The organism is Microbacterium sp., from assembly GCF_036566905.1.
Lineage (GTDB): Bacteria > Actinomycetota > Actinomycetes > Actinomycetales > Microbacteriaceae > Microbacterium.
This window is the reverse complement of sequence record NZ_DATCVK010000129.1, coordinates 1-57,202: the sequence shown is the minus strand read 5'-3', so window position 1 is coordinate 57,202 and position 57,202 is coordinate 1. Positions and strand designations below refer to the sequence as shown.

The 57,202-nt window shown below is 69.7% G+C and carries 53 protein-coding genes and 4 tRNA genes (1 of these 57 cut by a window edge); 38 read left to right on the top strand and 19 right to left on the bottom strand.

Annotation, left to right across the window (positions count from 1 at the left end; genetic code table 11):
• Nucleotides 1-298: the 3' portion of a coenzyme F420-0:L-glutamate ligase gene (locus tag VIP82_RS10145; protein ID WP_331908166.1), read on the top strand. It extends 398 nt beyond the left edge of the window; only the last 298 of its 696 coding nucleotides appear in the window; the start codon falls outside the window, past its left edge; it ends in the stop codon at nt 296-298.
• Between the two features lie 61 nt (nt 299-359).
• Here VIP82_RS10145 and VIP82_RS10140 read toward each other — a convergent pair whose 3' ends face one another.
• A complete protein-coding gene (locus VIP82_RS10140) occupies nt 360-1,382 on the bottom strand; it encodes a sugar-transfer associated ATP-grasp domain-containing protein (protein ID WP_331908164.1) in 1,023 nt (340 codons plus the stop codon).
• A gap of 45 nt (nt 1,383-1,427) precedes the next feature.
• On the opposite strand from VIP82_RS10140, the gene VIP82_RS10135 reads away from it, so the two are divergent.
• Complete coding sequence (locus tag VIP82_RS10135) at nt 1,428-2,150, top strand: alanine racemase C-terminal domain-containing protein (RefSeq protein ID WP_331908162.1); 723 nt, start codon at nt 1,428-1,430, stop codon at nt 2,148-2,150.
• Nucleotides 2,147-3,190 carry an alanine racemase gene (locus tag VIP82_RS10130; protein ID WP_331908160.1) on the top strand — a complete coding sequence of 348 codons (1,044 nt, stop codon included), beginning with the start codon at nt 2,147-2,149 and terminating at the stop codon, nt 3,188-3,190. Before VIP82_RS10135 ends, VIP82_RS10130 begins: the two co-directional genes overlap by 4 nt.
• A 74-nt stretch (nt 3,191-3,264) precedes the next feature.
• Here VIP82_RS10130 and VIP82_RS10125 read toward each other — a convergent pair whose 3' ends face one another.
• On the bottom strand, nt 3,265-3,483 hold the full coding sequence (locus VIP82_RS10125; RefSeq protein WP_194415370.1) for a DUF7455 domain-containing protein: 219 nt from the start codon (nt 3,481-3,483) through the stop codon (nt 3,265-3,267).
• A 168-nt stretch (nt 3,484-3,651) separates the two neighbouring features.
• Here VIP82_RS10125 and VIP82_RS10120 point away from each other — a divergent pair, with 168 nt between their 5' ends.
• On the top strand, nt 3,652-5,733 hold the full coding sequence (locus VIP82_RS10120) for a DNA gyrase/topoisomerase IV subunit B (RefSeq protein ID WP_331908158.1): 2,082 nt from the start codon (nt 3,652-3,654) through the stop codon (nt 5,731-5,733).
• A gap of 39 nt (nt 5,734-5,772) precedes the next feature.
• Here VIP82_RS10120 and VIP82_RS10115 read toward each other — a convergent pair whose 3' ends face one another.
• Nucleotides 5,773-8,232: a DNA gyrase/topoisomerase IV subunit A gene (locus VIP82_RS10115; protein WP_331908156.1), complete on the bottom strand. Its 2,460-nt coding sequence runs from the start codon at nt 8,230-8,232 to the stop codon at nt 5,773-5,775.
• A gap of 68 nt (nt 8,233-8,300) precedes the next feature.
• Here VIP82_RS10115 and VIP82_RS10110 point away from each other — a divergent pair, with 68 nt between their 5' ends.
• Nucleotides 8,301-9,416 (top strand): alkaline phosphatase family protein, encoded by a 1,116-nt coding sequence (locus VIP82_RS10110; protein ID WP_331908154.1) that lies wholly within the window; start codon nt 8,301-8,303, stop codon nt 9,414-9,416.
• A gap of 58 nt (nt 9,417-9,474) precedes the next feature.
• Here the strand turns inward: VIP82_RS10110 and sepH are convergent, their stop codons facing one another.
• Nucleotides 9,475-10,521, bottom strand: a complete 1,047-nt coding sequence (gene sepH / locus VIP82_RS10105; protein ID WP_331908152.1) for a septation protein SepH — start codon at nt 10,519-10,521, stop codon at nt 9,475-9,477.
• 262 nt (nt 10,522-10,783) lie between these two features.
• Here sepH and VIP82_RS10100 point away from each other — a divergent pair, with 262 nt between their 5' ends.
• Entirely contained in the window at nt 10,784-11,077 is a 294-nt protein-coding gene (locus VIP82_RS10100) for a DUF4193 domain-containing protein (RefSeq protein ID WP_308867225.1), read from the top strand.
• On the opposite strand, the gene VIP82_RS10095 is transcribed toward VIP82_RS10100, so the two are convergent.
• Nucleotides 11,052-11,555, bottom strand: a complete 504-nt coding sequence (locus VIP82_RS10095) for a DUF3093 domain-containing protein (RefSeq protein ID WP_331908150.1) — start codon at nt 11,553-11,555, stop codon at nt 11,052-11,054. The genes VIP82_RS10100 and VIP82_RS10095 overlap by 26 nt on opposite strands.
• Nucleotides 11,556-11,567: 12 nt before the next feature.
• Here VIP82_RS10095 and dut point away from each other — a divergent pair, with 12 nt between their 5' ends.
• The 5 genes from dut to dxs all read left to right on the top strand — a co-directional run bounded on the left by dut (nt 11,568) and on the right by dxs (nt 18,447).
• Entirely contained in the window at nt 11,568-12,020 is a 453-nt protein-coding gene (gene dut / locus VIP82_RS10090; RefSeq protein WP_331908148.1) for a dUTP diphosphatase, read from the top strand.
• Nucleotides 12,017-12,616, top strand: coding sequence for a DUF3710 domain-containing protein (locus VIP82_RS10085; protein ID WP_331908146.1), 600 nt, complete (start codon nt 12,017-12,019; stop codon nt 12,614-12,616). Before dut ends, VIP82_RS10085 begins: the two co-directional genes overlap by 4 nt.
• Complete coding sequence (locus tag VIP82_RS10080; protein WP_331908144.1) at nt 12,613-13,410, top strand: DUF3159 domain-containing protein; 798 nt, start codon at nt 12,613-12,615, stop codon at nt 13,408-13,410. Before VIP82_RS10085 ends, VIP82_RS10080 begins: the two co-directional genes overlap by 4 nt.
• Nucleotides 13,411-13,543: 133 nt before the next feature.
• Entirely contained in the window at nt 13,544-16,372 is a 2,829-nt protein-coding gene (gene acnA, locus VIP82_RS10075; RefSeq protein WP_331908142.1) for an aconitate hydratase AcnA, read from the top strand.
• 98 nt (nt 16,373-16,470) lie between these two features.
• Nucleotides 16,471-18,447, top strand: coding sequence for a 1-deoxy-D-xylulose-5-phosphate synthase (gene dxs, locus VIP82_RS10070; protein WP_331908140.1), 1,977 nt, complete (start codon nt 16,471-16,473; stop codon nt 18,445-18,447).
• Here the strand turns inward: dxs and VIP82_RS10065 are convergent.
• From VIP82_RS10065 to VIP82_RS10045, 5 genes are all read right to left on the bottom strand, one after another.
• A complete protein-coding gene (locus tag VIP82_RS10065; RefSeq protein WP_331908138.1) occupies nt 18,444-19,154 on the bottom strand; it encodes an SPFH domain-containing protein in 711 nt (236 codons plus the stop codon). The genes dxs and VIP82_RS10065 overlap by 4 nt on opposite strands.
• A gap of 241 nt (nt 19,155-19,395) precedes the next feature.
• Nucleotides 19,396-21,540, bottom strand: coding sequence for a 3-hydroxyacyl-CoA dehydrogenase NAD-binding domain-containing protein (locus VIP82_RS10060; protein ID WP_331908136.1), 2,145 nt, complete (start codon nt 21,538-21,540; stop codon nt 19,396-19,398).
• A 7-nt stretch (nt 21,541-21,547) separates the two neighbouring features.
• A complete protein-coding gene (locus tag VIP82_RS10055; protein WP_331908134.1) occupies nt 21,548-22,753 on the bottom strand; it encodes a thiolase family protein in 1,206 nt (401 codons plus the stop codon).
• Between the two features lie 72 nt (nt 22,754-22,825).
• Entirely contained in the window at nt 22,826-24,025 is a 1,200-nt protein-coding gene (locus VIP82_RS10050; RefSeq protein WP_331908132.1) for a ribonuclease D, read from the bottom strand.
• Nucleotides 24,018-24,608, bottom strand: coding sequence for a DUF3000 domain-containing protein (locus VIP82_RS10045; protein ID WP_331908130.1), 591 nt, complete (start codon nt 24,606-24,608; stop codon nt 24,018-24,020). The genes VIP82_RS10050 and VIP82_RS10045 overlap by 8 nt, the downstream gene beginning before the upstream one ends.
• A gap of 25 nt (nt 24,609-24,633) precedes the next feature.
• Here VIP82_RS10045 and VIP82_RS10040 point away from each other — a divergent pair, with 25 nt between their 5' ends.
• A complete protein-coding gene (locus VIP82_RS10040) occupies nt 24,634-25,836 on the top strand; it encodes an alpha/beta hydrolase family protein (protein ID WP_331908128.1) in 1,203 nt (400 codons plus the stop codon).
• Nucleotides 25,837-25,849: 13 nt separating this feature from the next.
• Here the strand turns inward: VIP82_RS10040 and VIP82_RS10035 are convergent, their stop codons facing one another.
• Together VIP82_RS10035 and VIP82_RS10030 are read right to left on the bottom strand one after the other, a co-directional pair.
• Complete coding sequence (locus VIP82_RS10035) at nt 25,850-26,290, bottom strand: SufE family protein (protein ID WP_331908126.1); 441 nt, start codon at nt 26,288-26,290, stop codon at nt 25,850-25,852.
• Nucleotides 26,291-26,385: 95 nt separating this feature from the next.
• Complete coding sequence (locus VIP82_RS10030; protein ID WP_331908124.1) at nt 26,386-27,291, bottom strand: sulfurtransferase; 906 nt, start codon at nt 27,289-27,291, stop codon at nt 26,386-26,388.
• A gap of 161 nt (nt 27,292-27,452) precedes the next feature.
• On the opposite strand from VIP82_RS10030, the gene zapE reads away from it, so the two are divergent.
• The 5 genes from zapE to VIP82_RS10005 all read left to right on the top strand — a co-directional run bounded on the left by zapE (nt 27,453) and on the right by VIP82_RS10005 (nt 31,110).
• Nucleotides 27,453-28,481: a cell division protein ZapE gene (zapE, locus tag VIP82_RS10025; protein ID WP_331908122.1), complete on the top strand. Its 1,029-nt coding sequence runs from the start codon at nt 27,453-27,455 to the stop codon at nt 28,479-28,481.
• A gap of 199 nt (nt 28,482-28,680) precedes the next feature.
• Nucleotides 28,681-29,949 (top strand): ammonium transporter, encoded by a 1,269-nt coding sequence (locus VIP82_RS10020; protein ID WP_331908120.1) that lies wholly within the window; start codon nt 28,681-28,683, stop codon nt 29,947-29,949.
• Between the two features lie 91 nt (nt 29,950-30,040).
• Nucleotides 30,041-30,595, top strand: coding sequence for a type II toxin-antitoxin system PemK/MazF family toxin (locus VIP82_RS10015; protein WP_414684650.1), 555 nt, complete (start codon nt 30,041-30,043; stop codon nt 30,593-30,595).
• 62 nt (nt 30,596-30,657) lie between these two features.
• Nucleotides 30,658-30,858, top strand: coding sequence for a hypothetical protein (locus VIP82_RS10010; RefSeq protein ID WP_331908116.1), 201 nt, complete (start codon nt 30,658-30,660; stop codon nt 30,856-30,858).
• A gap of 90 nt (nt 30,859-30,948) precedes the next feature.
• Nucleotides 30,949-31,110 (top strand): hypothetical protein, encoded by a 162-nt coding sequence (locus VIP82_RS10005; RefSeq protein WP_331908114.1) that lies wholly within the window; start codon nt 30,949-30,951, stop codon nt 31,108-31,110.
• 77 nt (nt 31,111-31,187) lie between these two features.
• On the opposite strand, the gene VIP82_RS10000 is transcribed toward VIP82_RS10005, so the two are convergent.
• Nucleotides 31,188-31,263: transfer RNA gene (locus VIP82_RS10000), tRNA-Val, on the bottom strand.
• A 155-nt stretch (nt 31,264-31,418) separates the two neighbouring features.
• On the opposite strand from VIP82_RS10000, the gene VIP82_RS09995 reads away from it, so the two are divergent.
• The 3 genes from VIP82_RS09995 (at nt 31,419) to VIP82_RS09985 (ending at nt 31,720) form a co-directional block, all read left to right on the top strand.
• Nucleotides 31,419-31,491: transfer RNA gene (locus VIP82_RS09995), tRNA-Gly, on the top strand.
• A gap of 53 nt (nt 31,492-31,544) precedes the next feature.
• Nucleotides 31,545-31,618 (top strand) — tRNA-Cys (locus VIP82_RS09990).
• 27 nt (nt 31,619-31,645) lie between these two features.
• A tRNA-Val gene (locus tag VIP82_RS09985) sits at nt 31,646-31,720 on the top strand.
• A gap of 44 nt (nt 31,721-31,764) precedes the next feature.
• Here the strand turns inward: VIP82_RS09985 and VIP82_RS09980 are convergent.
• Nucleotides 31,765-31,977, bottom strand: coding sequence for a KTSC domain-containing protein (locus VIP82_RS09980; protein ID WP_331908112.1), 213 nt, complete (start codon nt 31,975-31,977; stop codon nt 31,765-31,767).
• A 238-nt stretch (nt 31,978-32,215) separates the two neighbouring features.
• On the opposite strand from VIP82_RS09980, the gene thrS reads away from it, so the two are divergent.
• The gene (thrS, locus tag VIP82_RS09975) at nt 32,216-34,210 is read left to right on the top strand and encodes a threonine--tRNA ligase (protein ID WP_331908111.1); all 1,995 of its coding nucleotides are present in this window, start codon (nt 32,216-32,218) and stop codon (nt 34,208-34,210) included.
• Nucleotides 34,207-34,791, top strand: a complete 585-nt coding sequence (locus VIP82_RS09970; RefSeq protein WP_331908110.1) for an HIT family protein — start codon at nt 34,207-34,209, stop codon at nt 34,789-34,791. Before thrS ends, VIP82_RS09970 begins: the two co-directional genes overlap by 4 nt.
• A gap of 63 nt (nt 34,792-34,854) precedes the next feature.
• On the opposite strand, the gene pdxY is transcribed toward VIP82_RS09970, so the two are convergent.
• Nucleotides 34,855-35,706, bottom strand: coding sequence for a pyridoxal kinase PdxY (gene pdxY, locus VIP82_RS09965; protein WP_331908108.1), 852 nt, complete (start codon nt 35,704-35,706; stop codon nt 34,855-34,857).
• Nucleotides 35,707-35,713: 7 nt separating this feature from the next.
• On the bottom strand, nt 35,714-37,057 hold the full coding sequence (locus VIP82_RS09960; protein ID WP_331908106.1) for an aminotransferase class I/II-fold pyridoxal phosphate-dependent enzyme: 1,344 nt from the start codon (nt 37,055-37,057) through the stop codon (nt 35,714-35,716).
• Between the two features lie 131 nt (nt 37,058-37,188).
• Between VIP82_RS09960 and pdxS the strand changes: the two genes are divergently transcribed.
• The 11 genes from pdxS (at nt 37,189) to VIP82_RS09905 (ending at nt 48,131) form a co-directional block, all read left to right on the top strand.
• Complete coding sequence (gene pdxS / locus VIP82_RS09955; protein WP_331908104.1) at nt 37,189-38,076, top strand: pyridoxal 5'-phosphate synthase lyase subunit PdxS; 888 nt, start codon at nt 37,189-37,191, stop codon at nt 38,074-38,076.
• The gene (pdxT, locus tag VIP82_RS09950) at nt 38,070-38,675 is read left to right on the top strand and encodes a pyridoxal 5'-phosphate synthase glutaminase subunit PdxT (protein ID WP_331908178.1); all 606 of its coding nucleotides are present in this window, start codon (nt 38,070-38,072) and stop codon (nt 38,673-38,675) included. Before pdxS ends, pdxT begins: the two co-directional genes overlap by 7 nt.
• A gap of 37 nt (nt 38,676-38,712) precedes the next feature.
• Nucleotides 38,713-39,234, top strand: a complete 522-nt coding sequence (locus tag VIP82_RS09945; RefSeq protein WP_331908102.1) for a hypothetical protein — start codon at nt 38,713-38,715, stop codon at nt 39,232-39,234.
• Nucleotides 39,235-39,392: 158 nt separating this feature from the next.
• Entirely contained in the window at nt 39,393-40,154 is a 762-nt protein-coding gene (locus VIP82_RS09940; protein WP_331908100.1) for a YebC/PmpR family DNA-binding transcriptional regulator, read from the top strand.
• A 69-nt stretch (nt 40,155-40,223) separates the two neighbouring features.
• Nucleotides 40,224-40,799: a crossover junction endodeoxyribonuclease RuvC gene (gene ruvC / locus VIP82_RS09935; RefSeq protein ID WP_331908098.1), complete on the top strand. Its 576-nt coding sequence runs from the start codon at nt 40,224-40,226 to the stop codon at nt 40,797-40,799.
• 80 nt (nt 40,800-40,879) lie between these two features.
• On the top strand, nt 40,880-41,506 hold the full coding sequence (gene ruvA, locus VIP82_RS09930) for a Holliday junction branch migration protein RuvA (protein ID WP_331908096.1): 627 nt from the start codon (nt 40,880-40,882) through the stop codon (nt 41,504-41,506).
• The gene (gene ruvB / locus VIP82_RS09925) at nt 41,499-42,524 is read left to right on the top strand and encodes a Holliday junction branch migration DNA helicase RuvB (protein ID WP_331908094.1); all 1,026 of its coding nucleotides are present in this window, start codon (nt 41,499-41,501) and stop codon (nt 42,522-42,524) included. Before ruvA ends, ruvB begins: the two co-directional genes overlap by 8 nt.
• An 84-nt stretch (nt 42,525-42,608) precedes the next feature.
• Nucleotides 42,609-43,067, top strand: a complete 459-nt coding sequence (locus VIP82_RS09920) for a preprotein translocase subunit YajC (RefSeq protein ID WP_308867256.1) — start codon at nt 42,609-42,611, stop codon at nt 43,065-43,067.
• Nucleotides 43,068-43,110: 43 nt separating this feature from the next.
• On the top strand, nt 43,111-44,835 hold the full coding sequence (gene secD / locus VIP82_RS09915) for a protein translocase subunit SecD (RefSeq protein ID WP_331908092.1): 1,725 nt from the start codon (nt 43,111-43,113) through the stop codon (nt 44,833-44,835).
• Nucleotides 44,835-45,827 carry a protein translocase subunit SecF gene (gene secF, locus VIP82_RS09910; protein WP_331908090.1) on the top strand — a complete coding sequence of 331 codons (993 nt, stop codon included), beginning with the start codon at nt 44,835-44,837 and terminating at the stop codon, nt 45,825-45,827. The genes secD and secF overlap by 1 nt, the downstream gene beginning before the upstream one ends.
• Nucleotides 45,828-45,881: 54 nt before the next feature.
• A complete protein-coding gene (locus VIP82_RS09905) occupies nt 45,882-48,131 on the top strand; it encodes a RelA/SpoT family protein (protein ID WP_331908087.1) in 2,250 nt (749 codons plus the stop codon).
• On the opposite strand, the gene VIP82_RS09900 is transcribed toward VIP82_RS09905, so the two are convergent.
• From VIP82_RS09900 to VIP82_RS09890, 3 genes are all read right to left on the bottom strand, one after another.
• Nucleotides 48,101-48,667 (bottom strand): type IV toxin-antitoxin system AbiEi family antitoxin, encoded by a 567-nt coding sequence (locus VIP82_RS09900; RefSeq protein WP_331908085.1) that lies wholly within the window; start codon nt 48,665-48,667, stop codon nt 48,101-48,103. The two genes, VIP82_RS09905 and VIP82_RS09900, sit on opposite strands and share 31 nt — an antisense overlap.
• 92 nt (nt 48,668-48,759) lie before the next feature.
• Entirely contained in the window at nt 48,760-50,538 is a 1,779-nt protein-coding gene (locus VIP82_RS09895) for a DUF349 domain-containing protein (protein WP_331908083.1), read from the bottom strand.
• A gap of 109 nt (nt 50,539-50,647) precedes the next feature.
• Nucleotides 50,648-50,956: a dioxygenase gene (locus VIP82_RS09890; protein ID WP_331908081.1), complete on the bottom strand. Its 309-nt coding sequence runs from the start codon at nt 50,954-50,956 to the stop codon at nt 50,648-50,650.
• Between the two features lie 250 nt (nt 50,957-51,206).
• Here VIP82_RS09890 and VIP82_RS09885 point away from each other — a divergent pair, with 250 nt between their 5' ends.
• From VIP82_RS09885 to ruvX, 5 genes are all read left to right on the top strand, one after another.
• Complete coding sequence (locus VIP82_RS09885) at nt 51,207-52,529, top strand: replication-associated recombination protein A (protein WP_414684651.1); 1,323 nt, start codon at nt 51,207-51,209, stop codon at nt 52,527-52,529.
• A 253-nt stretch (nt 52,530-52,782) separates the two neighbouring features.
• Nucleotides 52,783-53,412 carry a 30S ribosomal protein S4 gene (rpsD, locus tag VIP82_RS09880; RefSeq protein WP_018170803.1) on the top strand — a complete coding sequence of 210 codons (630 nt, stop codon included), beginning with the start codon at nt 52,783-52,785 and terminating at the stop codon, nt 53,410-53,412.
• Between the two features lie 168 nt (nt 53,413-53,580).
• Nucleotides 53,581-53,877 carry an ATPase gene (locus VIP82_RS09875; RefSeq protein WP_331908077.1) on the top strand — a complete coding sequence of 99 codons (297 nt, stop codon included), beginning with the start codon at nt 53,581-53,583 and terminating at the stop codon, nt 53,875-53,877.
• 101 nt (nt 53,878-53,978) lie between these two features.
• Entirely contained in the window at nt 53,979-56,636 is a 2,658-nt protein-coding gene (gene alaS / locus VIP82_RS09870; protein WP_331908075.1) for an alanine--tRNA ligase, read from the top strand.
• Between the two features lie 13 nt (nt 56,637-56,649).
• Nucleotides 56,650-57,117: a Holliday junction resolvase RuvX gene (gene ruvX / locus VIP82_RS09865; protein WP_331908073.1), complete on the top strand. Its 468-nt coding sequence runs from the start codon at nt 56,650-56,652 to the stop codon at nt 57,115-57,117.
• Nucleotides 57,118-57,202 lie beyond the last annotated feature (85 nt).

Genomic DNA, 57,202 nt, shown 5'->3' with positions numbered 1-57,202 from the left:
CCGCATCGCGGGCGACAAGGCGCGGGCGATCGACGGCCCCACGTCGGGGACGATCCCGCCCTACAACAAGGCGGTCGTGCTCGGCCCCGAGCGTCCGCGCGAGGTCGCCCAGCACGTCAAGGCCCTGCTCGGCGGTGTGGCCGAGGTGGCCGTGGTCGACATCAACGACCTCGGCGGCAACATCCTCGGCTCGACCCTCGACAAGGCGGGGGAGAAGCGTCTCGTCGCGATCCTCAAGGACAACCCGCTCGGTCAGGGGCACCAGTCCACGCCGCTCGGCATCGTGCGCGCGGTCTGATCGCCGTCATGTGAAAGGCGCGGCATCCCTTCGGATGCCGCGCCTTTCCTTATGCGCCGCGTCAGAAGCCGATGGCCTCGCGGTAGCGCGGCTTGTGACCCGTGCGGATGCCGGTGACACTGGGCTTGTTCTCATAGACGCCGGCGCCCCAGTTGCCCTCGACGAGCACCGGACCCTCGGGGGTGACGACGATGTCCCAGCCGACGTACTGGATCTGCGGCACGACCCGCGCGACCCGGTCGACGAACTCCTTGACCTGGTCGATCATCGGCAGCTGGAAGTCGGCGATCGTGAAGCCGCTGTCGGGGTGCGTGACGTGCACGTGCCCGTGCGAGTCGTACCCGGGGCCGACGGCGTGGCCGTTCTCGTCGAGCATCGTGTAGAAGCCGCCGAACGTCATCTGGTCGCTCACCGCGCCGCGGCCGAACTTCTGCGCCATCGCCAGGATGTGCGTGGTCTCGCCGTCGAAGAACGCCGTGACGCGCGTGGTGTTCACCGTGCCGGGGCAGACCGCGGCGAGGTCCGCGTGCTGGCTGATGACCTCCTCGATCAGCAGCTCGCCGCGCGAGAGCAGGCCGCGGTGGAACTCGTCCCAGTCGGTGATCTCGGCGGCGTGGTAGCGGTGAACGCCGGTGCCGGCCTGCCCGACGGGCTCCTTGGTGACGATGGTGCCCTGCTTCTCGGTGAAGGCGCGCACCGCGTCGGCGTTGCCGTCCTCGACGACCATCCAGTCGCGGAGGAGGAAGTCGCTGAAGGTGCGGTCGAACGCCACCTTGTCGTGGAAGAGGTGGCGGTAGTCCGGGTGGTCGTACTTCTGCGACAGCTCGTTCGACACCGGGTGGGTCATGTAGGTCTCGCGCTCCGCGCGCGTGAGGATGGCGAAGTCGTAGTCGACGTAGTCCTGGAATCCCACCTGCCGGAAGCCGGCCGACCACAGCATGTCTGCGAGCACGGCGGGCGTCCACTTGCCGTGGTCGCGCGAGGTCTCCTTGGCGCGTTCGATCACCGATCCGACGTCGATGCGACGCGCGCGGGCGGCGAGATAGCGAAGGCGGTTCGAGAGGGCGAGGCCCTGAGAAGGCATGCGTGCTCCGGGGTCGGGTGCGGGGGACCCCGATAGTCTAGAGGCGTGAGTTCCTCGATCCCTGGGCACGCCGTGCCCGCGCCGGGATCGGCTCCCCGCAGCAGCCCGGTCGCCCGGATCTCGCGGGGCGCGCTCACCGCGAACGCCCGAGCCGCGTGGGAGCGCGGCATCCGCTCGTTCGATCCGTCGGTCCTCGAGGCGGATGCCTGGGGTCACGGCGATTCGCTCGTGCGGGAGGTTCTCGAGGCTCAGCGCTTCGTCGCCGCGGAAACGCCCGTCGTCACGGCCGCCCACGGACCGGCCATCGGGCGACCACCGACCATGCTCACGCCGTCGACGCTGCTCGGACTCCCCGGCGCCGGCCCGTCCGCGACACCTGCGATGCGCCTCACCGGCACGGTGCTGTCCGTCAAGGACCTCTGCGTGGGCGAGGGCGTGTCGTACGGCTACGCCTACCGTGCCGCCGCCGACACCCGCATCGCGCTCGTGACGGGGGGCTACGCGCAGGGCATCGTGCGCGGGCTCGGCGGGGCCGTCGATGTCGCCCTCGAAGGCCGACGGCATCCCATCGTCGGTCGTGTCGCGATGGATGTCTGCGTCGTGGAGGTCTCGGATGCCGCGGTGCGGCGAGGCGACGAGGTGCTGTTCCTCGGCGACCCCGCGCACGGCGAGCCGTCGCTCGAGAGCTGGGTGCGGACGACCGGCCTCAGCGAGGGCGAGCTCGTCACGATGGTGGGGCTTCGCGCCATACGCGAGGAGGCCGCGTGACGGCCCGGCTCCACGTCGATCTGGCGGCGCTCACGGCCAACATCACGCGGGTACGCGAGACCGTCGCGCCGGCGGAGCTCATGCTCGTCGTCAAGGACGACGCCTACGGCCACGGGCTGGGAGCCGTCGTGCACACGGCCACGCGTGCCGGGGTGACCTGGTTCGGGGCGTTCGACGTGCGGACCGGAACCGCCGTGCGCGCCGCTGCCGGCGATGCTGCCCGCATCTTCGCCTGGATCGCCGCGTCGCGCGACGATCTCGGTGCCGCCATCGCGGCGCAGCTCGACCTCGGCATCGGTGACGCGGAGCTCCTGGAGGAGCTCGCGGATGCCGCCTCCGACGCCGACGCCGCACCTCGTGTGCATCTCAAGATCGACACCGGACTGCACCGCAACGGCGTCCGCCCGGAGTACTGGAGCGCCTTCGTCGCCCGGGCCGCCGCGCTGCAAGCCGCGGGACGGATCGACGTCGTCGGTGTCTGGAGCCACATCGCCGAAGCGTCGGATGCCGAGGACGACGACGCGCGCGCCGTGTTCGAGCGAGCGCTGCAGCAGGCGGAGGCCGCCGGCATCCATCCAGAGGTTCGGCATCTGGCTGCCAGCGCCGCGTCGTTCGCACGGCCCGAGTTCCGCTACGACATGGTGCGGGTAGGCGCGTTCTGCTACGGCATCCGATCCGCGGGCGGACCGTCGGCCGACAAGCTCGGACTGCGCACGATCGCCCGGCTCGAGGCAGACGTGGTCGCGGTGCACGAGGAAACCGTGCGGATCGACATCGGTGCGTTCGACGGTCTGCCCTCCACGTTGCACGGTCGCGCCATGGTCGGCACGCCGGCCGGTGCGCGAAGGCTCGGCCCGGTGGGCGGTACCCACTCACTCGTGGACGCGTGGACCGGCGCGGGGGTCGGAGACGTCGTCACGATCTACGGTCCGGGCGGATCCGGCGAGGGGACGGCGACGGACCTCGCCGAGCTCGTCGGCACGATCGGCGAAGAGATCGCTGTGAGGGTCTCTCCTCTGATCCCGCGGGTCTACACGTGAAAGCCCCGTGAGACGCGAGGCGTCTCACGGGGCGGTCGTCAGGGAGCTGCGGAGCAGCGGACCTCGTGAGGGGCTTATTCCGCCAGCCGGGCCGTCTCGTCGTGCCACGAGGTCGCGATGCTGCGGAGCTTCTCTTCGTACTTGCGGCCGTGGTGGGCGCAGAAGAGCAGTTCGCTGCCGTTGACCTCGGCGGCGATGTAGGCCTGGGCGCCGCATGAATCGCAGCGGTCCACCGCGGTCAGGCGGTACTCGAGGACGGCGCCGGGCTCTGTGGGTGTCGATAGCGTGGTCATTTCGGTGCCTCCTCGTATATGTAGAACTCTTGGCCGGTGATGAGATACAACCACGGGGATGTTTCGAGAATGCCGCGAACAGGCCACATTTCGCTGAGCGCGTAGCGCTGCTCCACCTGAAGCGTGTCTGCGCGGCCCTCTCAGGCGGGCGGATTACGATGGGAGACTGTGACCGCCGAGTATTCTGCCCATCATCTCCAGGTGCTCGAAGGGCTCGAGGCGGTCCGCAAGCGCCCGGGCATGTACATCGGCTCCACCGACTCCCGGGGCCTGATGCACTGCCTGTGGGAGATCATCGACAACTCGGTCGACGAGGCCCTGGCCGGGCATGGCACCCGCATCGACATCGTGCTGCACGCCGACGGCAGCGTCGAGGTGCGCGACCGCGCACGCGGCATCCCCGTCGACATCGAGCCGCGCACCGGACTGTCGGGCGTCGAGGTCGTCTTCACGAAGCTTCACGCCGGCGGCAAGTTCGGCGGCGGATCGTACGCGGCATCGGGCGGCCTGCACGGCGTCGGCGCATCCGTTGTGAACGCCCTGTCGGAACGCCTCGACGTCGAGGTCGACCGCGGCGGCAAGACGTGGGCGATGTCGTTCCACCGCGGCGAGCCGGGCATCTTCTCCAACGGCAGCCCCGACTCCACGTTCACTCCGTTCGAGCAGCGCAGCGAGCTGCGGGTGGCCGGCCGCGCGGCGAAGGGCGTCACCGGAACCCGGATCCGCTATTGGGCCGACCCGCAGATCTTCACCAAGGACGCCGCGTTCAATCTGCAGGAGCTCGAGCAGCGCGCACGGCAGACAGCGTTCCTCGTCCCGGGCCTCGAGATCGTCATCCGCGACGAGCGCCCCGGCACCGAGTCCGGCGAGCCGGTCGAGACGAGTTACCGTTTCGACGGCGGCATCTCCGAGTTCGCCGACTTCCTCGCACCGGACGCGGGCATCACCGACACCTGGCGCCTGACCGGCAGCGGCAGCTTCACCGAGACCGTGCCGGTGCTGCAGCCGTCCGGTGCGATGGTGCCCACCGAGGTCGAACGCGAATGCCACGTCGATGTCGCCGTCAGGTGGGGCACGGGCTACGAGACGGTGTCGCGCTCGTTCGTCAACATCATCGCCACGCCCAAGGGCGGCACACACCAGCAGGGATTCGAGCAGGCCCTCATGAAGGTGCTCCGCGATCAGGTCACGCAGAACGCGCGGCGCCTCAAGGTCGGCAACGACAAGATCGAGAAGGACGACATCCTCGCCGGCCTCACCGCGGTGCTCACCGTGCGAGTGCCCGAGCCGCAGTTCGAGGGTCAGACGAAGGAGGTGCTCGGCACTCCGGCGGTGCGCCAGATCGTGTCGAACGTCGTCATCCGCGAGCTCTCCGCACGCTTCACCTCGTCCAAGCGCGACGACAAGGCGCAGACCAGCCTCCTGCTCGACAAGGTCGTGTCCGAGATGAAGGCGCGCATCTCCGCGCGCACGCATAAGGAGACGCAGCGTCGCAAGAACGCCCTGGAGTCGTCGTCGCTCCCGGCGAAGCTCGCCGACTGCCGGTCGAACGACGTCGCAGAGTCGGAGCTCTTCATCGTCGAGGGCGATTCGGCCCTCGGCACGGCCAAGCTCGCGCGCAACAGCGAGTTCCAGGCGCTGCTGCCGATCCGCGGCAAGATCCTCAACGTGCAGAAGGCATCGATCAGCGACATGCTGTCGAACGCCGAGTGCGCGGCGATCATCCAGGTGATCGGCGCCGGGTCGGGTCGCTCGTTCGACCTCGAGGCGGCGCGTTACGGCAAGATCATCCTGATGAGCGACGCCGACGTCGACGGGGCGCACATCCGGACCCTCCTGCTGACCCTGTTCTTCCGCTACATGCGGCCACTCATCGACGAGGGGCGCGTGTACGCCGCCGTGCCGCCGCTGCACCGCGTCGTCGTGATGAACCCCGGCACCAAGCCGAACGAAACGATCTACACCTACTCCGAGGCGGAGCTGCACGGGCTCCTGACCAAGCTCGGAAAGGCGGGCAAGCGCTGGCAGGAGCCGGTGCAGCGCTACAAGGGCCTCGGCGAGATGGATGCCGACCAGCTGGCGACGACGACCATGGACCGTGCCGGCCGCACCCTGCGGCGCGTTCGGATGCAGGATGCCGAGGCTGCGGCATCCGTCTTCGAACTGCTCATGGGCAACGACGTCGCGCCGCGCAAGGAGTTCATCATCGACTCCAGCGACCGGCTCGTGCGCGAGCGCATCGACGCCTGATCCTTCGGCTCGCCCCGCGGCTGAGCCGAGTGCGCGGGCTCAGCGGATGCCGGTGCCGACCGCGCCGATGACCCCGTCGAGGGCCGTCCCCGACGCATCGCGCTTCGCGCCCGCTGCGGGCAGCGCGCGCACCGCCCCGTCCGCGCCGATGGCACGCGGATCGGTGCCCACCCAGGCGATCGTGAGCGCGTCCTCGCCGCGGAGGAGGCGATGGGCGCGAACGCCCCCGGTCGCCCGCCCCTTGGCAGGGAACTCGCTGAAGAGCGACACCTTGGCGCTGCCCGCATCGGTGCCCGGGAGTGCGCTGGTCGAGCCGGCGATCGTCACCACGACCGCGTCGAACTCGGACGGCCCGACGACGTCGAAGGCGATGACCTGCGCCCCGTCGGTGAGCCGGATCCCGGCCATGCCGCCCGCGGAGCGGCCCTGCGGACGCACCGACGACGCGTCGAAGCGCAGGAGCTGGGAATCGCTCGCGACGAACACCAGCTCGGCGCCGTCGGAGGCCGGTGCGGCGCCGACGACGCGGTCGCCGTCCTTGAGCGCGATGATCTCGATGTCGTGCTTGCTGCCGAGCTCACTCGCGGCGACCCGCTTCACCACGCCCTGGGCGGTGCCGACGGCGATCGGCGGGGTGTCGACGAGCGGGACGAGCGCGACGACGTGCTCGCCGCCGCTCAGGCCGAGGTACTGATCGGCGCGCGTGCCGGCGCCTAGCTGCACCGAGTTGCCCGGGACAGACGGCAGGTCGACGGGGGAGAGGCGGACCAGGCGGCCGAGGCTCGTCACCGCGCCGATGTCGCCGCGGGTCGTCGCGTCCACCGAGGAACGGATCGCGTCGTGCTTCGAGCGGCGTGCCGGCGCCACGACGCCGCCACCGGGCGCGTCGGCGACCAGCTCGGCGCGGACCATGCGTCCGGTGGCCGAGAGGAAGACGCGACACGGGGCGTCCGCGATCTGCAGGTCGGCGGCCGCTGCGGCGGCGCGTGAGCGCGGCTGCACCGGGCCGCCGTTGAGGAGCAGGGTGCGCCGCGGCGTGCCGAACGCCTCGGCGGCGGCATCCAGTTCATGCGCCACCTGCGCGCGCAGCAGCACGTCGCTGCCGAGCAGCTCCTCGAGCTGGGCGATCTCCTTCTTGAGGTTGTCGCGCTCCGTCTCGAGCTCGATGCGGGAGAATTTCGTCAGTCGGCGCAGTCGCAGCTCGAGGATGTACTCGGACTGCGCCTCCGACAGGTCGAAGACACTCATCAGGCGCTGGCGCGCCTGCTCGCCGTCGTCGGAGGTGCGGATGACCTGGATGACCTCGTCGATGTCGAGGATCGCGATGAGGAGCCCCTCGACCAGGTGCAGTCGTTCCTTGCGCCGGGCGAGCCGGTAGCTGCTGCGGCGGGTGACGACGCTGATGCGGTGGTCGAGGTAGACGCGCAGGAGCTCCCGGAGCCCGAGGGTCTGCGGCTGGCCTTCGACGAGGGCGACGTTGTTGATGCTGAACGAGTCCTCGAGCGGCGTCAGCCGGTACAGGTGGTCGAGCACCGCCTGCGGGTCGAAGCCGGTCTTGATGCCGATGACCAGACGCAGACCGTGGTGGCGGTCGGTCAGGTCGTTGACGTCCGAGATGCCCTGCAGCTTCTTGGCGTTGACCGCGTCCTTGATCTTCTCGATGACGCGCTCGGGGCCGACGAGGTAGGGCAGCTCGGTGACGATGAGGCCGGTCCGGCGCGGGCCCAGCGACTCGATCGACACCTTGGCCCGGGTGCGGAAGCTTCCGCGCCCGTTCGTGTACGCGTCCTTGATGCCGTCGAGTCCGACGATGATGCCGCCCCCGGGGAGGTCCGGACCGGGCACGAACTCCATGAGCTCGTCGACGGTGGCATCGGTGTTGTCGAGCAGGTGCGTGGCCGCGCCGACGACCTCGATGAGGTTGTGCGGCGCCATGTTCGTCGCCATGCCGACGGCGATGCCGGTCGTGCCGTTGACGAGCAGGTTGGGGAACGCGGCCGGCAGCACTTCGGGCTGCTGGAACTGGCCGTCGTAGTTGGGGATGAAGTCGACGACGTCCTCGTCGAGATTCTCGGTGAGCGCCAGCGCCGGAGGGGCGAGACGCGCCTCGGTGTAGCGAGGGGCGGCGGGCCCATCGTCGAGCGAGCCGAAGTTGCCGTGTCCGTCGACGAGGGGCACCCGCAGGGAGAACGGCTGCGCGAGCCGCACGAGCGCGTCGTAGATGGGCGCGTCGCCGTGCGGGTGCAGCTTTCCCATCACCTCGCCCACGACGCGGGCGCTCTTGACGTGGCCGCGGTCGGGGCGCAGCCCCATGTCGGCCATCTGGAAGAGGATGCGCCGCTGCACCGGCTTCAGCCCGTCGCGCGCGTCGGGGAGCGCGCGCGAGTAGATCACCGAGTACGCGTACTCGAGGAACGACGTCTGCATCTCGGACGAGACGTCGACGTCCTCGATGCGTCCGTGGTCGGCGGGTGAGGAATCGGTGCGGGAAGCGGGCATGTGTCGATGAAGCCTCGGGTGACGGCGGGAGCGGTAGGGCGCGGCCGCGGTGTGCGAGACTGGCCCCGATGTCCCTCAGCCTACCCGCGGACCCGCCGCGCGCCCGGAGCCTCACCCGTGTCGTGCCCGAGATGTCGGCGGCGCTGAGCGGCACATCCGAGTGGTTCGCGCCGGCGCGTAGCGCGATCGTGTGGGTGATCGACGGGCTGGGCGTGGCGAACCTCGCCGCCCGCGCGGGGCACGCGCGATTCCTCAACGAGGCGCGGACGAAACGGGATACCGCACGCACCGTCTTCCCCTCGACCACGGCAGCCGCACTGACCAGTCTGCTCACGGGCGCCTTGCCGGGGGAGCACGGCATCGTCGGCTATCGCGCCCGGGTTCCCGGCACCGACGACGTCGTCAACATGCTGCGCGGGTGGGACACCGAGGGCCTGCCGCTGTCTTTCCAGCGCGCCGCGCCGCTGTCGGCCACGCTCGGCCGACCGTTCTTCGCCGTCTCACGCAACGAGTACGCGCGCACCGGATTCACAGCCGCGACCCTGCGCGACGCCGAGTTCCACGGAGCGGACGACCTCGACGAACGCGTGCGCGTCGCCGCTGACCTGGCGGCACGGCATCCGGGCTCGCTCGTCTATCTGTATGCGGCCGATCTCGACGCCGTGGGCCACAAGCGCGGGTGGGAATCAGACGAGTGGGTGGCCGCTCTGGAACGGATCGACGCCGCGGCCCGCACGCTCGCGGCGTCGGTCGACCGGAGCACCGGCGTCGTCGTCACGTCGGATCATGGCATGGTCGACGTCCCCCGGCACCGCCACATCCTGCTCGACGAAGGCGGCGAGCTGCTCGACGGCGTCCGCCTCATCGGCGGCGAGCCCCGCATGCTGCAGCTGTATACCGAGGCCGGACCGGCCGATGCCGTGCTCGCGCGGTGGCGCGAGGCCGAGGCGTCGCGCTCGTGGGTCTTCTCCCGTGCGGAGCTCGAGGCGTCGGGACTCATGGGAGCGGTCGACCCCGAAGTCAGGGCTCGGATCGGCGACGTGATCGTCGCCCCGCGCGCCGGGATCGCGTACTACGACGATCGCCTCGCCGACAAGGCACCGCAGAAGATGGTGGGCCAGCACGGCTCGCTCACGGATGAGGAGCGGGTCGTGCCGCTCATCCGGCTCGGCGCGTTCGCCTGATCTCGAAACACGTCGGCGCATGTCGTGCGGCGACGCACTCGATCCGGCGGAGCCGGCGTCAGTCCTCGGACCGGGCCCCGAAGACGATCTCGTCCCACGAGGGCATCGAGGTGCGCCCCTTGCGGCGACCCGCCTCCGCCACCGCGGCGGGAGTGGGCGCCTGATACTCGGATGCCGACGGCTCGTCGTCGGCGGGCGCCTCGTCGTAACCCGGTTCGAGCGCGTCGAACAGTGCGACCGGCGCCGAGGAGCGCTGCTGCGGTGCAGCAACTTCGTCGGCGCCAGGCAGTGGCTCGCGCTGACCGCGGCGACGGCGCAGCGCTTCGAGAAGATCGGCGGTCTCGGCCGACGTGACGACGGTGGGCTCACTGGCGCGCTTGATCGCCGCCTCCTGGACGGCGGGAGCGGCCGGCGAGGGGATCTCGGGCGACTCGATGTCGGCGTCGGGGAGGCGCCGCGGACCGAAGGCGCCGCTGTCGAAGCGCGAGTCGTCCTTGGCCGGTGCGCTGTCCAGTGCCCGCAGGCGCGGGATCAGCCCTTCGGGCAGCGACCCCTGGCGGGAGAGCTGGATCGCGTCGGAGTTCAGCGGGGACAGCGTGCTGCGGCGGGGGTCGAAGCCCCAGCGGGCGTCGTGGCCGATCTCGTTGGCAGTGAACTCCAGCTTGACGGTCCAGCCTGTGGGCGCCTTCCAGCTGGTCCACCGTTCGCCGATGGCACCGGCCTCGGCGAGCTTGGCTCGCACCGCGGAGCCGAACGTGGTCTGTCCGTCACCCTCGAAGTCGCCGCCGAGGAGCACGGGTACCGCCAGCGCCTGTCCGACGACGTGCTCGCGCTCGGCCAGCACGGGGCCTTCGAAGCGCACCACGTCCTCGACGCGCGCGCCGAGGAGCTCGGCGACTTCGCGGGCGGACAGTCCGGAGCGGATGTGCGCCTGGATCTCTCGCGGACTCGCGCGCGGCGCTTGGACGTCGCCGTCGCGGTCGCGCCGCGCCTTGCGCAGCTCGACCCGCAGCACATCGTCGACATCGAGCGAGAATCTCTCGCCGGACTCGGTCGCCAGGATGAGCTTGTCGTCCTCGGTTCCGATGACCTTGAGCTGTTCCATGCGGACGCCCCTTACTTTTCCCTTGGGCTCACGGCTGTACTTCCCCGTCGGGCTGATGGCAGCCGATGCTGCCTGATCCGCCCCATCGTGTCACAGCGAAGTGCGCTGGCCGGGAATATACGACGCGTGCCGCGAGTTTCACGCGAACGCACGTGGTGGACACCGCCGGACGCATTTGCGAAAAGAGGAACCGTCGTGCAAACTATCGCCGCCCGCAAGGGCGAGCGCAACCCGCGATACCCGGAAGTTGAGACGTTCACGCATGGCCACCGATTACGACGCCCCCCGCAAGACCGAGGACGACAGCGAGTCGATCGAAGCGCTCAAGGAGCGCGTTCCCGACAAGCTCTCGGGCTCGGTCGATGCGGAGGATGCCGACAACCCGTCGGGCTTCGAGCTGCCCGGTGCCGACCTCTCGGACCTCGAGCTCGACGTCGTCGTTCTCCCACCCCAGGAGGATGAGTTCACCTGCTCGAACTGCTTCCTCGTGAAGCACCGCTCGCAGCTCGATCACGAGACGGCCGACGGCCCTATCTGCGCGGAGTGCTCCGCGTGATCTGAGCCCGCCGCACAGCGGCGGACAGTCGATCCGGCGTCCGCGAGGAGATCACCCACGCGGTCGTCGGGTCGTCGACATCGGTCACCGGGATCACGACGAGTCCGTCGATCCCGCCACGGATCAGATGCCACGACCGCGGGTCGAGACCCGCACCGCGCGCGTGGCGAGCGTCGTCGCCGACGTGGACCTCGGGCGCACCGAGGAATTCGACGCCGATATGAGCGCGTCCCGCCCGCAGCTCGCCGTCCCGTACCTCGACCACGGGGGCCGCCGCGAGGAGCAGCGCGATCAGCAGCACCCCGACGCAAATGCCCACCACGAGAGCGATCGTCGTGTCGATCGGGGTGAGGACGAGGGCCGCCATCGGAGCCGCGACCGCCGCCGCGACGAGGATCCACAGGGAGGGGCCGAGCCGCTCCCGATAGCCGTCGGTGCGGCCGCTTCGGGCATCGGCGTGACGCATGGAGTTCTGCATTACCCTCGTTGGGTGACTGAAACGGTGGACGTCCCCATTATCGCCCCCGACGTCCCGGTGTACGCACACCCCGGAGACGCCGGAGCCGACCTCGTCGCAGCCGAGGCCGTGCGCCTCGAGCCCGGCGATCGCGCGCTCGTCGGCACCGGCGTGCGCATCGCCCTGCCCGAGGGATACGTCGCCTTCGTGGTGCCCCGCAGCGGCCTCGCGGCCAAGCACGGCATCACGATCGTCAACGCCCCCGGCACCATCGATGCCGGGTACCGCGGCGAGATCAAGGTCATCCTCCTCAACACCGACCGCGAGAACGCGCACGACATCTCGGTGGGCGACCGCATCGCCCAGCTGATCGTCATGCCGGTGCCTCGCGCCGTATTCATCCCCGTGGAGACCCTGCCCGACAGCGTGCGCGGCGAGGGCGGCTTCGGCTCCACGGGCTACCAGAAGGACGGAGTCCTCGCATGACCGACCCCTCATCCGCCGACGGACCGCGCAAGGTCGCGCCCGAGGACCGCGCCACCACCGGCCCGTTCGACGAGTCCGAAGCCAACCCGGTCCGGCCGTACATCGACCTCGGCGGCATCAAGATCCTGCCGCGCGAAGGACTCAACCTGCGACTCGAGGTCGAGGAGCAGACGAAGCGCATCGTCGCCGTCGGGCTGGACTACTCCGGTTCGACGCTGCAGGTGCAGCCCTTCGCCGCCCCCCGCTCGGCAGGGCTCTGGGCGGAGACGCGCGAGCAGATCCGCCAGCAGATCCGTCAGCAGGGCGGCCGCGTCGAGGAGCGCGAGGGCCCGCTCGGCCCCGAGCTGCTCGCCGAGGTGCCCGTCATCGCCGGTCCCGACGGCACGGCGGGCAAGCGCCTCGCGCGCTTCGTCGGCGTCGACGGACCCCGCTGGTTCCTCCGCGGCGTCATCGGCGGCGCGGCGACCGCCGACGTCGAGGCGGCCGCGGCCGTCGAGGACCTGTTCCGGTCGATCGTCGTCGTCCGCGGCGGATCGCCCATGCCGCCGCGCGATCTCATCCCGCTGCGCATGCCGGCCACGCCGGGCTCGGCGTGAGCGACAGCGCACGCCCCGACGACGCTGATTCGGACCGGACAGCGGACGCCCCCGCCGACGGGGCGAACTCCCCGATCGACGAGACCGAGGCGCCCGCGTCTGCATCCGAGGTGCTCGGTGCGGCTCTCGGCGGCGCCGCACGGCGCGCCGGCCTCGACCCCGCGGAGAGCCGCAGCACCGGCCACGTCGTGTGGACGGCGATGGGCGGCTGGCGCGGCATCCTGGAATCCGTCCTCCCCGGCGTCGTGTTCCTGGTGGCATGGACTCTCACCTACGACCCCGAGACCCGGACGGGCAACCTGCCGCTGAGCCTCGGCCTGTCCGTCGGTCTGGCCGCTGTGTTCACGATCGTGAGGCTCATCCAGCGGCAGTCCGCGAGCGCCGCCATCGGCGGTCTGATCGCGGCCGCCGCAGCGGCCGGCCTGTCGCTCTGGACGGGCAGGGGAGAGGACAGCTTCATCCCGGGCTTCCTCACGAACACGATCTACGGGACGGCGTTCCTCGTGTCGGCCCTCATCGGGTGGCCGCTGATCGGTCTCGCGGTCGGATTCCTGATGGGCGAGGGCACCGCGTGGCGCGCCGATCGGCGCAAGCGACGGGTCTTCTTCTGGCTGTCGCTCGCGTGGGCCGCTCTCTTCGCGCTGCGCCTCATCGTGCAGGTGCCGCTGTACTTCGCGGGCGACGTGACCGCGCTCGGCACGCTCAAGCTGGTGATGGGGCTGCCACTGTTCGCGCCGCTGGTCGCGGTCACGTGGCTCGCCGTGCGCGCGCTCTACCCCCGCGCGCCGAAGTGATACATTTATCTTGACATCAAGATAGTTTTCCCTCGATCCGTTAGGTCGACCTCACTAGCCGCGGGCTTCGGGGCGGGGGAAGATGGGGATGCCGGACTCCGGCACGATCCCGCCGCCGACGAAGGAGACAGACGTGTCCACGGTTGACAGCTTCGGTGCGAAGAGCACCCTGACGGTCGGCAGCACCGACTACGAGATCTTCCGCATCGACACGGTCGCGGGTTACGAGAAGCTCCCGTTCAGCCTCAAGGTGCTGCTCGAGAACCTGCTGCGGACCGAGGACGGCGCGAACGTCACCAAGGAGCAGATCGAAGCTCTCGGGTCGTGGGATGCCGCAGCCGAGCCGAACACCGAGATCCAGTTCACGCCCGCTCGCGTCGTGATGCAGGACTTCACCGGCGTTCCGTGCATCGTCGACCTGGCCACCATGCGCGAGGCGGTCACCGCGCTCGGCGGCGACCCGACGAAGATCAACCCGCTGTCACCGGCGGAGATGGTCATCGACCACTCGGTCATCGCCGACCTCTTCGGCACGGAGAACGCGCTCGAGCGCAACGTCGAGATCGAGTACGAGCGCAACGGCGAGCGGTACCAGTTCCTGCGCTGGGGCCAGACCGCGTTCGACGACTTCAAGGTCGTCCCTCCGGGCACCGGCATCGTCCACCAGGTGAACATCGAGCACCTGGCGAAGGTGATCTACGACCGCACCGTCGGCGGCGTCCTGCGCGCCTACCCCGACACCTGCGTCGGCACCGACTCGCACACGACCATGGTCAACGGGCTCGGCGTCCTCGGCTGGGGCGTCGGCGGGATCGAGGCGGAGGCGGCGATGCTCGGCCAGCCGGTGTCGATGCTCATCCCCAAGGTCGTGGGTTTCAAGCTCTCGGGCGCGATCCCGACCGGGGTCACGGCCACCGATGTCGTGCTGACCATCACCGACATGCTGCGCAAGCACGGCGTGGTCGGCAAGTTCGTCGAGTTCTACGGCGAGGGCGTGGCCTCGGTGCCGCTCGCCAACCGCGCCACCATCGGCAACATGAGCCCGGAGTTCGGTTCGACCGCCGCGATGTTCCCGATCGACAGCGTGACCGTCGATTACCTGCGCCTCACGGGCCGTGACGAGCAGCAGCTCGCCCTGGTCGAGGCGTACGCGAAGGAGCAGTCGCTCTGGCACGACCCCTCGCGCGAGCCCGTCTTCAGCGAGTACATGGAACTGGACCTGTCGACGGTCGTCCCGTCGATCGCCGGCCCCAAGCGCCCGCAGGACCGCATCGTCCTCTCGCAGGCGAAGCAGCAGTTCGAGAGCGACCTCACCAACTACGCCGAGGTCGACCACGATCTGGTCGATCTCGAGGGCTCGGAGTCGTTCCCGGCGTCCGACCCGCCCGGAAACTCGCCCGAGGACGAGTACAGCCGCCACGAACACCACCATCACAGCCACGCGCCGGCGACGGCGTCGAAGCCGACTCCGGTGACGCTCGAGGACGGCGAGAAGTTCGTCCTCGACCACGGCGCCGTGACGATCGCCGCGATCACGTCGTGCACGAACACGTCGAACCCGTCGGTCATGCTGGCGGCGGGTCTGCTCGCGCGCAACGCCGTGAAGAAGGGCCTCAAGGCGAAGCCGTGGGTCAAGACCACCCTCGCGCCCGGATCGAAGGTCGTCACCGACTACTACGAGAAGGCCGGCCTCACCAAGGACCTCGAAGCGCTCGGCTTCTTCACAGTGGGCTACGGCTGCACCACGTGCATCGGCAACTCGGGCCCCCTCATCGAGGAGGTCTCGGCGGCGATCAACGAGAACGACCTCGCCGTGACGGCCGTCCTCTCGGGCAACCGCAACTTCGAGGGCCGCATCAACCCCGACGTGAAGATGAACTACCTTGCGAGCCCGCCGCTCGTGATCGCGTACTCTCTCGCTGGTTCGATGAACTTCGACTTCGAGGTCGACGCGCTCGGCACCGACCAGGACGGCAACGACGTGTTCCTGCGAGACATCTGGCCCGACTCGGCCGAGGTGCAGGCCACGATCGACTCGTCGATCAACAAGGACATGTTCACCCACCAGTACGCGAGCGTCTTCGAGGGCGACGAGCGGTGGCGGACCCTCCCGACCCCCACGGGCGACGTGTTCGAGTGGGATGACGCGTCCACGTACGTGCGCAAGCCCCCGTACTTCGACGGCATGACGATGGAGCTGACTCCGGTCACCGACATCTCGGGTGCGCGGGTGATGGCCACGCTGCTGGACTCGGTCACCACCGACCACATCAGCCCGGCCGGAAACATCAAGGCCGACAGCCCGGCGGGCAAGTACCTCGCCGAGCACGGCGTCGACCGCAAGGACTTCAACTCCTACGGCTCGCGCCGTGGCAACCACGAGGTGATGATCCGCGGGACGTTCGCGAACATCCGCCTGAAGAACCAGCTGGTGCGCGCGGTCAACGACGGCGCCGAGGTCGAAGGCGGCTTCACCCGCGACTTCACGCAGGAGGGCGGCCCGCAGTCGTTCATCTACGACGCCAGCCAGAACTACCAGGCCGCGGGCACGCCGCTCGTCATCTTCGGCGGCAAGGAGTACGGCTCCGGCTCGTCGCGCGACTGGGCGGCCAAGGGCACGAGCCTCCTGGGCGTCAAGGCGGTCATCACCGAGAGCTTCGAGCGCATCCACCGCTCGAACCTCATCGGCATGGGCGTCGTCCCGCTGCAGTTCCCGGCGGGCGAGAGCTGGGCGTCGCTCGGACTCGACGGCACCGAGATCGTCTCGATCTCGGGACTCGAGCAGCTCAACGAGGGCATCACGCCGAAGACCGTCCGCGTCACGGCAGAGCCGAGCGAGTTCTCCGCGCCCGGCAAGGCCACTGTCGAGTTCGACGCGGTCGTCCGCATCGACACGCCCGGTGAGGCGGACTACTACCGCAACGGCGGCATCCTGCAGTACGTGCTGCGTTCGCTGGTCTGACAGGTGATTCACGGGGGACCGGATGCCGCGGCATCCGGTCCCCGCTTCATGCCCCGGGTAGACTTGCAGAGCCCTTCCCGGGCCCGAAAGGAGCGGGGATGTCGCTGCTGTCGTCCATCACCGGACCCCGCGACCTCGACGGACTGACCACCGATCAGCTCGAGCAGCTCGCGAGCGAGATCCGCGGCTTCCTCGTCGAGAACGTCGCACGCACGGGCGGCCACCTCGGCCCCAACCTCGGCGTCGTCGAGCTGACGATCGCACTGCATCGGGTGTTCGACTCGCCGAACGATCCGATGATCTTCGACACCGGGCACCAGTCCTACGTGCACAAGCTCCTGACGGGACGCCAGGACTTCACGAATCTGCGCGCGCGCGACGGCCTCGCCGGGTACCCGCAGCGCTCCGAGAGCGCGCACGACGTCGTCGAGTCGTCGCACGCCTCCAGCTCGCTGAGCTGGGCGGACGGCGTCTCCAGAGCGCTGACCCGCACCGGACGCAAGGACCGGCACGTCGTGGCCGTCGTGGGCGACGGCGCCCTGACGGGCGGCATGACGTGGGAGGCGCTCAACAACATCTCCGACGACAACGACCGCAACCTCGTGATCGTCGTCAACGACAACGGCCGCTCGTACGCCCCGACGATCGGCGGCATGGCCCGCTACCTCAACCGCGTCCGCACGGCGGAGTCGTACCGCACGCTTCACCGCGGCTCCGACGACCTGTTCCGCAAGCTGGGTCCCGCCGCGCGCGCCGTCTACCGCGGCGTTCGCGGGGGCACCCATGGCTTCCTCTCGCGGTTCACGAACAACGCGGCCCTCTACTCGAACCTCGACATCAAGTACCTCGGCCCCGTCGACGGTCACGACCTGCCGACGCTGATCGAGACCCTCGAGCTCGCGAAGTCGTACGGCGCTCCCGTCATCGTCCATGCCATCACCGAGAAGGGCCGTGGCTATGCCCCGGCTCTGGAGGACGAGGCCGACCAGTTCCATGCGGTCGGAAAGATCGACCCGATCACGGGCGAATCGCTCGGCGCGACCGGCGGTCTCGCCTGGACCGACGTCTTCGCCGACGAGCTCGTCGCCGTGGGCGATGCGCGCGACGACGTGATCGCCATGACGGCGGCGATGCTGCGACCGACCGGCCTCCTGCCGTTCGCCCAGCGATTCCCCGACCGCGTGTACGACGTCGGGATCGCCGAGCAGCACGCCGTCGCCTCTGCGGCCGGTCTCGCCTTCGGCGGCCTGCACCCGGTCGTCGCCATCTACGCGACGTTCATGAACCGCGCGTTCGACCAGGTGCTGATGGATGTCGCCCTCCACCGCGCCGGCGTCACCTTCGTGCTCGACCGCGCCGGCGTGACCGGCCCCGACGGACCGAGCCACCACGGCATCTGGGATCTGGCGATGCTGCAGATCGTGCCGAACATCCGCATCGCCGTGCCCCGCGACGGCGCACGCCTGCGCGAGGAGCTGCAGGAGGCGGTCGCCATCGACGACGGCCCTACGGTGATCCGCTTCCCGAAGGGCGTCGTCAGCCCCGAGATCGAGGCGCTCGAGCGCCTCGATGACGGCGTCGACGTGCTGGTGCGCTCCGACGCGCACGACGTGCTGCTCGTCGGCATCGGCCCCATGGCGCACATCGCCGTCGACGTGGCCGGTCGCCTGCGCGCGCAGGGCATCGGCGCCACCGTCGTCGACCCCCGGTGGGTCGTGCCGGTGCAGCCGTCGATCGTCGAGCTCGCGGCATCCCACCGCCTGGTCATCACGATCGAGGACGGCATCCGCGTCGGCGGCATCGGAACACGCGTCCGCCAGGTGCTGCGCGAGGCGGGCGTCGACACCGCGGTGGACGAGCTGGGTGTGCCCGACGAGTTCATCGACCACGCGAGCCGTGAGCAGATCCTCGACGATGCCGGGCTCACAGCGGCCAAGATCGCGCAGGATGTCGTGGCGCAGGTGCTCGGCACCCGCATCCCGGTCGCGCGCGGTGCCCAGCACGGCGACGCCACACCGACCGGCGCGATCCCGACGCTGTCGGATCTCGCGCGCAGCCGCGACGACCGGCGCTAGACGGACGAGAGCCGGGTCGCGAGGACGGATGCCGCGGCATCCCACTCCGCGCTCTGCGGGTCGGCAGGACGCGGCGTGATCGCCTGCGACAGCAGGTAGCCGTCGGTGAGGGCGTCGCCCGTGACGATCACGCGCAGCAGCTCGATGCCGCAGTCTGTGCGCACGAGGTCGGAGCAGGCGCTGACGACGCGCGGAGACAGGAGGTCGTTCGGCGGGAGCACGGCGCCTTCCAGCTCGTGCACGAGATCACGCAGAGCCGCACCCACGATGTTGCCCGCGCGCTCTCGCACATTGACGACGTCGAGCTCGAGCACGCGGAGATCGTGCCCCGACACGATCGGGCGCCAGTCGAACGAGGCATGCACCAGATGCTGATGCCCGCTGGCAGCGGTGAGACTCCGGGCAGGCAGATCAGTGGAGCGCGCGCGCACATCGACCAGCCGGTACCAGTAGAGGATCGGGAACGCGCCGTGGGTGCCGGGCCGCAGCACCACCACCTCGCCGCGTCCGTCCTCGGCGCCCCGGACGCGACGGATGATCGGCTTGCCGTTGCGGGTCCGGATCGCCGTAGACCCCTCGTCGACCGTCACCAGGAACAGCTTCATGAGGGCGGGGACGACCACGAGCAGCGTCAACGCCGCGCCACTGGTCTTGACCAGCACGCCCAGCGCACTGCCGCTGAACAGCCCCGAGATCACATCCAGCATCCGGACACCTCCCGTTCGCACCATCCGACAGGGACAGGATGCCCTGCGCAGAAGCGCCGGTGCGCCGCGCAGGCCCCTGCGCGCCGAGTGTTCATGCGCCGGACGCGTCGCGTTCCGTGGGACGAGCATCGCCGTTCGGGGCGCGGCCGCGACGAACGGCATGCGGCGACCCCTCCCGCATGTCAGGAAGGGCGCATCCTCCGCAGAGAGGATGCGCCCTTCCGTGAGCGGTTCGGCGGTGTCAGCCGGCGATGCCCTTGATCACCGGGTGGTGGAAGGTGTCGCCGAAGACGCGCTCCGACGCCCCCTCACGATCGAGGTAGGGCGACGCGCCGCCGTCGATGAACGGCCAGCCCGCGCCGAGGATGAGGCAGAGGTCGATGTCTTCCACCTCGGCGACCACACCCTCGTCGAGCATGATCCTGATCTCCTGCGCAAGGCCGTCCTGCACCCGGGCGAGGATCGTCTCGGCCGACGCCGGCGACGAGCCCACGGCGGGCTTGAGCAGCTTCTCAGCCGCCCTGGTCCAGCCGGTGACGCGGCCGCCGCGATCCTTCTCGACGACTTCCGGCAGCTCCGCGAGCGCGTGGAAGTTCTCGTTCGCGTAGAAGCGGTCGGGGAACGCGTGCACCATCGTGTCCTGGACGTGCGCGGCCACCTTCCAGCCGACGAGGTCGATGAGCTGGAACGGTCCCATCGGCAGCCCGAGGGGCGCGAACGCCTTCTCGACGTCCGCCACCGGCGTGCCCTCGTAGACGGCGCGCGCCGCCTCGCCCATGACCTTCGCCAGCAGGCGGTTCACCACGAACCCCGGCGCGTCCGCGGTGAGCACCGCGTTCTTGCCGAGATTGCGTGCGACCACGAACGCGGTCGACAGGGCGGCATCCGACGTCTGCGGCGTCTTCACGATCTCGATCAGTGGCATCACCGCGACCGGGTTGAAGAAGTGGAAGCCGACGAGGCGCTCCGGGTGTGCGAGCTTCGCGCCGATCTCTTCGACAGACAGCGACGAGGTGTTGGTCGCGAGGATCGCGTCCTCGGCGACGATCTGCTCGATCTCGCCGAACACCTGCTGCTTGACGCCGACCTCTTCGAAGACGGCCTCGATGACGAAGTCGCAGTCCGCGTACAGGCTCTTGTCCGTCGTTCCCGTCACGAGCGCGCGCAGCCGGTTGGCGGTGTCTCCGTCGAGGCGACCCTTCGCCTCGAGCTTGCCGATCTCTTCATGAATGTACGCCATGCCCTTGTCGACGCGCGCCTGGTCCAGATCCGTGATGAGCACCGGCACCTGGAGCTTGCGCACGAACAGCAGGGCGAACTGGCTCGCCATCAGGCCGGCGCCGATGATGCCGACCTTCCCGACCTTCTTCGCCAGCTGCTTGTCAGGAGCGCCGACCGGGCGCTTGGCGCGCTTCTGCACCAGATCGAAGGCGTACATCGATGCTGCGAACTGGTCGCCGGTGACGAGTTCCGCCAGCGCCTCGTCCTCACGCGCGAAACCCTCGGCCTTCGTGCCGCTCTTCGCCTTGTCGAGGAGCTCCAGCGCCGCGTACGGCGACTTCGGCACCGTGCCGATCTTGGACTCGAGCATGCCCCGGGCCATCTTGACGGCGATCGGCCACTTGGTGAGGCGCTCGATCTTGCCCGGCTCGTTCTTGCGCTCCACCTTCGTCTTGCCGGTCAGGACGCCGTCCGCCCAGGCCAGCGAGTCCTCGAGGTAGTTCGCCGCCGGGAAGATCGCGTCGACGATGCCGTACTCGAACGCCTGCTGAGGCTTCAGCATCCGGTTCTGCTTGAGCGGATTGGAGATCACGACCTCCAGAGCATTCTCGATGCCGATGAGGTTCGGGAGCAGGTACGCACCGCCCCAACCCGGGATGATGCCGAGGAAGACCTCGGGCAGCGCGATCGCGGCGGCAGAGGCATCCACTGTTCGGTATGTCGAATTCAGCGCGATCTCGAGTCCGCCGCCCAGCGCGAGGCCGTTCACGAAGGCGAACGTCGGGACGCCGAGCTCGGACAGCTTGCCGAACACCTGGTGACCCAGCTGGGCCACCAGGCGCGCGTTGTCCTTCGAGCCGACCTTTCCGATGTCGGACAGGTCGGCGCCTGCGGCGAGGATGTACTGCTTGCCGGTGATGCCGACCGCCTGGATCTCGCCGGCGGACGCACGCGCCTTGAGGGCGTCGAGCGTCTCGCCGAGCTGGAACATCGTGGCGGGGCCCAGCGTGTTCGGCCGGGTGTGGTCCCGCCCGTTGTCGAGCGTCACGAGCGCCAGGACCTTGCCCGAGGCGAGACGGATGTCGCGCACCCGAGAGTGCGTGATCACCTCGCCCTCGGTGACGGCCAGGATGGGAGAGAAGTCGATGTCGTCGTAGTTCGTCATGCCGAGCTTACTTCCGCTTCTTTCCGTCGTAGAAGGGGTTCTCCCAGATGACCGAGCCGCCCTGGCCGAGACCGACGCACATCGCCGTCAGGCCGTAGCGCACGTCGGGTCGCTCGGCGAACTGCGCCGCGAGCTGGATCATCAGGCGGACACCCGACGCCGCGAGCGGGTGGCCGAGCGCGATCGCGCCGCCCCACTGGTTGACGCGGGGGTCGTCGTCGGCGATGCCGAAATGGTCGAGCAGCGAGATCACCTGGATCGCGAATGCCTCGTTCAGCTCGAACAGGCCGATGTCATCGATCTTCAGGCCGGCCTTCTTGAGCGCCTTCTCGGTCGAAGGGATCGGCCCGATGCCCATGATCTCGGGCTGCACGCCGGCGAAGGCGAACGAGACGAGCTTCATCTTCGGACGCAGGCCGAGCTCCTTGACCGCGCCGCCACCGGCGAGGAGCGACATCGTCGCACCGTCGGTCAGCGGCGACGATGTGCCCGCGGTCACACGGCCGTGCGGCCGGAACGGGGTCTTGAGGCCTGCGAGGTCCTCCATCGTCGTCTGCGGACGGCGGCCCTCGTCCTCGGTGGCGAGGCCCCACGAGCCCTCGGCGTCCTTGATCGCGACCGACACGAGGTCGGGCTGGAACTTGCCGGCATCGTACGCGGCCTGCGCCTTGTGCTGGCTCAACATCCCGAAGCGGTCCGAGCGCTCCTTGGTGAGGTGCGGGAAGCGGTCGAAGATCCGCTCGGCCGTCACACCCATGTTCAGAGCGCCCGGGTCGACCATCTTCTCCGCGACGAACCGCGGGTTGGGGTCGGCATTGCCGCCGATCGGGTGGTGGCCCATGTGCTCCACGCCGCCGGCGAGTGCCACGTCGTACATGCCGACGCCGATCGAGCCGGCCATCGTGGTGACGCTCGTCATGGCGCCCGCGCACATGCGATCGATCGCGAAGCCCGGGACTGTCTGGGGGAGTCCGGCGAGGATCGCGACGCTGCGGCCGAGGGTGAGTCCCTGGTCGCCTGTCTGCGACGTCGCAGCGATGGCGACGTCATCGATGCGGTCCTTCGGAACGCCTGGGTTGCGCTCCATGAGTCCGATCGTCGCCTTGACGGCGAGGTCGTCCGCTCGGGTGTTCCAGTACATGCCTTTCTCGCCGGCGCGCCCGAAGGGGGTGCGCATTCCATCGACGAAGAAGACGTCCGAAATCTCGGCCACTCTGCCTCCAAAAGTAGGGATGCCGCCAGCCTAGGAGGGGCCACGGAGCGGCCGGAATCGGGTGGCGGAAACCTACGAAGCCGGTTCCGACACCTCCGACGGGGCTTGCACGGAACCCACAAAGGCATCGGCGATCACCTGTGCAGTCTGCGCAATCTGCCAGGGACGTGCACCCAACACAGCGAGGGCGTCTCCGACGGTCTCGGCCGTCAGCGGCTGCGGGGGAGACCACGCGACCCGCCGCAGAAGCTCGGGCGTCAGCAGGTTCTCGGTCGGCATGTGAAGCTCTTCGGCGCGCTTCTCGACGACCGGACGGGCAGCCTTGAGGCGGGCGTCGGCCTCGGGGTTCCGGTCGACCCACGCGCGGGGCGGCGGAAGCGTGTCTCCGCCGGTGGCGCGCTCGAGAGGCAGCTGGGTCACGGCGCGCCCCGCCTCGATCGCCGCCCACCACCGGTCGAGCTGGGAGCGACTCGCCCGCCCGGTGAACTCCTTCAGTGCCGCGAGGGCGCTCTTGGACGGAGGATCGGCGATCACCGCGGCGACGAGGGCCCGGTCGGGGACGAGCCGTCCCGGAGCGACATCCTCTGCGCGTGCGTACTCCTCGCGGGCGATCCACAGCTCGCGCGCGACCGCCAGCGCCTTCCGGCCACGCACGGTGTGGAGGCCTGACAGCCGGCGCCAGGGCTCTTCGCGCTGGGGTTTGGGTTCCCGTTCCAGCACGGCTTGGAACTCCTCGGCAGCGAACTCCGTCTTGCCCTGTTCCACGAGCTCGTCGGCGAGCTTGTCGCGGACGTCGACGAGGTGCTCGACGTCGAGCGATGCGTACTCCAGCCAGGACTGCGGCAGCGGCCGGGTCGACCAGTCGGAGGCGGAGTGGGCCTTCGCGAGGGTGATGCCGAGCGTGTCCTCGACGACGGCGCCCAGGCCCACCCGCTCATGGCCCAGCAGGCGAGCAGCCAGCTCCGTGTCGAAGATGCTGGCCGGTTCGAGCCCGATCTCGCGCAGCGACGGCAGATCCTGGCTCGCAGCGTGGAGCACCCATTCCTGGTCGCCGATGGCCGCCTGGAGAGCCCGGAAGTCGCCGATCGGCGGTGGATCGAACAGGAAGACGCCCGCACCTCGGCGGAACACCTGCACGAGGTACGCCCGCTGCGAGTAGCGGAAACCCGACGCGCGCTCGACGTCGACGGCGACCGGCCCCTCGCCTGCGGCGAGACGCCGCGCCGCGTCCTCGACGCGCGCCAGCTCGTCGATCACGTCGTAATCAGCCACGCGGCGACCTGTGCGAACCGAGCATCGCGATCCCTTCCGAGCCGGGGGGAAGACCGGCCAGCATGCAAACCAACTCCGCCCATGCTTCCACGTGCGCGGCGATCGCGCCTTCCGGCGACCACGACGCACGCAATTCGATCTGTGCCCCGTCGCCCTCAGCCGCCAGGGCGCCGAACCCCTTCGAGAGGGTCTTGGTGGCGGTGCCGGATGCCGAGTGGAAGCCCGCGCCCCGCGACTCCAGCGCGTCGGTGAGCCAGGTCCATGCGACATCGGCGAGGAGCGGATCGATGCCGATCTCGGGTTCCAGCGGCGCCTGCGCGAAGCAGACGATCCGCCACGGTCCGTTCCAGGGCGCGGGTTCGTCGGGATCGTGCAGCAGCACGAGGCGACCGGTGCCGTACGGAGAGTCCGTGTCGTCGGGCGAGGAGCGCACGTCGCCCGCGATCGCGATCGCGTCGGGCGCGAGTCCCTGCGGCGCAGCGATCTCCCGCACCGTGAGGTCTTCACGGAAGCGGATGTCACGCACCGCCTGCGCGGCCCGCTCGAAGGCGCTCGATGCCGCGGGGGGACGCTGCTCAGCCACGCGGACAGACTAGAATCGTTCCTCGATGGTCGCCTCCAGGCGCGCCGCAGTGCGCGCCGCATCTCCTGCCCTTGTCGCCGGCGTGAAGGCCGCGCTCACTGTGCTGAGCGTGGCACTGGCCGGTGCGCTCGGCGCCCTCGCCGCCGGCTCCGTGCTGATGGCGCGCAAGGTGGTGACCCCTGCCCGACGTCTGGCCGACACGCGCATCCTCGCACTCGACACTGCCGCACAGACCATCACGCTGTCGCGGACGGCCGACACCGAGCTGCCGGGGCGCTACGGCCTGTTCACGACGGGGTCGTCCGACTACATCAAGCTCGGCTCGGTGCTGTCGGAGGACGCCACGAGCGTCAAGCGCAAGCTCCTCACGCACATCCCCGCGGACGCGCGTCTCGAGCCCGAAGCCGCGTTCAGCGGGTGGTACTACGACCGTCCCGAGCAACTGCATCTGCCGTTCACCCCCGAGCTGATCGGCTCGACGGTCGGCCCCTGCCCGGCGTGGCTGTTCCCGGCGGGCGGAGGCGACACCTGGGTGATCCAGGTGCACGGTCGAGGCACGACGCGCGCCGAATGCCTCCGGGCCGTGCCGGTCTTCCACGCGCTGGGCATCACCTCCCTGGTCGTCTCTTATCGCAACGACGCCGAGGCTCCCCGCAGCCGCAGCGGCACCTACACGCTCGGTGCGACCGAGTGGCGCGACGTCGACGCGGCAGTCGGTTTCGCCCGCCGTCGTGGCGCGCGGCGCATCATCGTCATGGGCTGGTCGATGGGCGGCGCCATCGCACTGCAGCTCGCGCTCAACTCTCCGCATGGCGATGCGATCGCGGGCCTGATCCTCGAGTCGCCGGTCGTCGACTGGCGCACCGTGCTGAACTTCCAGGCTCGGGCGGAGCGTGTGCCCGGCGCGGTCAGCCGGCTGGCGATGGAGGCGCTGCAGACCGAGTGGGCGTCTCCGCTGACTCGGGCGGGCGCGGCGATCCGCCTCGACCAGCTCGACATCGTCGCCCGAGCGGCCGAACTGCGCCATCCGGTCCTGATCCTGCACAGCGACGACGACGGCTTCGTGCCGTCGGACGCGTCGCACGGTCTCGTGGCGGCCCGCCCCGACCTGGTGGAGATGCAGGTCTTCGAAGTGGCGCGGCACACCAAGCTCTGGAACTACGACCAGGAGCGATGGAGCAACAGCATCGGCACGTGGCTCACCGCGCAGGGGATCATCGCGGACTGAGTCGACTGCGGCGTCAGGCCGCCGAGGCGGCGCGGACCTGCCGCTGCGCCCGCAGCAGCATCCCCGTCATCCCCGAGATGCGCAGGGGCGACACGACGCGGGTGAGCCCCAGCGTCTGCGGGTAGTCGCCGGGCACTGCCAGCACCTCAGCGGCCGTGAGCCCGGTGAGCCCCTGCGCGAGGATGCTCGCGAAGCCGCGGGTCGTCGGCGCCTCGGGCGGCGCGGTCGCGTGCATCGCAACGACACCGTCGGCATCCACGTCGACGATGATGAAGACCGGCGACTGGCACTCGACCACGCGCTCGTACCGCTCGGGGTGATCGTCGTACTGCGCCGGCACCGCGGGCAGCTCGTACGAGTACTCCAGCAGGAGCTGCAGCCGGTCGGGTTCGGGCAGCTCCAGGAACTCGTCGCGGATCTCGGCGAGACGGTCGGGCAGGACGGCTTCGGTCATCTCTGCCATCCTCCCATGCGGTGGAGCCGCGCGCCCCGGGTCTGCCCGGATGCGCGGCGGCGCCGCGGGTGCAGAGGGCGGGCGGATGCCGCGGGTCAGCGGGCCGGGACCGCTCCCGGCTCCGCACCCGTCACGATCGGCACCCGCACGGCGCTGCCCCACTCGGTCCACGATCCGTCGTAGTTGCGGACGTCGTCGAAGCCGAGGAGGTGCCGGAGGACGAACCACGTGTGACTCGACCGCTCGCCGATGCGGCAATACGCGATGATCGCATCGCCGTCCTCGAGGCCGACCTCGTCGCGGTAGATCGCCTCGAGCTCGGCGCGCGTCTTGAAGCCGCCGTCCGGGGCGACCGCGCGCGCCCACGGCACGCTCTGCGCCGACGGGATGTGGCCACCGCGCAGCGCGCTCTCCTCGGGGTAGGCCGGGGCGGTGGTGCGGGAGCCGTCGTACTCCTCCGGGGAGCGGACGTCGATGAGCGGCCCGTTGCCCAGGTGAGCGAGCACGTCGTCCTTGTAGGCGCGCAGCGCCGCGTCGTCGCGCTCGACGATCGGGTAGTGCGTCGGAGCCGGCTCGGAAGGCTCGGTGGTGATCGGCCGTCCCTCGGCGATCCACTTGTCGCGCCCGCCGTCGAGCAGGCGGACGTCCGCGTGCCCGAACAGGGAGAACACCCACAGCGCGTAGGCGGCCCACCAGTTGTTCTTGTCGCCGTAGATCACGACGGTGTCGTCGCGCGAGATCCCCTTGCGGCTGAGGAGTGCGGCGAAGCCCTCGCCGTCCACGTAGTCGCGGACCACGGGGTCGTTGAGCTCGGTGTGCCAGTCGACCTTGACCGCGCCGGGGATGTGCCCGGTCTCGTAGAGCAGGACGTCTTCGTCGGATTCCACGACGACCAGGCCCGGCTCACCCAGATGCGCCTGCAGCCATTCGCCTGTGACGAGGCGGCCCGGCTGGGCATAGGCGGCGAACTTCTCGGACGAGGTGTCGGTCTCGACGGGCATGGGGTCTCCTGGAGTCGGGTGATGCGATCGCGCATCCGCCATCCGGCGTCAGGCGAGGCGGGCGCACGCGGGCGACGGTTAGGGTTGAACCGTCGCCTCCGACCATAGATTCCCGGACGGGCGTGCACAGCCCCTCTGTAAGACTCCGACACAGGATCCGCATGACCGTCTCCGCCACACGCACCGGCGTCGTCCACCTCGTGGAGCGCGCCCCGCAGCTCGCCGGCGCCGAGATGGTCGCCGCACTGGTCCCGCCCCCGCAGTTCGCCGATGCGACGTTCGACACGTATCGCGCCGACGCGGCTTACCCGTCGCAGCAGGAGGCGAAGGATCTGCTTCAGGCCTTCTCCGGCGCGTCGGCCCCGGCCAAGGGCGGTCTGTTCCGCCGCGCCAAGCGCCCTGAGCTCAAGCCGGGCGTCTATCTCGACGGCGGATTCGGCGTCGGCAAGACGCACCTGCTCGCCTCCGTCTATCACGCGATGCCCGCACGCCGGAAGTACTTCGGCTCGTTCATCGAGTACACGGCGCTCGTGGGTGCGCTCGGCTACCAGAAGACGGTAGAGCTCTTCCGCGGGGCGGACCTGCTCTGCATCGACGAGTTCGAGCTCGACGACCCGGGCGACACCATGGTCATGACCCGTCTGCTCGGCGAGCTCGTCGGGTCGGGCACCCGACTGGCCGCGACCTCGAACACGCCTCCCAACGCGCTCGGTGAGGGGCGTTTCGCCGCGCAGGACTTCCTCCGCGAGATCCACGCGATGGCGGCGAGCTTCCAGACGATCCGCATCGACGGCACGGACTTCCGCCATCGCGCGCTGGACGGCCACGCAGCCGTGCTGGATCCGCCCCAGTACGAGACGGTCATCGCGGATGCCGCGGGTGTGGGCCTCGCGTCGGACGACACGTTCGAGGCGCTCGTCACCCACCTGGCCCACGTGCACCCGTCGCGGTACATCAGGCTCATCGACGGGCTGTCGCTCGTGGGTCTGCGGGACGTCGCTCCGTTCACCGACCAGTCTGCGGCGCTGCGGTTCGTCGCTTTCATCGACCGGGTCTATGACGCGCAGCTGCCGATCCGCGCGACCGGCACGTCGCTCGACCTGGTCTTCCCCGAGGAGATGCTGGCCGGCGGGTACCGCAAGAAATACCTGCGCGCGATCTCCCGGCTCGTCGCATCGACACTGGACTGAGCGACACGACACTCACGGGACCGGCCGACTCCGGTCGGATTCGCGGCCCGCGTCCGGTCCGCCGAAACACGATGTTTACGTGCGCGGCCCTCGTGTAACGAGGGAGAAACACGGGTCGGCCCGCTGCGGAAACGGACCGTAGTCACACTGAGGGGACCCGACGCTATACCTGCGTCCCTGCAGAGAGGTTCTCTTCGAGATGGATCAAGGCAACACCGCATTCATCCTGATAGCGGCAGCACTCGTCCTGTTGATGACGCCAGGACTCGCTTTCTTCTACGGCGGTCTCGTCAAGGCCAAGAGCGTCATCAGCATGATGATGCTCAGCTTCGGCGCGATGGGCCTCATCGGCGTCCTTTGGGTCGTCTACGGCTACGCGATCGCGTTCCCCGGTTCTGACGGAGTCATCGCGCCGTGGGCGATCGACTGGTCGGCCATCGGGCTCGAGAGCGTGCTCGAGGCGCCTGAGGGCGCGGCGTACCCGCCGCTGGCCTTCGTCGCGTTCCAGGCCACCTTCGCCATCATCACGGTCGCGCTCGTCTCGGGCGCCATCGCCGACCGCGCCAAGTTCGGCTCGTGGATGATCTTCGCCGCGATCTGGGCGACGATCGTGTACTTCCCGGTGGCGAGCTGGGTGTTCAACTTCGGTCTGGCCGAGGACGGCAGCTTCGCCTACGGCGGCTGGATCACCTACGGCATGCAGGAGTTCTTCGGTGTCGGCGCACTCGACTTCGCCGGCGGCACCGCAGTCCACATCAACGCCGGCGCCGCAGCCCTGGCACTGGCCCTGGTGCTCGGCAAGCGTGTCGGCTTCCAGAAGGGCGTGCACGTCCCCCACAACCCGCCGTTCGTGCTCCTGGGCGCCGGTCTGCTGTGGTTCGGATGGTTCGGCTTCAACGCCGGCTCCGAGCTCGCTGCGGACAACACCGCTTCGCTCGCGTTCGTCAACACGATCGCAGCACCCGCAGCCGCACTGCTGGCCTGGCTGGTCGTCGAGAAGATCAAGGACGGCAAGCCCACTTCCGTGGGTGCCGCATCGGGTGCCGTCGCCGGTCTCGTGGCGATCACCCCGGCGTGTGCCTTCCTGACGCCCATCTGGGCGATCGTCCTCGGCCTGCTCGCCGGCGCGGTCTGCGCCCTGGCGATCGAGCTGAAGTACAAGTGGGGCTTCGACGACTCGCTCGACGTGGTGGGCATCCACCTCGTCGGCGGCCTCCTCGGCACGCTCTACCTGGGCTTCTTCGCCAACACGACGGGCCTGATCTACAGCGGTGACGGCACGCAGCTGCTCGTCCAGGCGATCGCCGCCGTATCCGTCCTGGTCTACTCGTTCGTGCTGGCATGGATCATCGGTTTCGCCATCCAGAAGACGATCGGCTTCCGCGTGAAGAACGAGGACGAGATCGCCGGCATCGACACGGTCGTCCACGGCGAGGAGGGCTACGTGCTCGAGGGCGCGCGCGCCTGACACGTACGGCACTGCCCGAAGGGGCGTCGCGGTTCCCCCCACCGCGGCGCCCCTTCGCCGTGCTCCGGCGCGGACGACTCCCGCTCTTAGGATGACGACTGTGACACAGCGAAACGGTCTGCTCGGCATCCTGGGCGGCATCCTCCGGCCACGCAGGAGCCCGGCGTCGACCACTCCACCAGCGTCGTCCGCTCCGCCCGCGACCAGAGCACCGGCCGAGAGCCGCGGCGGCCCCGCCGCGACCGTGGAGGTGACACCACCCGCCGCCCATGCTCTGCGGATCACGTATGCCCCCGACCACGACGGCGACCCCGACGCAGGGGAGATCGTGTGGACATGGGTGCCGTACTCCGAGAACGACGGCCGCGGCAAGGATCGTCCGGTGCTGGTCATCGCACGGCAGAGCGACGACCGCGTCTACGCCGTCCGTCTGACGAGCAAGGCTCACGACGCAGACCGCGATTTCCTCGCGATCGGCACAGGGGAGTGGGATGCGCAGAGCCGCCCGTCCTGGGTCGACATCGATCAGCTCTACAGCGTGCATCGCGACGGCATGCGCCGCGAGGCATCCGCTCTCGATCCGGAGCGGTTCGCACGCGTCGCCGACGCCCTCCACGGCCGCTACGGGTGGATCGCCGGCGACTGAGACCGCGTCGGTCCGCACTTTCACCTGGGAGTGCACACATGTGCGGCACGTACGGTCTGGGAATGAGCAGACAGCGGCCGTCCCCGTTCGATCCGAGCCCGCAGCGCGAGCAGACCGCGCCGGTGCAGGTGGTCGACGGGAACGAGGAGTTCGCGCAAGCCGCTCCGACGGCGTTCGGCGCGCGCATCGTCGACGGGGACCGGGTGCGGTCGCTGAAGCCGACGCACATCCCTTCGCGTTCACCTGAGGACGAGCTGGTCTGAAGCTCCCAGCAGGCGCGACTTCTCAGACCGGCGGGACTATGATCCTGTCATCGCGGACGACCCGAACGACTCCGCGACGGGGAGTTCAAGATGGACTGGGGAGTCCTTGTCGTCGTCGGCGTGCTCGTATGGACAGCCGTCGCCATCGGTCTCGGCCTGCTGCTGGGGCGCATGATCCGTCGCCGTGACGAGCAGAAGCCGACGAGACCGGCCGAGGCCGGAGAAGCGTCGGAAGACCGCCGAGCCGCGTGATCGCCTGAGTCGGCTGGACCCGACGATCGCACACAGAAGCGGAAATGCGAAAGCCCCCGGGGGTTCCGAGGGCTTCGTGGTGGGCGATACCAGACTCGAACTGATGACCTCTTCCGTGTGAAGGAAGCGCGCTACCAACTGCGCCAATCGCCCGTTCCCCGAGGGGGACGACTACCGATCCTACCGGATCCCGGAGCGTGCCTCGGACCACTTCCGGATGACACGCGCGGGGTGCGTTCGGTTTTGCAGGACGGCGAGGATCGGTTAGAGTCTTTCAAGTGCCCGGGTGAACAACTCGGGAGCGAAATGCGGATGTAGCGCAGTTGGTAGCGCACAACCTTGCCAAGGTTGGGGTCGCGAGTTCGAGTCTCGTCATCCGCTCGAGTGCAGGGATCTCCTCCAGAGATCACGGCACGTGGGGTCAAACCACACGCGGTGGCGTGGCCGAGCGGCTAGGCACCGGCCTGCAAAGCCGTTTACACGGGTTCGAATCCCGTCGCCACCTCCACTCCCGGTCCCGACCGGAGTTCGACTCGGGCGATTGGCGCAGCGGTAGCGCGCTTCCCTGACACGGAAGAGGTCACTGGTTCGATCCCAGTATCGCCCACCACCTGAAGCCCCCGCCTCGGCGGGGGTTTTCGCTTTCCCCGCGGGTCAGCGGACGTGCTCGGACGGATAGACCTCTCTGATCCGCTCACGGAAGAAGCGGCCGGCGCTCTCGGCGGCGCGCAGTCCGTGATACACCGACGGCGGCACTGCGAAGTAGCGGTAGAGCTCGCCCGAGCTGAACTCGAGCTCGAGCACGGCGGTGTCGGCGTCGTAGCCGGCCGAAGCGATCGCCGCGGAGTCGAGGGAGTGTCGGCGCACCCGCTCAGGCTACGCCGCGACGTTCCCCGTCGGTCCCGTCCGACATACGGGTGAGCCCGTCTGCCGGCACCCGGCCCCCCACGGGCACTGGTTACACTCGAGGGATGGAACTCGTCTGGTCGACCGCTGCTGCGGCACTCAAGACCGACACGCGAACGCTCGGCGCCTGAGCGGGCGGGGCGTGTCGTGCGCCTGAAGCTGAGTAGCCTTGATCCGAGCCATTTCCAGGAGAGTTTCCGTGACTGACGCTGTGTCCCTGCCCATTGACGGCTTCGCCCTGTTCCCCGACCGCTCCGTGGTCGCATTGCGGGTGAACGGCGAACTGAAAGACCTCGCGACGGCGGTGAACGACACGGATGCCGTCGAGCCGGTCACCATCGACAGCCCGGACGGTCTCGCCATCCTGCGCCACTCGACCGCCCACGTTCTGGCCCAGGCCGTGCAGCGCATCAACCCGCAGGCCAACCTCGGCATCGGCCCTCCGATCACGGACGGGTTCTACTACGACTTCGGCGTCGAGCATCCGTTCACCCCTGAGGACCTCAAGGCGATCGACAAGGAGATGCAGCGCATCATCCGCGAGGGCCAGCGCTTCGTGCGCCGTGTCGTCAGCGACGAGGAGGCGCGGGCGGAGCTCGTCGACGAGCCGTTCAAGCTCGAGCTCATCGGCCTCAAGGGCGGCGGAGCCGAGAAGACCGAGGGCGCATCGGTCGAGGTCGGCGCCGGCGAGCTGACCATCTACGACAACGTCGACCGGGACGGCCAGACCGTGTGGAAGGACCTCTGCCGGGGTCCGCACCTGCCCAACACTCGGATGATCGGCAACGGCTGGGCGTTGCAGCGCATCGCCGGCGCGTACTGGCGCGGCAGCGAGAAGAACCCGCAGCTGCAGCGCATCTACGGCACCGCCTGGCCCTCGAAGGATGAGCTGCGCGCCTACCAGACCCGTCTGGAGGAGGCCGCCAAGCGGGACCACCGCAAGCTCGGCAAGGACCTCGACCTCTTCTCGTTCCCCGACGAGATCGGCTCGGGCCTGTCGGTCTGGCACCCGCGCGGCGGTGTCGTCCGCGGCGAGATGGAGCAGCACGCGCGCCGTCGACACATCGCCGGCGGCTACACCTACGTGTACACGCCGCACATCTCGAAGGAGGACCTGTTCCTCACCTCGAATCATCTCGTCACCTACAAGGAGGGCATGTTCCCGCCCATCGTGATGGACGAGGAGCGCGACGAGAACGGCGAGATCACCAGGCACGGTCAGGACTACTACCTGAAGCCGATGAACTGCCCGATGCACATCCTCATCTACAAGGAACGCGCGCGCAGCTACCGCGACCTGCCGATGAGGCTGGCAGAGAACGGCACCGTGTACCGCAACGAGCTGTCGGGCGCACTGCACGGGCTCACCCGCGTGCGGGGCTTCACACAGGACGACTCCCACCTGTTCGTCACGCCGGAGCAGCTCGAGGAGGAGGCGACCAACGTCCTGCAGTTCGTCATCTCGATGCTGCGCGACTTCGGGCTGGACGACTTCGAGCTCGAGCTGTCGATGCGCGACGACGAGAAGGAGAAGTGGATCGGCTCCGACGAGTTCTGGGACTACTCGACCAACGCCCTGCGCAACGTCGCTGTCGCGAGCGGGCTCAAGCTCACTGAGGTGCCCGGCGAGGCGGCGTTCTACGCTCCGAAGATCGACCTCAAGACCCGCGACGCGATCGGCCGCGTGTGGCAGCTCTCCACGGTGCAGGTCGACCCGAACCTGCCCGAGCGGTTCGAGCTCGAGTACACCGATCGGGACGGCCAGAAGAAGCGGCCGATCATGATCCACCGCGCGCTGTTCGGCTCGATCGAGCGGTTCTTCGCGATCCTGCTCGAGCACTACGCCGGCGCCTTCCCGGTGTGGCTCTCGCCGGTGCAGGTGGTCGGCATCCCGGTCGCCGAGGACTTCGCGGACTATCTGGGCGACGTGGTCGACCAGCTCAAGGCCGAGGGGGTCCGCGCCGAGCTGGACCACAGCGACGACCGGATGCAGAAGAAGATCCGCACCCACACCACGCAGAAGGTGCCGCTGCAGCTGATCGCCGGTGCGCAGGACCAGTCCGCGGGCACGGTGTCGTTCCGCTTCCGCGACGGGACGCAGGAGAACGGCGTCCCGATCGCCGACGCCGTGCGTCGTGTTCGCGACGCCATCGCCTCCCACGCGCTGGTGAACACTGCGGAGGACTTCGCGTGAGCGACGACGAGGCCGGGTCGGAGGGCGTTCGGCGGACGGACGCCGCCGACCCGGCGCTCGTCGACGCCGCGACGCTTCCGGGCGTGCCGGACGAGTTCCAGCGTCTGTGGACACCCCACCGGATGGCGTACATCCAGGCGGGTCCCGAGGTGCTGCGCAAGGAATGCCCGTTCTGCGAGGCGCCGCGCAAGTCCGACGAGGACGGGCTCATCGTCTTCCGCGGGCGAACGGCGTACGCGCTGCTGAACCTGTACCCGTACAACTCCGGGCATCTGCTCGTGTGTCCGTACCGCCACATCGCGACGTACGACCAGGCGACGGATGAAGAGGTCGCCGAGATCGGCGCACTCACCCAGCAGGGCATGCGCGTACTGCGTCAGGTCTCGCGGTGCGACGGCTTCAACATCGGCATGAACCAGGGCCATGTCGCGGGCGCCGGCGTCGACGAGCATCTGCACCAGCACATCGTTCCGCGATGGGCGGCCGACGCGAACTTCTTCCCGATCATCGCCAAGACGAAGGCGCTGCCGCAGTTGCTCGGCGACGTGCGCCGCGCGGTGGCCGACGCCTGGCACGGCTGACCGCGGGAGCAGATGCCGCAAGGCAACGGATGCCGCGACCCGCGGCATCCGTTGCGCTCCTCGTCAGCGGACCTTCGTGACCTCGAACTGCAGGCGCGGGTGGGCGTAGGCTTCCTGCGCCTCGATGAGCTGCAGCTCGCGCTCGCCCGACGCGTGCGTGCGCTCGAGCAGGTCGTAGACGCTCGAGGTCGTGCGGGCGAGGGCGTCCGCGGCGTCGCCGGTGCGACGCAAGTGCGCCGTGAAGAGCGCCGCCGTGACATCGCCCGAGCCGTTCGCCTTCATCGGGATGTGCGGGGTCTGCACGATCCACGCGCCGTCATCGGTGACGGCGAGCATCTCGATCGTCCCCTCTGGACGATCGGGGCGCTCGACGCTCGTGACGAGGACGGTGCTCGGGCCCATCGCGCGGGCGAGGTCGGCCGACGCCAGGGTCGACTCGAGGTCGGCAGGCTCGGTTCCGGTCAGGAATCCCAGCTCGAACTGGTTCGGCGTGATGATGTCGGCGGCGGGCACGACGCGCTCCCGCAGCAGCACGGGGATCGCGGGGGCGACGAAGCACCCCGACTTCGCGTTGCCCATCACCGGATCGCACGCGTACACGGCGGCCGGATTGGCCTCCCTGACGCGCACCACGGTGTCGAGGATGACGTCGGCGATGCCCTCGCCACCCTGATAGCCGGAGAGGACGACGTCGATCTGCGGGAAGACGCCGCGCTCCTCGATTCCGAGAATGACGTCGCGGACGTCGTCGGGACTGATCATCGGGCCGCGCCATGCGCCGTAGCCGGTGTGATTCGAGAAGTTCACCGTGTACACCGGCATGACCTCGACGCCGATGCGCTGCAGCGGGAAGACGGCGGCGGAGTTGCCGACGTGGCCGTAGGCGACCGCGGACTGGATCGAGAGGATCTTCACCGCTCGATCATGCCACTTCCCGTGTGACCAGCCGCCCACCGGCGGCCCGCACCGCGGCCGCCACGTCGGCGGCAAGGCGCTCGGCGTCCACGACGTCGAGGTCGTGCACCGTGAGACGCAGCCGGTGCGACGGAGTGTCTCCGCTCAGGACGAACTCGTCGCCCGGCCGCGCCAGCCACCCTCGGCGCATCAGCTGCTCGGCGACGGCGCGCGCGGGCACCGGAAGCGGGATCCAGAGGTTCAGTCCATCGCCGGCCGCCGCGGGCACGCCTTCTGCGGTGAGCCGCTCGACGAACGCCGCGTTGCGCGCCGCGTAGTGCGCACCCGCGCGCTCGATCGCGGCCATGGTGCCGGCATCCGTCAGCAGTGCGTGAGCGAGGCGCTGGAGAAGGTGGCTCACCCACGTCGTGCCGGGGGTGAGGCGCATCGCGAGCCGCTCCGCGGTCTCGGGATCGGATGCCGTCACCGCCAGGCACATGTCGGGTCCGAGGAACTTCGACACCGACCGCACGAGCGCCCAGCGGCGGTGGCCGGGTGCGATGACGGAGTGGAACGGCTGTTGCGACAGCAGCGAGAAGTGGTCGTCCTCGATCACGAGGACGTAGGGATGGTCTTCGAGTACGCCGCGCAGCTCTTCGGCGCGTCGAGCCGACAGGCTCGCACCGGTGGGGTTCTGCGCGCGCGGCGTGAGGACGACAGCGCGTACTCCCTGTTCGAGCGCGGCGCGCAGCCCGTCGGGCGTCATGCCCTCGTCGTCGACGGGCACCGGGACCGCGCGATAGCCGCCGATGCGCACGGTGTGGATGCTGGTGAGGAAGCACGGGTCCTCGAGCGCGACGGCGTCGTCGCGCGTGAGCGCCTGCGCCAGCAGCCGCTCGACGGCATCCGCCGCGCCGCTCGTGATGGTGAGGCGCAGTTCGGCCGCCGGCGGAAGGCCGTCGCGCATCCACTCCTGGGCCCAGTGCTCGAGTTCGGGGTCGATGACGGGCTCGCCGTAGAGGACGGGGCGACCCGCCATCCCCGCGAGGGCGCGGGAGAGGTCGGGGATCAGCTCGGGATCCGGGTTGCCGGTGCCCACGTCGCGGAGCACGCTGCCCGCGGCGAAGCCCTCCTGCGCCACAGGCGACAGGTCGGCGACGCGTGTGCCGCTGCGGCCGCGCGTGACGATCACGCCGGCCTGGGTGAGCTGCCGATAGGCGGCAACCACCGTGTTGCGGTTCACGCCCAGCTCGTCGGCGAGCGACCGCACCGGGGGCAGGCTGTCGCCGGGGAGCAGGTCGCCCCGTTCGATGCGGGCGCGCACGCTCTCGGCGATCTCCGAGGCGGATCGTCCGCTGATGTCGAGGGTCATGTGCCGCCCCTGCTGGTCGCTGTCGTCACCCACCGATCGGCGGGTGATCCTCATGCTATCTTTTGGCCTAGGCCAATACCCGCATTGTCCTCACCCGTTGCGCTGCGGCGCTCCACTCGAAGGGAAAGCTCGTGACCACCGACACGGGAACCGACCGCGTCAAGCGCGGCCTCGCCGAGATGCTCAAGGGCGGCGTCATCATGGACGTCGTCACCGTCGACCAGGCGAAGATCGCCGAGGACGCCGGTGCGGTCGCCGTCATGGCGCTCGAGCGCGTGCCGGCCGACATCCGCGCCCAGGGCGGCGTCTCGCGCATGAGCGACCCCGACATGATCGACGGCATCATCGACGCCGTCTCGATCCCGGTCATGGCGAAGGCCCGCATCGGCCACTTCGTCGAGGCGCAGGTGCTGCAGGAGCTCGGCGTCGACTACATCGACGAGTCCGAGGTGCTGTCGCCGGCGGACTACATCAACCACATCGACAAGTGGGGCTTCACCGTCCCGTTCGTGTGCGGCGCCACCAACCTGGGCGAGGCCCTGCGGCGCATCAACGAGGGCGCCGCGATGATCCGCTCGAAGGGCGAGGCGGGCACCGGCGACGTGTCGGAGGCCACCAAGCACATCCGCACCATCTCGGGCGAGATCAACCGACTCACGTCGATGTCGAAGGACGAGCTGTACGTCGCCGCCAAGGAGCTGCAGGCGCCCTACGATCTGGTGGCGGAGATCGCCGAGACCGGCAAGCTGCCGGTCGTGCTGTTCGTCGCCGGCGGAGTCGCCACGCCTGCCGATGCCGCGATGATGATGCAGATGGGCGCTGACGGCGTGTTCGTCGGCTCGGGCATCTTCAAGTCGGGCAACCCCGCCCAGCGCGCCGCCGCGATCGTCAAGGCCACCACGTTCTACGACGACCCGAAGGTCATCGCCGACGTGTCGCGCGGCCTCGGCGAGGCGATGGTGGGCATCAACGTCTCCGACCTCCCCGCCCCGCACCGGCTCGCCGAGCGCGGCTGGTGACGACGCCGGCTCCGCGGGTCGGCGTCCTCGCACTGCAGGGGGATGTCCGTGAGCACGTGCGCGTGCTCACGGACCTCGGCGCCGAGGTGACGACCGTGCGCCGCCCGGCGGAGCTCGCCGCCATCGACGGGCTCGTGCTCCCCGGCGGCGAGTCGAGCGTCATAGACAAGCTCTCCCGCGCGTTCGGCATGCGCGAGCCCGTGCGCGAGGCCATCGCGGCGGGCATGCCGGTCTACGGCACGTGCGCCGGCCTCATCCTGCTCGCCGACCGGATCACCGACGGCATCGTGGGTCAGCGGACGTTCGGCGGACTGGACGTCACGGTGCGCCGTAACGCGTTCGGCAGCCAGGTGGACTCGTTCGAGGTCGACCTCTCCGTGCCGACCCTCGGCGAGCCGCCCGTCCATGCGGTGTTCATCCGAGCCCCGCTGGTCGAGGAGGCCGGCAACGGCGTCGAGCGCCTCGCCGTGCTGGATGACGGGCGGGTCGTCGCGGTCCGCCAGGGCTCGCTCCTCGGCACCTCGTTCCATCCCGAGGTGACGGGCGAGCACCGCTTCCACACTCTGTTCCTCGACATGGTGCGCGAGCGGCAGCGCTGACGACGTGCGGACGACACGTCGGGGTAGATTCTGACTCATGACGATCAACGACTGGTGGCGCGAGCACCCGGAGGAGCGCTACTGGATGATCGCCCCGTCGCGCGGCGTCGTCGGCGATGCGCTGTCGGCCCCGAAGGCGGCGGAGGAGCGGCGATTCGAGTGGTCGCACGAACTCGTCGGGTTCACCGAGCCGGGCGACACGCTGTTCGTCTGGGACCGGACCCTTCCGGTGCCCGGCATCGCCGCATGGGGGAGAGTCCTCGGTCCTCTCGGCGAGGAGACGCGGGAGCGTCGCGGCGACGACCTGCCTCATTGGCGGATGCCGATCAGCGACACGCTGCGGCTCGCCTCTCCCATCACCCTTCCGAGCCTCCGCCGCGTCGGCGGCGAGATCGTCGCCGTGCGCGATCGCGTGGAGCAGCTCACGGACGGGCCGGTGTACTTCCCCTTCATCGGCTCAGCCGAGACGCTGGGGCCGGCGCCGGCGTACCTGACGAAGGTGCCGCGAGACCTCGTCGCGCTGCTCTCGTCACGGTTCGGCTTCGAGTTCGCCCTGTAGGCACCGCCCGCGGGAGGCGAACGCCGGTGCGCGGCGGTGCTGCAGAGCATTGATCGCGAACGCGCTGCGCCCGGGGAATAGAATTGTCCGTCGGCGGTGGCCGCGCCGGATGGCGCCGGTCGACGCGACCCGCCGACGAGCGTGAATACAGGAGGACCATGTCCGGGCATTCCAAGTGGGCAACGACCAAGCACAAGAAGGCGGTCATCGACTCTCGCCGTGCGAAGTCGTGGGCCAAGCTCATCAAGAACATCGAGGTGGCGGCGAAGCTCGGCGGCCCCGATCTTCAGGGCAACCCGACGCTGTTCGACGCGGTGCTCAAGGCCAAGAAGACCTCCGTGCCGAAGGACAACATCGACCGCGCGATCAAACGAGGCGCGGGCATCGGCGGCGAGTCGGTCGAGTACTCGTCGATCATGTACGAGGGCTACGGACCCAACGGCGTCGCCCTGATGATCGAGTGTCTGACCGACAACAAGAACCGCGCCGCGGCGGAGGTGCGCACCGCACTCACCCGCAACGGCGGCACACTGGCCGATCCCGGCAGCGTGGCGTACAACTTCACCCGCAAGGGCGTCATCGTCGTCGGCGGCGAGACCACTACCGAGGACGACGTCATGCTGGCCGTCCTCGAGGCCGGTGCCGAAGAGGTCGAGCCGCACGCGCAGGGCTTCGAGGTCATCACCGAGGCGTCCGACCTCGTGACCGTCCGCTCGGCGCTGCAGGATGCCGGCATCGACTACGAGTCGGCCGATGTCGAGTTCGTCCCGAACCTCAAGGTCGAGGTCGACGCCGACACCGCGCGCAAGGTCTTCCGCCTCATCGACGCCCTCGAAGACAGCGACGACGTGCAGAACGTCTACAGCAACTTCGACCTCACCGCTGAAGTGCAGGCAGAGCTCGAGAGCGACGAGGACTGAGCACGTGGACCATGCCGCGGCCAGGCGCGCCTGGCCGCGGCATCCGTCATCCTCGCCTAGCGTGGGGGAGTGGCATCCGGAACCTCTCGCGGTCGTCTGCGCGTGCTCGGGATCGACCCGGGACTGACGCGCTGCGGCGTGGGTGTCGTGGATGTCGCACCCGACCGCTCCGCGACGCTCGTGCACGTGGGGGTGGTCCGGTCCGATCCGGGCGCCCCGATCGAGGAGCGGCTGGCGCTGATCGCCGCCGGGCTGCGTGCCGTGCTCGACGCGCATTCTCCCGACGTGGTCGCGGTGGAGCGCGTGTTCGCCCAGCACAACCGCGCCACGGTGATGGGCACCGCGCAGGCGAGCGGCATCGCCCTCCTCGTCGCGGGGGAGCGCGGCATCGCAGCCGCCACACACACGCCGTCAGAGGTGAAGGCCGCGATCACCGGCTACGGCAACGCCGACAAGCGACAGGTGCAGACCATGGTCGCCCGCGTGCTGCGGCTGGACGAGCTTCCCAAGCCCGCCGATGCGGCGGACGCGCTCGCCCTTGCGCTCTGCCACGCGTGGCGCGGGGCTCCCGCTGCGCCGACGTCCGGCCCCCTCACCCCGGCGCAGCGCGCCTGGGCCGACGCGGAGCGCGTCGCACGCCGCTGACGCTGGCCAGGAGCGCCGAACGGCAACGACGGCTGCGTGTCGCTCGAACAAACGTCCGAATCGCACCGTAGGCTCGATCCATGATCTCCTCAGTCCGCGGCACCGCCGTGCACGTCGATGCGGATGCGGTCGTCGTCGAGGTCGGGGGAGTCGGCCTCCACGTGGCGGTGACGCCGCAGGTCGCCCGCGGCACCCACCTCGGCGATGACATCACACTCCACACGTCGCTCATCGTCCGCGAGGACGCCCTGTCGCTGTTCGGCTTCCAGTCGCGCGAAGAGCTGACCGTGTTCGGTCTCCTCCTCGGCGTCACCGGCGTGGGTCCGAAGTCGGCGCTCGGCGTGCTCGCCACTCTGACGGTGCCGCAGATCGCCGACGCCGTCTCGGCCGACGACGATGCGCCGTTCCGCCGCGTCTCGGGGATCGGCCCGAAGACCGCCAAGCTCATCGTGGTGCAGCTGGCCGGCAAGATCGCGGTGACGCGGCCCGCAGCCACGGGCGGGACGGATGCCGTCCCCTCGGCCACGATCCCGTCACAAGTCGTGGAGGCCCTGATCGGGCTCGGCTGGTCGGAGCGTGTCGCGATCGAGGCCGTCGACACTGTCGCCGCCGAGGCAACCGACGCGGATCGGGCATCGGTGCCCGCGCTCCTGCGACGCACGCTCTCGACGCTCGGGCCCGCACGGAAGGAGCCGGTGAGTGGTTGACGTGCGCGAAGCCGACGAGCCCGTCGACGAGACCGAGCTCGCCATCGAGGGCGCGTTGCGCCCCTCGTCGCTCGCGGAGTTCGTCGGACAGCAGAAGGTGCGCGGCCAGATGCAGCTGCTGCTGGACGCGGCCCGCATCCAGCAGCGGCCCGCCGACCACATCCTGCTGTCGGGGCCTCCGGGGCTCGGCAAGACGACCCTCGCGATGATCGTCGCCTACGAGAGCGGGCGCCCGCTGCGCCTCTCGAGCGGTCCCGCGATCCAGCACGCGGGCGACCTCGCCGCGCTGCTGTCGAGCCTCACGCCGGGCGAGGTGCTCTTCATCGACGAGGTGCACCGCATGGCGCGCTCGGCCGAGGAGATGCTCTACCTCGCGATGGAGGACTTCCGCATCGACATCATGGTCGGCAAGGGGGCGGGGGCCACGAGCATCCCCCTCGACCTCGCGCCGTTCACCCTCGTGGGCGCGACCACGAGGTCGGGGCTGCTGCCGAACCCGCTGCGCGACCGTTTCGGATTCACCGCCCACCTCGAGTACTACGAGCCCGAAGAGCTCGAGCGTGTCATCGAGCGCTCGGCGGCGATGCTCGGCGTCACGCTGCCGCCGGCGGCTCGTGCCGAGATCGCACGGCGCTCGCGGGGCACACCCCGCATCGCGAACCGCCTGCTGCGTCGCGTCCGCGACTACCTGGTGGTGCACGGCCGGACCGGTGCCGACATCGCCGCCGTCGACGCCGCGCTCGACCTCTACGACGTCGACAGGATCGGCCTCGACCGGCTGGATCGCGCCGTGCTCGACGCTCTCGTGCGCCGATTCCGCGGCGGCCCGGTGGGGCTCGGAACGCTGTCCGTCGCGGTGGGGGAGGAACCCGACACGATCGAGTCCGTCGTCGAGCCCTACCTCGTGCGGATCGGCTTCATGGGACGCACGCCCCGAGGACGCATCGCCATGCCGGAGGCGTACGCCCACCTGGGGGTGCCGGCGGCCGACTCGGTGCTGGGATTCGATGACCTATAATCGCTGGAGGCTTCCGCCCACCCCCGCCTGCAAGGCAACGCCGCCCGCGGCCACTGCCTCATCCGAAAGGTGCTTCCAGCTCCCATGGACTTCGCTACGTTCCTGAGCAATTACGGCCTCATCATCCTGCTGGTCGTGCTCCTCGTCTTCATGTTCTGGAGCTCCCGCCGCCGCATGCAGAAGCAGAAGGCCGAGCAGGAGGAGAAGGCCCGTCAGACGGTGCCCGGCTCCGAGGTGCTGCTGCAGGGCGGCCTCTACGGCACGATCGTCTCGTACGACGCCGACAACCTCGACCAGCCCGCGATCGTCGAGCTCGCGCCCGGCGTGCAGATCAAGGTCCACAGCCAGGCCATCCTGCGCGTCGTGACGCCCGAGGTCGGTGTCGTCACCGAGGACGAGTACCTCGCCGCCGAGGAGAGCCACGCCGAGTACGCCGAGGGTGTCGCGAACGGCGACATCACCTCGATCAGCGACGACCAGACCGCTGCCGGCAAGGACAAGATCGACCCCGACGCCGAGCCCGGCACCAAGTCGCAGGGCTGAAGCACGTCCGTTCGCCCGTTCGGGCTCTCAAGAAAGCAAAGACGTGGCGACATCCACTCCCGTCCGGCATGCATGGCGCGCGCTGACCGGACTCCTCGCGATCACCGCGATCCTGTTCGGCATCAACGCCCTCGGCGTGTACGTGTTCGGCCAGAGCTCCTGGACCCCGGCCCTCGCCCTCGACCTTCAGGGCGGCACCCAGATCGTCCTCGAGGCGCAGACCGAGGACGGTGCGGACCCGACGCCTGAGCAGATGCAGCAGGCTGTGACGATCATCCGTCAGCGCGTCGACGCCTCCGGTGTCGGCGAGGCCGAGGTCACGACCCAGGCGGGCAACCAGATCGTCGTCCAGATCCCCGGTCAGGCCGACGAGGAGACGCGCAACCGCATCGAGGCGTCCGCGCAGCTCCAGCTGCGCGCGGTGCTGTACGCCGGCGAGCCGGCGAACACCTTCGTCGGCGACGACGGCAACGCGACGCCGTACCCGACGCCCGACCCCTCGCTCCAGGCGACGCCGACGACTTCGCCGACCAACGGCAGCGACACCGCGTGGATCACGCCCGCGCTGCAGGCCCAGTTCGCCGCCTACGACTGCGCGGACCCGGCCAACGACCCCGCGAACGCCCCGGCCGACCAGCCGCTGATCACGTGCGACGCCGACGGCACCGTCAAGTACATCCTCGGCCCGGTCGAGCTCGACGGCTCGTCGATCGACGACGCGACGTTCGGTCTGCAGCAGAACAACAACCAGTGGGCGGTCAACCTCTCGTTCGACGCCGACGGAACGACGACGTTCGGCGAGATCAGCCAGCGCCTGTACGGTGCGCAGGCACCGCTCAACCAGTTCGCGTTCGTGCTCGACGGCTACGTCCTGTCGGCGCCGTCCATGAACGGTGTCATCCTCGACGGCAAGCCGAGCATCACCGGCAGCTTCACGCAGGAGAGCGCGAAGGTGCTCGCCGACCAGCTGAAGTACGGCGCGCTGCCGCTCAGCTTCACGGTCGAGAGCTCGAACTCGATCTCGGCCACCCTCGGATCGCAGCAGCTGCAGATCGGCCTCATCGCGGGTCTTATCGGCCTCCTGCTCGTCGCGATCTACTCGCTCATCGTGTACCGCGCGCTGGGCTTCATCATCATCGCGTCGCTGGCGGTGATGGCGGTGCTGACCTACGTCACGCTGTGCATCCTCGCCTGGCGCATGGGTTTCCGCCTCTCGCTCGCCGGTGTCGCCGGTCTGATCGTGACGATCGGCTTCACGGCGGACTCGTTCATCGTGTACTTCGAGCGGATCCGAGACGAACTGCGCGACGGCAAGTCGATCACCGCAGCGGTGGAGGACGGCTGGGGCCGCGCGAAGCGGACGATCTACATCTCGAAGTCGATCAACATCCTGGCCGCCGTCGTGCTGTACGTCCTCGCGGACTCGACCGTGAAGGGCTTCGCCTTCACCCTCGGCCTCACCACTGCGATCGACGTCCTGATCTTCATCCTGTTCACCCACCCCGTTCTGCAGCTGCTGGCACGCACACGGTTCTTCGGGTCGGGGCATCCGCTGTCCGGACTCGACCCGACGGCTCTGGGCGCGGTCTACCGCGGCCGCGCGCAGTTCCGCGAACCGGTGGTCGCCACCGGCGCGGCCGGCCGCCGCAACGCGAAGTCGCGCGCCGAAGCCGTCCGCCGCCAGACGATCGCCGAGCGGAAGCAGGCCGAACTGGCCGCCGCCGACAATGCGAAACCCGGCACGACCGCCAAGGAGGGAGACGACTGATGCGCTCCATGAGCCAGCTCGGCAACGACCTCTACACGGGCAAGACGTCCTTCCCCTTCGTCGGCCGCCGCCGCCTGTGGTTCCTCATCGCCGCCCTCCTCGTGATCGGCTCGGCGCTGGTGCCGCTGTTCCGTCCGATCCAGTTCTCGATCGAGTTCACCGGCGGGTCCCAGTTCACCGTCAGCGGTGTGGCGTCGCCCGTGGATCAGTCGCTCGCGACCGACGCCGTCCTGTCCGTGGTGCCCGACGCGACGACGAAGGTCGTCACCATCGGCGAGGACGCCGTGCGCGTCCAGACCGATCAGGTGACGGATGCCGAGAGCCGCGAGATCTCCGCGGCCCTCGCCGAGGCGTACGACGTGCCCGAGAGCGAAGTCAGCTACGCGTTCATCGGTCCCAGCTGGGGCGCCGACGTCACGCGAACGTCGCTCTGGGGCCTCGCGATCTTCCTCGCCCTGACGTTCATCATCCTGGCGCTGTACTTCCGCACCTGGAAGATGTCGGTCTCGGCCATCATCGGCCTGGTGGACGTGCTCGTCATCACGATCGGCGTCTACGCCCTGTTCGGCTTCGAGATCTCGCCGGCGGCCGTCATCGGCTTCCTGACGATCCTCTCGTACGCCCTGTACGACACGACGGTCGTGTTCGACAAGATCAGGGAGAACACCAGCGAGGATGGCGAGGTCTCCGGGCGCACGTTCGGCGAGTCCGTCAACCTCGCGGTGAACCAGACCCTCGTGCGGTCGATCAACACCACGATCGTCGCGATCCTGCCGACCGGCGCGATCCTGTTCATCGGTCTCATCTGGGCCGGCGCGCAGACGCTCACCGACCTCTCGCTGTCGATCTTCGTGGGAACGATCGTGGCCGCGTACTCGACGATCTTCGTCGCGGCGCCGCTGTACTCGCTGCTGCGTGAGAACGAGCCGGCCATCAAGACGCGCGACTCGCGCGTCGTGGCGGCGCGCGAGCTGGCCGGGACTCCGGCCTGAGGCCTCGCCGCTCGGGCGTAGGATTGTGAGGTCCGGCGGAGGGGAGGGGATCGAATGACAGAGACCGTCCCCCCCGCCCAGTCCTCGTCGCTGCGGCGCCTGGTTCCGCGCATCTTCTCCCGCTCGGCGCGCCGCGACGACGTCGAGCAGCTGCTGCGGACGGTGCGGACACACCATCCCAAGGGCGATCTGTCGATCGTCGAGCGCGCGTACTCGGTCGCCGAGAAGGCGCACAGCGGGCAGGCGCGCCAGAGCGGTGAGCCCTACATCACCCACCCGCTCGCCGTGGCGCAGATCCTCGCGGACCTCGGACTCGGTCCGCGGGCCATCGCCGCCGCGCTCCTGCACGACACCGTCGAGGACACCGACTACTCGCTCGAGACGCTCACGAGCGAGTTCGGCGACGAGGTCGCCATGCTCGTCGACGGCGTGACCAAGCTCGACAAGGTCAAGTACGGCGAGAGCGCCCAGGCCGAGACTGTCCGCAAGATGATCGTCGCGATGTCGCGCGACATCCGCGTGCTGCTCATCAAGCTGGCCGACCGCCTGCACAACGCGCGCACCTGGGGGTTCGTCCCGCCCGAGAAGGCGCGCAAGAAGGCCACCGAGACCCTCGAGATCTACGCGCCTCTCGCGCACCGACTCGGCATCCAGGCGATCAAGTCCGAGCTCGAGGATCTCTCGTTCGCGGTGCTGCACCCCAAGCTGTATGCCGAGATCGACAGCCTGGTGAAGCAACGCACCCCGCAGCGCGAGCAGTACGTGCAGAACGTCATCGGCGCCGTCGACAGCGACCTTCGGGAGCTGCGGATCCGCGGTCGCGTGATGGGCCGGCCGAAGCAGCTGTACTCCGTATACCAGAAGATGGTGGTGCGCGGCCGCGAGTTCGACGACATCTACGACCTCATCGGCATCCGCGTGCTGGTGGGCAGCGTTCGCGACTGCTACGCCGTGCTCGGCGCGATCCACGCACGCTGGACGCCGCTTCCGGGTCGCTTCAAGGACTACATCGCGACACCGAAGTTCAACCTGTACCAGTCGCTGCACACCACGGTCATCGGCCCCGGCGGCCGCACCGTCGAGATCCAGATCCGCACGCACGAGATGCACCAGCAGGCGGAGTACGGCGTCGCCGCGCACTGGAAGTACAAAGAGCAGCTGAACGGCGGCAAGTCGGACCCCAAGTCCCTCGACACCGACATGGCCTGGCTCGCGCACATCTCGGACTGGCAGGCCGAGACCGCCGACCCGGGCGAGTTCCTGGACTCGCTGCGCTTCGAGATCGGCGCCAAGGAGGTCTACGTCTTCACGCCGAAGGGCCGCGTGATCGGCCTTCCGGCGGGCGCGACCCCCGTCGACTTCGCCTACGCGGTGCACACCGAGGTGGGTCACCGCACGATGGGCGCGAAGGTCAACGGACGCCTCGTGCCGCTCGAATCCGAGCTCAAGAGCGGCGACGTCGTCGAGGTGTTCACCTCGAAGAACCCCGATGCCGGGCCGAGCCAGGACTGGCTGGGCTTCGTCCGGAGCACCCGGGCGCGCAACAAGATCCGCGGCTGGTTCACGAAGGAGCGCCGCGAGGAGGCGATCGAGCAGGGCAAGGAGTCGATCGCGCGCGCGATGCGCCGCCAGAACCTGCCCCTGCAGCGGCTGATGAGCCAGGACTCGTTCACCGAGGTCGCCCATCTGCTGCGCTATGAGGACGTCTCGGCGCTGTACGCGGCGGTCGGCGAAGGTCACGTCTCGACACAGTCCGTGATCGAGAAGGTCACCGCGCTCGTCGCCGCCAACGACACGACGACCGGTCCGATCGACCTCCCGGTCGTCGGACGGACGCGCGCACCGCGCGGCGGCGACTCGGGAGTCCTCGTGCGCGGCGCCCCCGACATCCTGGTCAAGCTCGCGAAGTGCTGCACGCCGGTGCCGGGTGACGAGGTCATCGGCTTCGTGACCCGCGGCAGCGGCGTCTCGGTGCACCGGACGGACTGCACCAACGTCAAGTCCCTGATGGACGACCCGGAGCGCATGATCGAGGTCGAGTGGGCTCCCACGACGAAGAGCGTGTTCCTCGTGCAGATCCAGGTCGAGGCGCTCGACCGGTCGGGCCTGTTGAGCGACGTCACGCGCGTGCTCAGCGAGCACCACGTAAACATCCTGTCGGCGACGGTCTCGACGTCGAACGACCGCCTGGCGCTCAGCCGCTTCGTGTTCGAGATGGGCGACATCGTCCACCTCGACCGGGTCCTCAACGCCGTGCGGCGCATCGACGCCGTCTACGACGTGTACCGCGTCACCTCCTCCTGACCCGCGGCGGCCATCTCCCGCAGGCAGGCGAGGGCCGCGTGCTTGTGGGGGAGCGTGCCCGCCTCGAGCCGCGCGATCGCGCGAGTCGCGGCATCCGGATCCCAGCCCGCCAGCAGGCGCGCGGCCCGAGAGTGCGGCGCGTCGCCCACCCGGGCCAGGTCGGCGAGCGTGCGTTCGGCGGTCGTCACGTGCACGCCTCCGATCAGGTGCAGGTCCTCCGGGGCGACGGCGAGGTCGCGGTAGACGAGCTGCCGATCGGGCACGACGTGCAGCCGGCGCGCCACGGCGCGCTGCACGGTATGGCGGGACGGCGGCGCGGGCAGTGCGCCGTGGATCCACGCCGCAGTCAGATGCGTGGCCGCGAGGGTATCGCCGAGCGTGCGCACCAGCGACCCGGCGCGGAGCGCCGCCGTCTCGACCGCATCGGCCGGCATGTAGGCATCGCCGAGTGACACCAGATGCCCGTCGAGGCACGCCGCGGTCAGCTCGGCGTTCGACAGCCGGTCATCCGCGAAGTAGAGGAAGGGCGATCCCACGTCCGAAGTCTGCCGCACCGTCGCAGGATGATGGATGCCGCCACCGGCCGCCTGTGGAGAACCCGGGCGCCGACGACGTCACGAACGGCGGCTCAGCCCCCGAGGGCCTTGAGCCACGTGCGCCGCGCCTCGAGCGCGTCGGTCGCGTTCGCGATCGCCCGCTTGTCACCCGACTTCTTGGCCGCCTCGAGCTCGTCCTCCAGCTTGCTGATCGCATCCGTCAGCTGGCGGGTCATGTCGTTCGCGCGGGCCTTCTGCTCCGGGTCGTTGCGCTTCCAGTCGGCCTCTTCGCGTGAGCGCAGACCGTTCTCGATGCGACGCAGCTCGTCGTCGAGCGAGCGCTCGGTGTCGCGCGGGAAGATCCGGCCGACCTCGTCCCAGCGCCGCTGCACGGCCGTCAGGGTCGCACGCGCCTTCGCGATGTCGCGTTCATCGGCGACGGCCTTGGCCTCCTCGAGAAGCGCCCGCTTCTGCTCGATCTTCTCGCGGGAGGCCTCGAGGTCGGCGGTCTCGCGCTCGATCCGCGCGCCGTACAGTGCATCGCCGGCAGCCTTGAACCGCGCCCAGAGGGCGTCGTCCACCTTCTTGCCGGCACGACCGGCGGTCTTCCACTCGTCGAGCAGCTCACGGTAGGCGGGGATGCCGTCCTCGCCCTTCGGGGCGAGGGCTTCGGCCCTCTCGACCAGGCGGGTCTTGCGGTCGCGAACGCCCTTGTGCGCCTCGTCCAGCTCCGCGTAGAACGCGCGGCGGTGCTTGTCCACCGTGGCTCGGGCGTCACGGAATCGCTTCCACAGCTGCTGGGCGGTCGACTTGGGCAGTCGCGGTCCGTTCTGCTGCTGCGCCTGCCACTGGTCGAAGAGCGCGTTGAGCTCGGTGGTCGCCTGCTTCCACTGCACGGTGCGCGGGTCGCGGGCGGCCAGGGCCTCGGCCTTCTCGACGAGTTCGGTGCGCGCCTTGACGGCGTCGTCGACGGCCTCGCGCGCGGCGACGGCCTCGGTCTCGGACTCGGCCGCGAGGGTCTTCGTGAGCGCGGCGACGCGGGCGACGAGGCTCGCGAGATCGCCCACGGCCGCGGCGTCCTGGAGCTTGCCGTTGATGGTGCGGGCCGTCGAGCGCAGGTCGGAAGCGGATGCCCCGCCACGGCGGTGACGCACCTCGAGGAGCGTCACCTCGCTCGCCAGGTCGTTGTACTTGCGCTGGAAGTAGGCGAGCGCCTCTTCGGCAGAGCCGTCGGGGTACTGGCCCACGACCCGCCACCCATCGGCCTCGCGGACCGAGACGGTGCCGTCGTCGTCCACACGGCCCCAGGGCTCGCCCGCAGAAGGGGCAGCGGAGGACGGGGCGGTCTCGACGACGACCTCGACGACCTCCACCTCGGTGACGCCGGACTCGTCCACGACCTCGACGACGTCCACCTCGACGACCTCGATGTCGACGACCTCAGGCTCGCCCTCGGCGGCGGCGTCGGCTGCGGGCGTCTCGTTGGCGTCCGATTCCTGGGCGGCGGCGGGCTCCGCGGCGGCGGGTTCCTCGACGCCGGCGGGCTCCTCGGCCGCGGCGGGTTCCTCGCCGGCGGGCTCCTCGGCCGCGGCGGGTTCCTCGACCTCAGCCGGTTCCACCGCGTCAGCGAGCTCCTCGGCTGCGACGGGTTCCTCGGCTGCGACGGGTTCCTCGGCGGCGGCGGGCTCGGCGTCGGGGGCCGCCCCATCTACGTCCGTCGGCGCCGCCTCGACGACCTCGTCGGCGGGGGCTGCGGCATCCGCGTTCTCCACCGTCTCGGCGTCGTTCGCGGTGGGCGGGTTCTCGTTGTCGGCGCCTTCGCGGAACTCGGTGGCGTCGGTCTCGGGCTGGGAGTCTGCTGCGGCAGTCACGGGATGCACCTCATCGCGGCTCGCGCCGTCTGTAGGGAGTAGGACGGCTCACAGCCTAGTACGGCGAACGCCTCGCCTCCGATGCCGTTGCGGCTCGAGAGGAGCGATGTCAGGGGGTCGGCGCCGGCGTCGCGCTCGGCTCCGGCGTCGTGGTCGGCGAGGACGTCGGCTCCGGCGTCGTCGCCGTGGGAGTCGGCGTCGACGAGGGCGAAGGCGCCGGGGCGCCCGGACCCGCCACGAAGTAGGCCGTCTGGGCACCGATCAGGCCGAGGACGATCACACCGCCGACGATGCCGGCGATCAGGTTGTCGCGAGTGCGGCGGCGGGCCTGCCCGTCGTGGAACTGGCGTCGGGCCTCGTACAGTCGCGCGCGTTCGCGCGCAGCCCGCGCATCGCGGTTCTTGCCACCGGTCGCCACGTGACCTCCTCGTTCACCTTTGTCTCGGGTGCTTCGCCCTGCCCGCTCGCCCTCCGTGCCGCCGAGGGAGTCTCCACGGCGGGGGTCGTGCGGCGCGTGCGCCCGGGACGGCCCCCGGGCGGCTTGATCCTACGGGCCCGCACGACGGCGGCCAAACCGCTGCCGATCCGGTGTCGCCGGCGCGGGATAGCCTGGTGACGTGACGAGTCCCACCGCGCTCTTCCAGGGGCTGACGCCCCTGGCCGTGCGCATGCGCCCGACCTCGCTCGACGAGGTCGCGGGGCAGTCGCACCTGCTGCGGCCGGGCTCGCCCCTCGTGACGCTCGCGAATCCCGAGGCCGCGGCCCGCGCCGCGACGTCGGTGATCCTCTGGGGCCCTCCGGGGACCGGCAAGACCACGCTCGCGCAGGCCATCGCACGCTCGTCTGGCCGGCGCTTCGTCGAGCTGTCCGCGGTCACCGCCGGCGTGCGCGACGTGCGCGAGGTCATGCAGGAGGCGCTCACCCAGCGCGATCTCTACGGGCAGTCCACCATCCTGTTCCTCGACGAGATCCACCGCTTCACCAAGGCGCAGCAGGATGCTCTGCTCCCGGGCGTCGAGAACGGCTGGGTCGTCCTCATCGCCGCGACCACCGAGAATCCGTCGTTCTCGATCATCTCGCCGCTGCTGTCGCGCTCGCTGCTGCTCACGCTCAAGCCGTTGACCGACGACGACCTGCGCATGCTCGTCGACAGGGCGGTCGCCGACCCCCGGGGCCTCTCGGGTGCCGTCGCGCTCGGCGACGAAGCCCGCGACGCGCTCGTGCGCCTGGCCTCGGGCGACGCCCGCCGGGCGCTGACGGCGCTCGAGGCCGCGGCGTCGCTCGCCGTCCCCACCCCAGACGAGGACGACGACGAGACGGATGACGACGGGGAGGATGCGACGGCGGATGTCCCCGTGATCACCCCGGAGCACGTCGCACAGGCGGTCGACCGCGCGCTGCTGCGCTACGACCGGCAGGGCGATGAGCACTACGACGTGATCAGCGCCTTCATCAAATCCATCCGCGGATCTGATGTGGATGCCGCGATGCACTATCTGGCGCGGATGATCGAGGCGGGGGAGGACCCGCGCTTCATCGCGCGGCGCCTCATCATCTCGGCCGCGGAAGACATCGGCCTGGCCGACCCCCAGGCTCTGCCGATCGCGGTGGCGGCCGCCGATGCCGTGCAGTTCATCGGAATGCCCGAGGGCCGCATCCCGCTTGCCGAGGCGACCGCCTATCTGGCGACGACCGCCAAGTCCAACGCCGCGTACCTGGCCATCAATGCGGCGATCGCCGACGTGCGCTCCGGCGGCTTCGGACGCGTGCCGGTCCACCTGCGCGACGCGCACTACCCGGGTGCGAAGCGCCTCGGTCACGGCAAGGGGTACGTGTACCCGCACGACGCCGAGATCGGCATCGCCGCGCAGCAGTACCTGCCCGACGAGCTGCGCGGACGCCGCTACTACGAGCCGAAGGCGCTCGGTGCCGAACGCGATGTGCAGGCGCGCCTCGAGAAGATCCGCCGCATCCTTGACGGCGAGCGATGAGCGCGTTCCACGTCGCGGCGGATCGTCCGGCAGCGGCCCCGTGCGCGGCTGCCGGCGTCGCCGTGGAGCACTCATAAGGGCCAGGCGCCGGATCTGGTAAGGTTGAGGGGCTCGAAACGCAGTTTTCGGGCATCCCCTCTCTTCCTGACCTACCTTCCGGCATGCCCCGGCGTGCAGTCCGGACAGGGCGAAGACAGGGCGATACGTCCGCGGGCCGTGAAAGACACGGCCGCGTCATCGAAAGGAACACTTCGTGGCAACGAAGTCCCAGGACCGCCGCAAGGTCCGTCTCTCCCGCGCCCTCGGCGTCGCGCTGACCCCCAAGGCAGCCAAGTACCTCGAGAAGCGCCCCTACGCGCCGGGTGAGCACGGCCGCACCAAGCGCAAGCAGGACAGCGACTACGCCGTCCGCCTCCGCGAGAAGCAGCGTCTGCGCGAGCAGTACGGCATCCGCGAGAAGCAGCTGCGCATCCAGTTCAACGAGGCCCGTCGCACCCAGGGCCTGACGGGTGAGAACCTCGTCGAGCAGCTCGAGATGCGTCTGGACGCCCTCGTGCTCCGTGCCGGCTTCGCCCGCACCACCGCGCAGGCGCGTCAGCTCGTCGTGCACCGCCACATCCTCGTGGACGGCCAGCTCGTCGACCGCCCGTCGTTCCGCGTGAAGCCGGGTCAGCTCATCCACGTCAAGGCCAAGAGCGAGGGCATCGAGCCCTTCCAGGTCGCAGCGCTCGGCGGTCACGCCGAGGTCCTGCCGCCCGTTCCCGGCTACCTCGAGGTCGAGCTCGACAAGCTGCAGGCACGCCTCGTGCGTCGCCCGAAGCGCGCCGAGGTCCCCGTGGTCTGCGACGTCCAGCTCGTCGTCGAGTACTACGCGGCACGCTGACGGTTCACGAACCCAGCGACAGCAGTCGTACGAACGGAGGGCGCCGGGATCTTCCCGGCGCCCTTCGTCGTACCCGCCGTGCGACGCCTTCGTTTGGGCGCGCCATGAGCGTTTCGGCATACGATGGTGGGATGCCGCGCCCCGGCGGCCCCGCGAGGAAGTGGTGACATGAAGAACCTCCTGTGGTTCCTGTTCGGCATCGCCGGCGGGTTCGTGCTCGCACACCTGATGGACAAGGACCCGCGCGGCCACGAGATCCTCGCCGACGTCGACGCCCGCATCACGGAGTTCACCGATCGCATGGGTGACGCGTACCGGGAGCAGGAAGCCCGGTTCTCCGGCCTGGTCGGCGACGTGCGGGATGCCGCCGCCGATGCCGCGAACTCCGCCCGGGCCGCAGCGTCCGGTGTCGTCGAGAACGTGTCGGACGCCGTCGAAGACGCCGCCGACAAGCTCGCCGACTGACCCCGCGTCCCTCCCCACCCGTCCCGGGCACCGTCGCATCGTCGTCGGACCGCCCTCACACGCACGCCCACGCACGCACGCACGCACACGCAAGGACCCGAATGAAGACCGCCGAGATCGCACAGCGCTTCCTCGATTACTTCGAGAAGAACGGCCACACCATCGTCCCCTCGGCATCGCTGGTGACCGATGACCCGGCCCTGCTGTTCACGGTGGCCGGCATGGTGCCGTTTATCCCGTACCTCTCGGGCGACGTCCCCGCGCCGTACGCGCGTGCCGCGGACAACCAGAAGTGCATCCGCACCAACGACATCGAGGAAGTCGGCAAGACCCCGCGTCACGGGACCTTCTTCCAGATGCTCGGCAACTGGTCGTTCGGCGACTACTTCAAGGAAGGCGCGATCCGCTACGCCTGGGATCTGCTGACGAGCCCCGAGGCCGACGGCGGGCTCGGCTTCGACCAGAAGGACCTGTGGGTCACCGTCTACGAAGAAGACGACGAGGCGCACGACCTCTGGCTGAAGCTCACCGACCTGCCCGAGGAGCGCATCCAGCGCCTGGGCAAGGACACGAACTACTGGAGCACCGGCCTTCCGGGCCCCGCTGGTCCCTGCTCGGAGATCTTCTTCGACCGAGGCCCTGAGTACGGCATCGACGGCGGCCCCGCCACCGACGACGACCGCTACGTCGAGATCTGGAACCTCGTGTTCATGCAGTACGAGATCACCAACGTGCGCTCGAAGTACGACTTCGACATCGTCGGGGAGCTGCCGAACAAGAACATCGACACCGGCATGGGCCTGGAGCGCATCGCGTTCATCAAGCAGGGCGTCGACAACATGTATGAGACCGACCAGGTGCGTCCGGTGCTCGACAAGGCGGTCGAGCTCTCAGGCCGCACGTACGGCGCGAACCACGAGGACGACGTCCGGTTCCGCGTGGTCGCCGATCACGTCCGCTCGTCGCTCATGCTGATGTCGGACGGCGTCACGCCCGCCAACGACGGCCGCGGCTACATCCTGCGCCGACTCATGCGCCGCGTCATCCGCTCCATGCGCCTCCTGGGCGTCGACGGACCGACGTTCAGCGTGCTGTTCGAGGCGTCCCGCGACGCCATGAAGAACGCCTACCCGGTCGTCGAGGCCGACTGGGCGCGGATCTCGCAGTACGCGCTGGCCGAAGAGGCGACCTTCCTCCGCACGCTCGCGGCGGGGGAGTCCCTGCTCGACGAGTCGCTCGCCGAGACGAAGGCGACCGGCGGCACGACGCTCACCGGGTCGGAGGCGTTCCTGCTGCACGACACCTACGGCTTCCCGATCGATCTGACGCTCGAGATCGCCGAAGAGGCCGGGCTCAGCGTCGACCGTGCCGCGTTCGACGGCCTCATGCAGGAGCAGCGCGCTCGCGCCAAGGCCGACGCCCGGGCGCGCAAGCGCCAGCTCGCCGACACCAGCGTGTATCGCGACCTGCGCGCGCAGGGTGAGACCGTGTTCACCGGCTACACCGACCTCGAGGCGGAGTCGCAGGTGCTCGGCATCCTCGTCGACGGCGTCTCGGTCGACCGCGCGAGCGTGGGCCAGATCGCCGAGGTGATCCTGGCCGAGACCGCACTGTACGCCGAGTCCGGCGGCCAGGTCGCCGACAAGGGCGTCATCGTCGGCCCGGGCTACGAGCTCGAGGTGCTCGACGTGCAGAAGCCGGTTCCGGGGCTCATCAGCCACACCGTCGAGGTCTCGACCGGCGAGGTCGGCGTGGGTCAGCCCGCGACCACGGTGGTGGATGCCGCGAACCGCCGCGCCGCCCGCCAGGCGCACTCGGCGACACATCTGGTGCACGCGGCGCTCCGCGACACGCTCGGCAAGACCGCGACGCAGGCCGGTTCGTTGAACCGCGCCGGCTACATGCGCTTCGACTTCTCGTGGGGTCAGGCACTGTCGGACGCGACCAAGACCGAGATCGAGGAGATCGCCAACAACGCGGTGCGCGACAATCTCGAGGTGACGACGCGGGTGCTGCCGCTCGACGAGGCGAAGTCGCTCGGCGCGATGGCGCTGTTCGGCGAGAAGTACGGTGACACGGTGCGCATGGTCGACATCGGCGGTCCCTGGTCGCGCGAGCTCTGCGCGGGCACCCACGTGTCGGCGAGTGCCGAGATCGGGCTCATCAGCCTGCTCGGCGAGTCGTCGGTCGGCGCGTCGAACCGACGGGTCGAGGCGCTCGTCGGCCTTGATGCGTTCCGCTCGCTGGCGGCCGAGCGTGCCATCGTGTCGCAGCTCACGTCGTCGCTGAAGGCGCCGCGTGAGCAGCTGCCCGCGCGCATCGCCGAGCTGCAGGCCAGCCTCAAGGCTGCGGAGAAGAAGATCGCCGCCTTCGAGTCCAAGGCGCTCGGCGACCGGCTGCCCGCCCTGGCGGCGGCCGCGACCCGTGTGGGCGACACGCTCGTCGTCGCCGAATCCCTCGGCACGGCAGCCTCTGCCGACGACGTCCGCTCGCTGGCGCTGCAGGTGCGCGAGCGCCTGGGCTCCGACGCCGCCGTCGTCGCCCTCGGCGCCGTGGTCAACGAGCGGCCCGTCGTGATCGTCGCCACGAACGAGGCGGCGCGCACCGCCGGCGCCAAGGCCGGCGTGCTCGCCAAGGGCGCTGCCGGCGTCCTCGGTGGCGGCGGCGGTGGACGCGACGATGTGGCGCAGGGCGGTGGAACGGATGCCGCGGCCCTTTCCGCGGCGCTGACCGCCGTGAAGGACGCACTCGGCGCGTGAACGGGCTGTGCCGATGAGCGGGTTCAGGCGGGGCAGACGGCTCGGCATCGACGTCGGCAAGGCGCGCGTGGGTGTCGCGACGAGCGATCCCGACGGCCTGCTCGCGACGCCGGTCGAGACGGTCCCGCGCGACGACCGCTCGGTGGCGCGGATCGTGGCGCTGGCCGACGAGTACTCGGTGGTCGAGCTGCTGGTGGGCCTGCCGATGAATCTGCGCGGCGAGGACACCGCTTCGACCCAGGACGCGCGCGAGTTCGCCGCCGCCCTGGCGGCGGCATCCGCTTTCCCGGTGCGGCTCGTCGACGAGCGTCTCTCGACCGTCTCGGCACACGCGGCACTGCGAAGTTCGGGCAGATCACAGCGATCTTCGCGTAGCATCGTTGACCAGGTCGCCGCGGTCGTCCTGCTCCAGCAAGCGCTCGACGTCGAGAAGAGCACCGGACGACCTCCCGGAACCCCCGTCCCCCAGGAGCCCACCTGATGCCCGACTCATCGCCCGACGGCGAAGCAGTTCCCCCGTCGCGCCGCGCTGCCCGTGAGGCGGCGAAGCGGGCCGCGACAGGTGC

What these genes read in the sequence shown, in the direction of transcription:
- VIP82_RS10005 (WP_331908114.1), top strand. Translation starts at nt 30,949, where the DNA reads ATGGACTGGGGAGTCCTTGTCGTCGTCGGCGTGCTCGTATGGACAGCC.
- VIP82_RS10140 (WP_331908164.1), bottom strand. Translation starts at nt 1,382, where the DNA reads ATGCCTTCTCAGGGCCTCGCCCTCTCGAACCGCCTTCGCTATCTCGCC.
- VIP82_RS10030 (WP_331908124.1), bottom strand. Translation starts at nt 27,291, where the DNA reads ATGCCCGTCGAGACCGACACCTCGTCCGAGAAGTTCGCCGCCTATGCC.
- VIP82_RS10035 (WP_331908126.1), bottom strand. Translation starts at nt 26,290, where the DNA reads ATGACCGAAGCCGTCCTGCCCGACCGTCTCGCCGAGATCCGCGACGAG.
- VIP82_RS10065 (WP_331908138.1), bottom strand. Translation starts at nt 19,154, where the DNA reads ATGCTGGATGTGATCTCGGGGCTGTTCAGCGGCAGTGCGCTGGGCGTG.
- alaS (WP_331908075.1), top strand. Translation starts at nt 53,979, where the DNA reads ATGAAGACCGCCGAGATCGCACAGCGCTTCCTCGATTACTTCGAGAAG.
- VIP82_RS09905 (WP_331908087.1), top strand. Translation starts at nt 45,882, where the DNA reads ATGACAGAGACCGTCCCCCCCGCCCAGTCCTCGTCGCTGCGGCGCCTG.
- VIP82_RS10100 (WP_308867225.1), top strand. Translation starts at nt 10,784, where the DNA reads ATGGCCACCGATTACGACGCCCCCCGCAAGACCGAGGACGACAGCGAG.
- sepH (WP_331908152.1), bottom strand. Translation starts at nt 10,521, where the DNA reads ATGGAACAGCTCAAGGTCATCGGAACCGAGGACGACAAGCTCATCCTG.
- VIP82_RS10060 (WP_331908136.1), bottom strand. Translation starts at nt 21,540, where the DNA reads ATGACGAACTACGACGACATCGACTTCTCTCCCATCCTGGCCGTCACC.
- VIP82_RS10115 (WP_331908156.1), bottom strand. Translation starts at nt 8,232, where the DNA reads ATGCCCGCTTCCCGCACCGATTCCTCACCCGCCGACCACGGACGCATC.
- VIP82_RS09920 (WP_308867256.1), top strand. Translation starts at nt 42,609, where the DNA reads ATGGACTTCGCTACGTTCCTGAGCAATTACGGCCTCATCATCCTGCTG.
- VIP82_RS10010 (WP_331908116.1), top strand. Translation starts at nt 30,658, where the DNA reads ATGAGCAGACAGCGGCCGTCCCCGTTCGATCCGAGCCCGCAGCGCGAG.
- VIP82_RS09940 (WP_331908100.1), top strand. Translation starts at nt 39,393, where the DNA reads ATGTCCGGGCATTCCAAGTGGGCAACGACCAAGCACAAGAAGGCGGTC.
- VIP82_RS09875 (WP_331908077.1), top strand. Translation starts at nt 53,581, where the DNA reads ATGAAGAACCTCCTGTGGTTCCTGTTCGGCATCGCCGGCGGGTTCGTG.
- VIP82_RS09885 (WP_414684651.1), top strand. Translation starts at nt 51,207, where the DNA reads ATGCGCCCGACCTCGCTCGACGAGGTCGCGGGGCAGTCGCACCTGCTG.
- dxs (WP_331908140.1), top strand. Translation starts at nt 16,471, where the DNA reads ATGTCGCTGCTGTCGTCCATCACCGGACCCCGCGACCTCGACGGACTG.
- VIP82_RS10085 (WP_331908146.1), top strand. Translation starts at nt 12,017, where the DNA reads ATGACCGACCCCTCATCCGCCGACGGACCGCGCAAGGTCGCGCCCGAG.
- VIP82_RS10125 (WP_194415370.1), bottom strand. Translation starts at nt 3,483, where the DNA reads ATGACCACGCTATCGACACCCACAGAGCCCGGCGCCGTCCTCGAGTAC.
- VIP82_RS10095 (WP_331908150.1), bottom strand. Translation starts at nt 11,555, where the DNA reads ATGCAGAACTCCATGCGTCACGCCGATGCCCGAAGCGGCCGCACCGAC.
- VIP82_RS10015 (WP_414684650.1), top strand. Translation starts at nt 30,041, where the DNA reads ATGACGACTGTGACACAGCGAAACGGTCTGCTCGGCATCCTGGGCGGC.
- ruvA (WP_331908096.1), top strand. Translation starts at nt 40,880, where the DNA reads ATGATCTCCTCAGTCCGCGGCACCGCCGTGCACGTCGATGCGGATGCG.
- VIP82_RS10040 (WP_331908128.1), top strand. Translation starts at nt 24,634, where the DNA reads ATGGTCGCCTCCAGGCGCGCCGCAGTGCGCGCCGCATCTCCTGCCCTT.
- ruvX (WP_331908073.1), top strand. Translation starts at nt 56,650, where the DNA reads ATGAGCGGGTTCAGGCGGGGCAGACGGCTCGGCATCGACGTCGGCAAG.
- VIP82_RS10110 (WP_331908154.1), top strand. Translation starts at nt 8,301, where the DNA reads ATGTCCCTCAGCCTACCCGCGGACCCGCCGCGCGCCCGGAGCCTCACC.
- VIP82_RS10020 (WP_331908120.1), top strand. Translation starts at nt 28,681, where the DNA reads ATGGATCAAGGCAACACCGCATTCATCCTGATAGCGGCAGCACTCGTC.
- VIP82_RS09960 (WP_331908106.1), bottom strand. Translation starts at nt 37,057, where the DNA reads ATGACCCTCGACATCAGCGGACGATCCGCCTCGGAGATCGCCGAGAGC.
- secF (WP_331908090.1), top strand. Translation starts at nt 44,835, where the DNA reads ATGCGCTCCATGAGCCAGCTCGGCAACGACCTCTACACGGGCAAGACG.
- zapE (WP_331908122.1), top strand. Translation starts at nt 27,453, where the DNA reads ATGACCGTCTCCGCCACACGCACCGGCGTCGTCCACCTCGTGGAGCGC.
- VIP82_RS09945 (WP_331908102.1), top strand. Translation starts at nt 38,713, where the DNA reads ATGACGATCAACGACTGGTGGCGCGAGCACCCGGAGGAGCGCTACTGG.